This window comes from Clostridium sp. DFI.1.208 (assembly GCF_024463855.1).
Classification (GTDB): domain Bacteria; phylum Bacillota_I; class Bacilli_A; order Erysipelotrichales; family Erysipelotrichaceae; genus Clostridium_AQ.
This window is the reverse complement of the sequence record NZ_JANGCA010000040.1, coordinates 1-43,307: the sequence shown is the minus strand read 5'-3', so window position 1 is coordinate 43,307 and position 43,307 is coordinate 1. Positions and strand designations below refer to the sequence as shown.

At 43.7% G+C, this 43,307-nt stretch carries 28 protein-coding genes; 5 read left to right on the top strand and 23 right to left on the bottom strand.

Features of this window, described 5'->3' with window-relative positions; genetic code table 11:
- Positions 1-466: 466 nt before the first annotated feature.
- The 4 genes from NE665_RS17465 to NE665_RS17450 all read right to left on the bottom strand — a co-directional run bounded on the left by NE665_RS17465 (position 467) and on the right by NE665_RS17450 (position 4,562).
- Complete coding sequence (locus NE665_RS17465; RefSeq protein WP_117442694.1) at positions 467-967, bottom strand: GyrI-like domain-containing protein; 501 nt, start codon at positions 965-967, stop codon at positions 467-469.
- 87 nt (positions 968-1,054) lie between these two features.
- Positions 1,055-1,903 (bottom strand): helix-turn-helix domain-containing protein, encoded by an 849-nt coding sequence (locus NE665_RS17460; protein WP_117442651.1) that lies wholly within the window; start codon positions 1,901-1,903, stop codon positions 1,055-1,057.
- 52 nt (positions 1,904-1,955) lie between these two features.
- Complete coding sequence (locus NE665_RS17455) at positions 1,956-2,603, bottom strand: MmcQ/YjbR family DNA-binding protein (RefSeq protein WP_117442650.1); 648 nt, start codon at positions 2,601-2,603, stop codon at positions 1,956-1,958.
- Between the two features lie 573 nt (positions 2,604-3,176).
- The gene (locus NE665_RS17450; protein WP_117442649.1) at positions 3,177-4,562 is read right to left on the bottom strand and encodes a sodium-dependent transporter; all 1,386 of its coding nucleotides are present in this window, start codon (positions 4,560-4,562) and stop codon (positions 3,177-3,179) included.
- A gap of 147 nt (positions 4,563-4,709) precedes the next feature.
- Here NE665_RS17450 and NE665_RS17445 point away from each other — a divergent pair, with 147 nt between their 5' ends.
- On the top strand, positions 4,710-5,216 hold the full coding sequence (locus NE665_RS17445) for a YbhB/YbcL family Raf kinase inhibitor-like protein (RefSeq protein ID WP_335674010.1): 507 nt from the start codon (positions 4,710-4,712) through the stop codon (positions 5,214-5,216).
- Between the two features lie 264 nt (positions 5,217-5,480).
- Here NE665_RS17445 and NE665_RS17440 read toward each other — a convergent pair whose 3' ends face one another.
- The 15 genes from NE665_RS17440 to NE665_RS17370 form a co-directional block, all read right to left on the bottom strand.
- Complete coding sequence (locus NE665_RS17440) at positions 5,481-5,972, bottom strand: isochorismatase family cysteine hydrolase (protein WP_117442647.1); 492 nt, start codon at positions 5,970-5,972, stop codon at positions 5,481-5,483.
- A gap of 226 nt (positions 5,973-6,198) precedes the next feature.
- A complete protein-coding gene (locus NE665_RS17435; RefSeq protein ID WP_117442646.1) occupies positions 6,199-7,101 on the bottom strand; it encodes a YafY family protein in 903 nt (300 codons plus the stop codon).
- A 135-nt stretch (positions 7,102-7,236) separates the two neighbouring features.
- A complete protein-coding gene (locus NE665_RS17430) occupies positions 7,237-7,863 on the bottom strand; it encodes a hypothetical protein (RefSeq protein ID WP_233104744.1) in 627 nt (208 codons plus the stop codon).
- Positions 7,864-8,307: 444 nt separating this feature from the next.
- Complete coding sequence (locus tag NE665_RS17425) at positions 8,308-8,763, bottom strand: ribose ABC transporter substrate-binding protein (RefSeq protein WP_117442643.1); 456 nt, start codon at positions 8,761-8,763, stop codon at positions 8,308-8,310.
- Between the two features lie 22 nt (positions 8,764-8,785).
- Positions 8,786-9,676 (bottom strand): glutaredoxin domain-containing protein, encoded by an 891-nt coding sequence (locus NE665_RS17420; RefSeq protein ID WP_256302584.1) that lies wholly within the window; start codon positions 9,674-9,676, stop codon positions 8,786-8,788.
- A gap of 19 nt (positions 9,677-9,695) precedes the next feature.
- Positions 9,696-10,214 (bottom strand): hypothetical protein, encoded by a 519-nt coding sequence (locus tag NE665_RS17415; RefSeq protein ID WP_233104745.1) that lies wholly within the window; start codon positions 10,212-10,214, stop codon positions 9,696-9,698.
- A gap of 133 nt (positions 10,215-10,347) precedes the next feature.
- Entirely contained in the window at positions 10,348-10,692 is a 345-nt protein-coding gene (locus NE665_RS17410; protein WP_117442640.1) for a hypothetical protein, read from the bottom strand.
- A gap of 48 nt (positions 10,693-10,740) precedes the next feature.
- Positions 10,741-25,830 (bottom strand): hypothetical protein, encoded by a 15,090-nt coding sequence (locus NE665_RS17405; protein WP_178759984.1) that lies wholly within the window; start codon positions 25,828-25,830, stop codon positions 10,741-10,743.
- Between the two features lie 458 nt (positions 25,831-26,288).
- Positions 26,289-27,344 carry a site-specific integrase gene (locus NE665_RS17400; RefSeq protein ID WP_117442637.1) on the bottom strand — a complete coding sequence of 352 codons (1,056 nt, stop codon included), beginning with the start codon at positions 27,342-27,344 and terminating at the stop codon, positions 26,289-26,291.
- An 833-nt stretch (positions 27,345-28,177) separates the two neighbouring features.
- Positions 28,178-28,705, bottom strand: coding sequence for a putative immunity protein (locus NE665_RS17395; protein WP_117442636.1), 528 nt, complete (start codon positions 28,703-28,705; stop codon positions 28,178-28,180).
- An 84-nt stretch (positions 28,706-28,789) separates the two neighbouring features.
- Positions 28,790-29,206 (bottom strand): cupin domain-containing protein, encoded by a 417-nt coding sequence (locus tag NE665_RS17390; protein WP_117442635.1) that lies wholly within the window; start codon positions 29,204-29,206, stop codon positions 28,790-28,792.
- Positions 29,207-29,219: 13 nt separating this feature from the next.
- Positions 29,220-29,948: a carboxymuconolactone decarboxylase family protein gene (locus NE665_RS17385; RefSeq protein WP_117442634.1), complete on the bottom strand. Its 729-nt coding sequence runs from the start codon at positions 29,946-29,948 to the stop codon at positions 29,220-29,222.
- A 122-nt stretch (positions 29,949-30,070) separates the two neighbouring features.
- On the bottom strand, positions 30,071-31,216 hold the full coding sequence (locus tag NE665_RS17380) for an aldo/keto reductase (protein ID WP_117442633.1): 1,146 nt from the start codon (positions 31,214-31,216) through the stop codon (positions 30,071-30,073).
- A 213-nt stretch (positions 31,217-31,429) separates the two neighbouring features.
- Positions 31,430-32,287: an NmrA family NAD(P)-binding protein gene (locus tag NE665_RS17375; protein ID WP_117442632.1), complete on the bottom strand. Its 858-nt coding sequence runs from the start codon at positions 32,285-32,287 to the stop codon at positions 31,430-31,432.
- Positions 32,280-32,708, bottom strand: a complete 429-nt coding sequence (locus tag NE665_RS17370; protein ID WP_117442631.1) for a MarR family transcriptional regulator — start codon at positions 32,706-32,708, stop codon at positions 32,280-32,282. The genes NE665_RS17375 and NE665_RS17370 overlap by 8 nt, the downstream gene beginning before the upstream one ends.
- 161 nt (positions 32,709-32,869) lie before the next feature.
- Between NE665_RS17370 and NE665_RS17365 the strand changes: the two genes are divergently transcribed.
- From NE665_RS17365 to NE665_RS17355, 3 genes are read left to right on the top strand one after another with little or no spacing between them, the layout of a single operon-like run.
- Complete coding sequence (locus NE665_RS17365; RefSeq protein WP_117442630.1) at positions 32,870-33,187, top strand: PadR family transcriptional regulator; 318 nt, start codon at positions 32,870-32,872, stop codon at positions 33,185-33,187.
- Positions 33,180-33,764, top strand: a complete 585-nt coding sequence (locus NE665_RS17360) for a DUF1700 domain-containing protein (protein ID WP_117442693.1) — start codon at positions 33,180-33,182, stop codon at positions 33,762-33,764. Before NE665_RS17365 ends, NE665_RS17360 begins: the two co-directional genes overlap by 8 nt.
- Positions 33,765-34,880 (top strand): DUF4097 family beta strand repeat-containing protein, encoded by a 1,116-nt coding sequence (locus tag NE665_RS17355; RefSeq protein WP_117442629.1) that lies wholly within the window; start codon positions 33,765-33,767, stop codon positions 34,878-34,880. It abuts the gene before it with no gap.
- 635 nt (positions 34,881-35,515) lie between these two features.
- On the opposite strand, the gene NE665_RS17350 is transcribed toward NE665_RS17355, so the two are convergent.
- From NE665_RS17350 to NE665_RS17335, 4 genes are all read right to left on the bottom strand, one after another.
- Entirely contained in the window at positions 35,516-37,453 is a 1,938-nt protein-coding gene (locus NE665_RS17350; RefSeq protein WP_117442628.1) for an HD domain-containing protein, read from the bottom strand.
- 45 nt (positions 37,454-37,498) lie between these two features.
- The gene (locus NE665_RS17345) at positions 37,499-39,763 is read right to left on the bottom strand and encodes a diguanylate cyclase (RefSeq protein ID WP_117442627.1); all 2,265 of its coding nucleotides are present in this window, start codon (positions 39,761-39,763) and stop codon (positions 37,499-37,501) included.
- Positions 39,764-40,157: 394 nt separating this feature from the next.
- The gene (locus tag NE665_RS17340) at positions 40,158-40,580 is read right to left on the bottom strand and encodes a YolD-like family protein (RefSeq protein ID WP_117442626.1); all 423 of its coding nucleotides are present in this window, start codon (positions 40,578-40,580) and stop codon (positions 40,158-40,160) included.
- Positions 40,581-40,592: 12 nt separating this feature from the next.
- Positions 40,593-42,113 carry a DNA methylase gene (locus NE665_RS17335; protein WP_117442625.1) on the bottom strand — a complete coding sequence of 507 codons (1,521 nt, stop codon included), beginning with the start codon at positions 42,111-42,113 and terminating at the stop codon, positions 40,593-40,595.
- Positions 42,114-42,555: 442 nt separating this feature from the next.
- Here NE665_RS17335 and NE665_RS17330 point away from each other — a divergent pair, with 442 nt between their 5' ends.
- Entirely contained in the window at positions 42,556-43,176 is a 621-nt protein-coding gene (locus tag NE665_RS17330; protein ID WP_117442624.1) for a TetR/AcrR family transcriptional regulator, read from the top strand.
- Positions 43,177-43,307: the final 131 nt, after the last annotated feature.

Here is a 43,307-nt window from a genome sequence, read left to right as displayed (position 1 = left end):
TATCATTTTTGGCATAATAAATGGCAGAAACGTCGACTATTTTTGGGTTTATGAAGTACGTTTCTGCCACAGATATTCTATCAGATTTTAAAAAGACTGTCGACAGTCACTTTGTCAACAGTCTGAGGTGGTTATTTAAAAAACCACCTTTTTTAGACTTGTTTTTTAAAAAAATAAGTCTTTTTTTGCTACATTTCAAAAAAATCGCAGCGTGTATAAAAGTATACGATATGACATATATGTGATGTAACTGCCCCTTATAGTGATGACATTACACCTACAGTATAGCGCCAAATACAGTTAAATACAATATATTTTCTATTTTTATAGCCTCATTACCGGTATCCCTTTCTTCTTTGAAATCATGAGAAGGAAAGCTGTTTATCAGCTTTTTTATACAGGACATCATAAAAAAGATGCATATAGGAAAGGTACCCTCATGCATCAAGCTGTTAATTTTCTGTTATTATCTCTTTTCCACTGCCACCCATACCTCAGCCAAATCATTCTCTCCATAATATGTTATATCCGGCGCCTTTGCTTTCATCCTTCCGGTGATATATCCGGAATTCAGCGGTCTGTAATCAGATTTTGGCAGCCATTTGGTTATTGCCTGCACCTCTGTTTTTCCGATGGTATCAATCGTACATGGAAACACTGCCCAGGTTGCTGCCGGTACGATATATTCTTCCTGCGCCTTTGTACATGCATGGTCGCTGGAAACAGCAATCCAATGATCAAATTTACGACTGTCCTCTGCTGCTGTGTTATAAACGCTGATGCCAAACAGTCCAAAAGGCTCCTTGTTCATAAGCTGCAGCAATTCCTTCTGCAGTCCCTGTGTTTGAAGCTCCTCCCATTGCTGCGGAATCGCTTTTCGACCTTCTTTTCTCTTATTTGTCGTATGTACGCAATATCCTATAACACGAAAGCTCTCTCTAGCTTCGATACGAAACGGTTTGTTCATCATCAATTCCTCCTGCTTTTCATGATATTAGTATATCTTGTCCTATCCTTCCTATCCTCTCTTTCTCTGCCCGATATTGCGTGCTTTTCACATGTCGCTGATCATCAGCCACATCTCAAGTCTTGAAGAGCGAGGATCGGGATCCAGATAAACCTCCATCACCGGACCATTTACGTAACGATAGCCGGTTGACGGGAACCATTCCGTCCAGATTCTGCGTTCCAGCTCCTGAATGGACGCATGCGTACCTTCACTCTGGAAAACAATCCAGGATGCCTCTGGAAGCAGGACCTCCTCATATCCGTTAAGCGGCTCTTCCCTCGCCACTCCAATCCAGAATTTCCAGTCCGCCTGATCCTGACACATGCTGATTCCCAAAAGACCGCTCGGCTCACACAATCCACTATGTGCTGCAAGCTCTGCAATCGTCCCAGCTTCTGCCGCTGCACGCCAGAGATTGGGAACCACCTCATAATTGTTTTCCAGCTCCTTTGCCAGCTCATGGCTAACGCCAACAACGCGAAAGGCCGGCTTCTTCACGATTCTGTACTGCAGCTCGCGGCTCCCTGCGATTGACAGCTGAAAGTGAAGAGGAGGATACAGCTTTACAGCCGTCTGCGTATTGCGCAATAAGGATGGTGCGATTCCATGCACGGAGCGGAATGCACGATTAAACGCGGTAGGTGATGCATATTGATAGCGCAATGCGATATCAATAATCTTATCCGTGCCCTGCTGCAATTCCTCCGCAGCTAGACTCATTCTTCTTCTGCGTATGTATTCCGACAGGGAAATGCCAGTCATGTAAGAGAACATCCGCTGAAAATTATAGGAGGATGTACAGGCGATTTTGGCGACCTCCTCCAAGCTGATCTCCTCCTGCATATGCTCCTCCATATATGCGATTGCCTCATTCAATCGTTCCATCCATTCCATTTGATTGCAGCTCCTTTTCTATGATTTCTGTCTTTTTTTAAGAATTACAACACTATTTAGCAGCACTTACCAGCTGATAGCTTTCATCAATGAGCTCCTGAAGCTGCTTCCAGGACAGCTCCTGATCAAGCAGAATCGTAAACCAGTATGTTTTATTCATATGATACGCAGGATAAAAGCGCTTATAATCTATCAGCTCCTGGATGCATTCCGGACGATTTTTTAAGTTACAGACATCCGTCATACCATCGGCATCTATTCCCAGACTACGATAGGGGATATGCATGATAACACCATACCACTTTCCCTTTGCTGTCTTTAAGGTTCCATGCTCCGGAGCACTCTTCCAGGGAAATTGGGGATAGCTCTGATAACGCTTTGCAACATAATCCAGAATGCGTGTACGATAGGGATTTCCATCTGCACACTGCTGTACCATGTTCTCCAGCAGCTCCTCAACCTCCTCACGGATCGATGACACAAAGCTGCCATTTGCCATCGGTACATGAAACGGTGTATAAGGCTCCTTTAGCTGTGCATCGTATACTTCAACATGCAGTTCCTGCTTTTCATAGGTGATAACCGCATAAAAATCCGGAGCCTTCAGCTTCTGGATACAGCGGTACGTCATCCCTTCCTTACTACATCCATACTGTATCAGCTTTTGCTCTGACAGCTTTTGCACACGTTTATTTTTCATATAGCCGTTCCTTTCCAATCCATAGCAGAATACATCCTTGATTTATACGATTGTCCATCTTGCAATACATCCCCAGAGCTTCCATATCTCTTATGAAAATGGATGTGGTAAGCATCTGATAAGAGTCAGCCTGAGGGTTACCTATGAAGGAATGGTGAATCCTGCATTCCCATGATCACAGGATTTATGAATCCTCCTGTACACCCCCTGCCGCAGAATCACCTTCCATCACGATGCGATTTCCTCAACGGATTATTTTAAGTTTCTGTACAGCACCACATGAGATAGCCGATTACAAAGACCTGCGGTATAAACCGAATTTATAATCAATATGCTGCACTAGCGATTCGTATTCCATTATACCATCTATTACTCAAAAACGACATTCTTTGCTTTCAGAGAATAAAGGGTAAAATTTTCCTGTATGGATGTTTTTTCCAGAAGAAAAACAACCGCTTTGCACGCTTTGTTAAAGAAATTGATAAGCCCCGATGTCGTACTGCTGTGCAGATGCTTGTCCAAGAAGATTTTCATACTTACAGAAAAAGCCTGTACACGACAGGCAATTGGTTTTCAGGACAGAATCATTCCTTCACAAATCGTAAAATAGAGAATAATCAGAATCGCTGCCGGTGCCAGATAACGGATAGCAAGGGACCAGAGCTTTTTCCAGCGAAACCGCAGTGTACCTTCGTTCTCGAATTCGTCTGCAGCTTTCTGGACACCCCACACCCATCCGGTAAATACACAGAAGCAAAGTGCACCAAGCGGAATCATCAGATTATCTGTAAATTTCTCCATCACAGCATTCATCGGCAGCAGCTGTAACCCGTTACGCATATCAAACCAGGGCAGGTTCAAACCGCGTGATTCCAGCTGTGAAAGAGAATAACCGGCAGCTAAAATCATCAGCGGCAGAAACAGCCAGACTACAGCCTTTCTTCTCGTGATATGAAATTCCTCACTCATACAGGCGACAATGCTCTCCAGTATACTGATGGCACTTGTTAATGCTGCCAGAAACAAGAGAATAAAGAAGACCGCACCGAAGATAATACCTCCGGGAATGGAAGCAAACACATTGGGCAGTGCCATGAATGCAAACCCTCCGCCCATCCCTAGTCCTTCGGCTCCCATTGTCACAAAGACTGCCGGAATGATGGCAAAGGCTGCCAGAATTGCGACCAGGGTATCCAGCACACAAATCCAGACCGCACTTTTCATCAGATTTTCCTGCTTTCCCACATAGGAGCCATAGGTAATGAGAATGCCCATTCCCACAGAGAGTGAGAAAAAGGCCTGTCCTACTGCCCCTACCAGCATATCGGTATGGAAGGTTGAAAAATCGATATGCAGCATGAAGCGCACGCCCTCCATAGCTTTCGGCAATGTGACGGAGCGAATCGCCGTCGCAATCAGCAGAAGGAAGAGAGCCGGCATTAAAATCTTACTGATTTTCTCGATTCCCTCTGCTACGCCCTTTAAAATAATGAAGATACACAAGCCAAGAAACAGCAGTCCCCACAAAACTGGCTCGATCGGATCCGTGATAAAGCCGGTAAAGAAATCCTGATACTGCGTTGCAGCTCCGGAAAAATGTGCACCGCTGACATAAACGGCAATATATTTCATGATCCAGCCGCCAACGATGCTGTAATAGGATAAAATAACAAACAAGGTAATCATGCCGATCACACCGGCAAACATCCACTTTTTATTCAGCTGACGAAATGCTCCAACAGCGTTTTTCTGAGTTGCTCTTCCAATCGCCAGCTCTGCCAGCATAATGGTCAGACCGATTACTGCCACAACCACGATGTAAATCAGCAGAAACAAACCGCCTCCGTTTGCCCCAAGCTTTCCTGGAAATTTCCAGATATTTCCCAGACCTACTGCCGAACCGGCAGCTGCCAGGATAAATCCGAGGTGGTTAGACCACTCTCCTCTATTTTTCTGCACAAATAAATCCTCCCTCAAATTATACAGCTCTTCTATTTTAGAGGGTTCCCTCGTATATTTCAAGATAAAATGTAACAATTTCCAAAGCCATTGCGTTCTGCTTCGGGAAGTCTTTTCACTTTGTAGTGTGCCTTTCAACCAGTTGCACTGAGAAATCATTTATGTTACCCTTATATCATAAATGGAGGCCTTTTATGCACACTGACAATATCTTCCCCCAGCTTTCCAGATGGTGCGCTGATTCCTGTTATACATACCGGATATGGTGCGGATCAATCACCGGAGCTGGTGCTGCACGAAATTTGTGAGGAAGCAGTATCTCTGGCAGTTATCCTGAACGATATGGATCATCCGATACCGGCATATAATCACTGGGTAATCTGGAATCTTCCGGTAATGTCAATCATCCCCGGCAGTATTCCCTACGGTGCACAGGTACCAAGCCTATCAGGGGCAATGCAGGGGATTGGATATGGCAAGCATGTCTACAGGGGACCAAAGCCGCCGTTCCATTGGTCGCATACCTATCAATTTACCGTATATGTTCTGGATACTGTCCTGACACTGCCGCCTACTGCGAGAAAGAAGCATCTGCTGGCAGCCATGGAACAGCACATCCTACAGCAGTCTGTGCTAACCGGACATTACCGCTAAGCTAAAAATAAAAACGCTTCATATGAGAACCGTGCTCCTCGTTGATGCGTTTTCTCTTCTCCCAGCGCTACAGGCGCGTTTGTTGAAAATACAAGCTGTTCCATCATCCATAGATCCGCTTTGTCTGCTATGGCTGATGAACAACTTCATGTCTGTCCTTATGCTGTATGCCTTTTGTCCATGCAAAGCAATGTACATAGAAGCGTTTTTTTCGCTAGCGTTACAGATAGATTACCTTCTTTTCAAAAAGCTGTCCTTATCTGCTTATGCCTTTTGCAGCTCCTGCAGTGTGGCGATCGTACTGCCTTTTTTCTCGTAATATTGCAGCATTTCCTCCAGCTTTCTTTTATCATAGCTCGTAATACAGTCCGACAGAACCGTGACCTTATATTGCGCCTTCAGCAAATTATAACAGGTTGATTTCACACATGCACAGGCATCCGCACCTGTTAAATAGAACTCGGTAATTTCATGCTGCTGCACATAGGCAGCAAATGCCTCACTGGTTAATGCATTCCCCTTATATTTTGTGAAAACACGATCGGATACCACCTTTAAATCACAGGCCAATTCAGAACCACGCGTATTGGGCTTAAAGGTTCTTGTTCCCTGTGATAAATTCTCATGCCGTATATAAACAACCGGAATTTCTTGCGCCACCGCCCAGTCGATAGCGCTGTTGATATTATCGATGATCTCCTTATAATTTTTGGTAATATCATTTTGAATATCAATTACAATCAAAGCTTTCTTCATATGCTACTCCTTTCGCGTTATCGCCTGTCCCTGTCGTGCAGGTATCTGATAACAAACATATACGGCTATCTGCACTGCATAAGGCCTCTGACTGCGGCAGCTGCTGAAGGTCTGCATCTACGCTACTCCTTCAGCTTCTGCAACACCGTATTCCTTGGCATTCCTGCAGACTATTTCGCCTCCCTATGTTACCATCATCATACCATTCATAACCTGCAACACGATGTCATGTTTTATATATTTCTGTCATTTTTCTTACTCTTTGCGAAACCAGATCACGTACATGCCGGGGAGCCAGCACTTCAACCTTGTCCTGACAGGAAAAAATATAGCTGTATAATAATTCATTATCCGGCAGGATGGTATTCACGAGTAAGCTGCCATCCTCCCGCACTTGGACCTCATCATCAAATTTTTCATACACCTGGAAGGACATACACGCATCAAACAACAGGGTAACCGGGACGGTCTTCATTTCAAATTCATCTGATCTTTCAAAAATATGCTCCGGAGTTGCTCGCATAAATTCCTCATCCTGCAGCTTTAAATCTCTTATCCTTGTCAATTTGAAGAATCGAAAATCTTTACGCAGTTTGCAGTAGCCATACAAATACCAGTCAGAGGTCTTGAAAACAAGCTTATGTGGCTCAACAATCCGGTCGGTTTGTTCTCCTTTTCCACTGTAATAGTGAAAGGAAACAATTTTGCTTTTCCATATGGCATTTTGCAGTAACTGCACATTATGTTTGCCGGCACCGCTTTTTGTCCAGGTTGAAAAATCGATTTCCAGCCAGTTTTCCTGCGGTCTTTGAAATACTCCGCTCAGCTTGGAGCGAAGCATGCTTACCTGCTCATCCTCCATCACACGAATACCCTGCAGCGCCATGAGTATCTGCTTCTGCTCCTGCTCGCTGAGAAGTGATTTTTTAAGAACGTAGCTGTCCTGAATCGCGATTCCTCCCCCTTTCCCCTGCATAGCATAAATCGGAATCCCTGCTGAGCTCAGGATGTCAATATCGCGGTATATGGTTCTGACGGACACCTCGAAATAATCAGCAAGCTCCGGTGCAGTCATCTGCCCTTTTTCCAATAAAAGATAAATCATTTGAAAATATCTGTTCTCTTTCACACCTTACTACCTCCTATTACAATCGTATCACATGGCTGTATTTTTCCTGACAGGGTTAAAGAAAGCTTTGTTTACAGCGAACGAAATTCTTAAAAAGCCAGAACATGGGGTTGCTCTGGCTTAGGTATATGGTTTTTAAACTGCCTCCGGTAAAATATCATATTGGATTTCCTGCAGCTCGGCAGCTTCCTTTAATTCACGATAGAAATGATTGGGCAGATACAGGGATGGACGTCGTTTCAGCTTCAATGCTCCGGATTCCGCAAGTATTTCAGCTACGAACTGCGAACAGAAATAGTGCTTCTTTCGTTTAAACGGAATGCGTACGAAGCAGAATACGACACCGATGCTGGAATAACAGAATTCCTCACGGTTTTCCACAAACTGCTCAATTTTGCTTTGCAGCCGCTCAAAGGCCGCATCCGTCACCTGAAGCTGGAAGCTGATGCTCTTCTCTACACCATGCCGCTTGTATTTGGATACGGTTTCCATGCAGAAGCCCTTATAGTTAAAGCTGTACATCTTCTCATTCATCGCATCCAGACAGATGGAAGCATGCGTATATTCATAACCGTACACCGTCTCCATAAAGCTGGAGAGATGACTCGGATAATTGGTTAAAACAATGGATATGGTTTTCATGAATATGATGGTTCTCCTTCTTGCTTGTGAATTTTGTTCAAACGTGTCCTTGAAAGCAAGAACGAAGGTTGATAGCCTCTGCATTTCCTGCATCGTGTATCTACCGTTTGTTATCATCATTCACCAGTATCCTGCTGTTAAGCAGGAGGTCATACATGGCTAATTATTACATACCCCTATCCACAAGTCAAATGGTATTTCTTTACAGAACGCATCGAATTGTTTTTTGAATACAAAAAAATAACAAATTCTCAACAATGTAATTGCAGAATATCATTATGAGAATTTGTTGTCATATTCCTCAGAAACGCACCTTCCGTTTAGACATATGCAGTACATGATTCTGAATCATAGTGTTATTGTATCAAAAATTTCTTCTTCCTCTAGCTTCTCCTGATGGTCTGATGCATCTGAAGTCCTTATACTCAAAAGCTTTATGGCGATATCCGTTATATAAAATGCAAGGATTGCCCATTTATGTGCTTTCAATGATATCCGTGTATGCTTGCTTACCAGCATTATGTTTCTTTTTAGTTCTATCGACATGCCTTTTAATAACATCCCTTACTCTATTTTGACTTCATTTGTCTCCCACGCATCTCTGTATACCTTTGCCCATTTATAAAACGTCGACTTCTTCATTTTGATCTGTTCGCAATACGTAGAAAGATTCTCATGCTTTCTGATACGCTCCTTCAGCTGATTTTCAAAATCCTCCGGAAGCTCCACACGGGGTCTGCCATAGGTTCCCGTTCCCTCCTCCCGTCTTTTTAAGGCACGCTTGATTCCCGCTCTCTGCTCTACCTTCAGTTCTTCTCTTGTTCGCTTCATGATCATCTGATACACTTCCATCATCCACTCCGGCTCCACGGTCTTATTCTGAAAAGCAATCTTGACATCCTTTTTTTGACAGCTCTCCAGAAACTCCTTCAGCCTGCATCCCGTCTGTTCATAATCGGAGATCATCTGCAGATCGATACTTTTCTTTTCTACATAGCTTCCTTCTTCTTTCCTGTACATGTTCCATCACCTTACCTTATCCCTATTTCTTTTCCAATGCTTTTCTGATATCCTTGGCCGGTACATTATCCTCCAGCAACTTCTCTGCCTTTCCTTTTTTTATCTCAAATACAGCCGGTGATACACTTAGATCCTTGACACAGTTCATCAATGTTTCATATGCCTTGTTCATCTCATCATCTGTCCCTTTTTGTTCCAGCGGGAAGTGAAGTGCGATCACATCGATATCTTTTTCTTCCACGATCGGAATCAGCTTCTTGATGAATGCCTGATTATAGCGGTCACTCTGTGTGACCATCAGATAGAAGGTATCTTTATCATCGATTTTCTTCGCAACCTCTATGAGATTCTTATTTTCTATCTGCTTGCTTGTTGGAAACGTATAGTCTTCAGTTTTTTCTTCTTCCTTCTTTTCCCCTTTGATATATCCACAGTCGATCATGAAATTATATAATGCTACTTCACTCATTTCCCCACTTGCACTCTTCTTGATCTTCCCATTTTCATAACAGAACATTTCCGGTGTTCCACCACCAAATTCCGGCACCTTTTTCTGCAGTTTCGCAAAGTTCTTTTCTACATCCGCTTTCATTTCTCCCAGCATGTCGACCTCGATTTCATAGAAGGGGATATCTTTATGTTCTTTCAAAAACGGTACCAGTGTCTTTTTGAAGGAATTACAATACGTACAGGTGCTCTGTGTTACCATGAAGATGAATCTTTCCTTGTCATCGATCTTCTGAAAAGCTTGATCCAGATCCAGCTGCTTGATGCCATCCTGTTCCTTGATTTCCTTGGTCTTTTCCACAGTTGTTTCTTTTTCATTTCCTTTATCAGCCTCTGCTTTCGAGCTGCATCCAAACATCCCCACCAGCATTAGTAAAACGATCCCCACGATTACGATCTTCTTCACCATATCTCATCCTATCCTTTCAACAGTCTTCATTCAGGAACCTATGCATCTCACCACTGATGATCCAGCGAGCGAATTTCAATACGAGAAGCAGGATGCACAGATATTTCAAGCCGCTTAAGATCAAAAGGGATAATTCATTCATATCTGTCCACACGATATAAATCTGTAGAAAAAAAGCAGTAGACAACAGGATCACATTCACGATTCCTTTCTTCCTTGCTTCCATCCATTCCCATAGTGTCAGCTTCACGGTAGTAACATTCATCTTTTCGTACTCTGCCCTATCATCAGTTTCCTCTTCCATTTCTTCTCGCCGGAAGAATTCTCTGATCTGTACAGGATCCTCTTTATCTTTCCTTTTGATAGAAAATGAGGGATACTGTTCCTCTTCACCATTCTCCACCACGATGACAGCGCCGACACTTTTTCTATATTTTTGAAGATATCGTTCGCTTTCCTCCACCTTGATCATCAGATCCATGACAGCTTCATCATAGGACGATATCATTTTCCCATGCCTGATTCGTCTATCCATCCTCATCACCTGAATTCCAATCCTTTTTCATATGTCAGACCTTTTTCTCATATGAGCATAGATATGAAGAGGTTTCCTCATATCTACGATCATACAGGAAAACAACCTCCTGTATGAAACAGCATCGTTTCGTTTATTCTGAAACGATCTGTCCGTGCTTCATGGTACTATCTGATAATTCGCCTGCTCTGCGCTGTTCTCTTCGCTCTCTGCGTGCTCTTCTTTCTTCCTCCTTCGGATCGATCTTATCGCCTTTCACATACCGATAGATCTGATAGATGATCATGCCGATGCCGATGATCACAAGTGCCACGAATGCAAGGAATATCTGCTTGGTATAGAAATACAATACCGGAAAGCTTTCTGACAGCATGCCCATAAGGAATACGAAGCCGATCGGTACGATCAGGGTAAACAGCACACTCAGTAGGATGCCTGTGATCTTCCGCTTTCCTCTGTTTTTCACTTTTTTCTTCATTTCGTCATTCTCCTTATCGATAGACAGGAAAGCACATGGCTGTGCTTCCTATCTGTTATGTAATGCATTGAGTCTTTGTTTCAGCTTGACAGCTCCTGCCAGTAATAAGGACAGCACGCCAAGCATGAGTAGGGCGAAGATACTGCTTCCATCTCCTGTTTTCACAGTTCCCGATGCAACCGGAGTCCTCGTGTTTCCACTCATGACGCTCGTTCCCTGTCCGCTGCTCATGGATGTGCCATTACTGCTTCCATTGGAATTTCCGCTGCCCGTACCGGAACCCTTCGTTCCTGTGCCAGTGCCGTCAGCTCCATTACCGGAGCCGCTGCCACCGTTACTTCCATCGGTTCCCGGTGTCTGTGCAGAGCCTCCCCCGTTAGTTCCATCCCCGGAACTGCTGTTTCCATTACCGTTTCCATCATCAGGCTTCTGATTGGACCCGTCATTGTTCCCCTGTCCATTGTTTCCCGGATCGGATGGGTCTTGATTTCTGTTCTTCAGATCATCGATCTGTTGCTGGATCTTATCTGCCAGATCTTTGTCATAGCCCGGCTTCTGTTCCTCGAATTCCTTCTCAATCGCATCGATCAGATCATTGGTGATATCCTCATCCTTGATTCCATCCAACCCTTTGATCGTGAATGCGATCGCACTTTCATTACCGGAGCGGTCCTTCGCTTCGATTCTGGATGTGCCATAGTCCTTCACAAGCACTCTGGAGCCTACACTTTGATCGTTCAACTTCACAGTATCTACACCACTCATGCCATCTTTGACACTTACCGTTCTAGGAAGCCAATAGGTCATATTGTTTCCTGCCCCCTCAAAGCTCGGTGCTGTTGCGTCTACTGCAATACCATCCTGTGTCACTACTTCACTAATATTTCCAGCCGGATCAATGGCACGGAAGGATACGCTGATGACTTCCTCATCATCAAAGGTCAAAGGTGACGTGTAGTCCTTCCAGGCTGCCCCATGCAGACTGTATTCGATTTTCAATTCCTGAGGATCTATTTGTAAAGCTCCCGCCAAGTCGGTTGCGGATGCACTGACCATCAGTCCTGGCTGATAGAAGCTGTTCAGTGTCAATGTGTTCATCAGCTTCGCAGCTGTGTCCTGATTGCTCTGTTCCAGTTTTACCTGTACGACAGGCTTTGTTCTGTCTACCTTCAGAGAATGTGCTCCACGATTGATAGAGGTTCCCCCATTCTCTACCGGGATCACCTTCAGGTTATAGACTCCCTCCGGGATATCATGAATCGTGAACAGCTTATTTTCTGTATCGGTTGCCGGAATATTGATTCTGGATGCGTCCTCTTCCTTATCCTCCGCAAAGACCTTATAGTTCAATTCCTGTAGTCCTGTAGTAGAAGGTGTGACTTCGATATTCAGATCTCTGGTGTTCGTCCAGTCACTGATATCCTCCAGGATCTTATAGGTCGTCGTATCATCTTTTACTGCGAGCTGGACAGATTTCTCCAGATAGTTTGCCGGCTCCGCTGCATCGGCTGCTCTTACATAGACATATCCTTCAAAGTCCTGTGGAACCGTGAACGTTTCTGCTGTCTTCCATTTGTTGTCCTTTGGTGTGGCTGTGTCGCACTCCTCACCACTACATGCAACGCTCTGGAATTCGTAATGATCGATACCGGACAGGGAATCGCTTCCCTGTGGTATGATCACGATCGGCTCTTTAAAGAATAAGCCGCCGGTCAGGTTATTCAATATCGTACTGCTTCCATCGACTTCAGCTGTCAGCTTCAAAGAATCCGGTGCTGTCCCATCGATATTGAAGTAGGATTTCGTGATCTTGTCCGCATCCGGTTTGGATGGTCGATCCTCCTCGCCTTCTTTATAGTAAGCATAGTACTGATAGACAACGTATTTTCCTTCCTGATGGAATGTATAGAATGGATCATCGTCATCCACCAGTGTGAAGTTGTTTTCATCATATCCGATTCCGTTTCCATTCTCGTCAGCTTCCAGGATCTGAACATAGGTTCCTGCTTTCAACCCAGGTGCTGTGGAGGAACTGATTGGGAATTTGATACGACTGCTTGTGTTCAGCCATTTTGTTTCTGATTCATCACTGAATGCGGTAAACACACTGCGCATATAATTCCTTACATTTCTATGTGTGATTACAGAAGGCGTTCCGGAACCATCTGCCTGTTTTCTTATGACTCTTGTATCATAAGGCAAGGTGATCAGCTCATTGCCGTCTTTCACGATTTTGAAAGTGAATTGATAAGCACTTGTCTCCAGGATTTCGATCTTGTCCTTATAAATCTTCCAAGGACCATCTTTGCCATTGGTGCTGTAGTAGATCTCATCCGCATCCGGCGCATCTACCCAGATCGTCAATTCCTTATACCAGAAGTCTCCGAATGTAAAGCCATCGGTCGTCTTGATCGTGTAGTCTGGCAGATCATTGACGATGCCTGTCACATTTACATGCTGGATCGTACTATCTTTTCCTGCACCATTGACTACCTTCACATCATATGCACCATTCTTGTATACCTTGAATGATGCCGGTGATTTGGTATCCATCAGCTGCCAGCTGCTTCCGTTGCCACGGATATAGATTCCCTGGATTCCGGAAAGCGGTGTAGAAGTCACGGTTGCGCTGATCGTTGCAAACGCATTACTTCCATCCAGTGCATAGCTTGTCGTAAAGCTTGCCTGTGCGGCATCGATCATGACCTTTACACGGACAGGTGTTGCGGAATTTCCTGCCTTGTCGCTTGCTTCTATCTCGATGTCATATTCACCATCACTCAGGTCGATCGTTCCTTTGCCGTCGATCAGACTGATCACTGTCTTGGATCCGACTGAATTTCCCGAAGCATCATACTTCTGATACTTCACGGTAGCCGGATCGATACCGGATAGTCCATCGGTGATCTCGACCGGCAGCTTGGAGGACTTGCTCCATGTTGTCATATCTGCAGTCGGTTGCTTGATCTCCGGTGCGGTATCATCCACAGTGATACCATTGGAACGGATCACATCCGTTGCCTTTCCGGATTTATTCACTGCATAAGCATAGATGCTTCCTCTGAAATCTTTTGTCAATTTAAATGGATGAGCTGGATCGTATGTCTTCCATACTTTCGCATCATCTACCATGCCGTTACGGTTATCCGCAAACTGATAATAGATCGTTCCATCTGTGACCTTGTTCCCTTTGCTGTCTGTAAATTCCAGAGCCACTGTATCGCTTGATTTATAGAAGTGATCGAAGGTGATATTGTTTGGTTTTCCTGTTACTGCCGCATCACTGCCGATCTTCATGCTCAGGGTTCCTGCAGATGTCTTATCGATATTGACATAGACGGTATCGTTCGTCACACTGTGTGTACGCCCGAGTTCATCCGCAGATCTAAACGTAATGGTATGTATTCCTTCATCTGTGATAAATACACTGTTTTTCTTCGTCCATGTCGTACCGCCATCCATGGTGTATTCTACCCATTCATCAGCACCATTCAGATCTGGATCAAATTTCGTTGTGATATTTACAGAATCGCTGACCCATTTGTTTGGATTCTTGTATGTCGCAAATTCGTTGATCGTTACATCGCCCGGTTCTTCCTTATCGACTTTCACAGCAAAGGTTTCATCCATCACGGTTTCATAGGTATCACTACCCTTTGTGATTACGGTCTTAAACTGATAGATATGCGTTCCAGTTGTGTCGATATTGATTTCGCCTGTATAGTCCTGCCAAAGACTATACGTTCCACCTTTGACTTTATTTCTGAATTCTATCTTCAGATTTGGATCAGCCTTGGTGTCTGCTACTTTCAATTTGACATCCGCTTTTGCCCATTCTCCAAACTTATAAGCGGTACCTGTTGCTGCATCGCTTGCTGTTACAGTCAGGATTGGATCCTCTTCGATGATGTTGGTTACCGGCAACGTCTCTTCTGCTTTTCCACCGAATTCCATTTCAACTCGAATGATATAGGTTCCGTTCTTACTGATCGGATAATTGTACTTCATACTATCCTGTTCCAGTTCGATCTCATCGACATCACTGCCGACTCTTTCCACCGTCAGTTTTTTGATCTGATCTTCTTTCGCTAGTGGTCCATCTATTTTGATACCCAGATTCATGGTCTTCACAGGTTTTGTCGTACTGCTCAATGTGATCGTTGGATTCTCTTCATAGATCTTGACATGCAATGGATCACTCAGTGTTTCATGCCCCTTGACTTCATCGACGATCTTGAAGGTCACGATGTTATCTCCTACCTTCTTGATCTCAACACTGTCGCCATCTAATTCGATCCAGTTTGGATTTCCACTTGCATCATCATCTCCGTCGATATGATAATAGACGGTTTCCTTGCTTCCATCCCCATACTTCGTGATATCTCCGCCATTGACATAATCACTGGTATCACGGATCAATGTCACGATCTTGCCTTTTGGATTTGCCGGATCTTTTTTGTCCAATCTGAACCACTGATCATAATCACTCAAATTCTCGATCGATGGCTTCTTTGGCGCTTCCAGATCGACCTTCACGCTATATTCTTCCACCGTTTCGATATCTGCTGCACCACCTACGCCTTCAAATACAGATTTGAATTCATAGGTATAGATGCCAGTCTTATCGAATTTCAGATTCTGATAATATACGTGGTCTGCGTCTATATAAGCTGCATCGCCTTTCTTTCGATAATACAGCTTCGCATTGGTATTCGTATTGACTTCCAGCGTAACCGGTCTTCCGCTCCATGTCTTAGAATCGTATCCGTTATCGCTACGGAAGACGATGACCGGCTTGTCAGATTTGATATTGCTGATCGTGATCTCTGTTACTGGTGTGGAAACAGTGCCTGCACCATTGACTACCTGATAATAATACGTTCCGTTTTCTATAAACGTTTCCGGATATTTATCCTGTCCATCCACTGCTTTGATATGTCGTATCACCGTAAAGGTGTCATCATCATTCTTCTTCAGCTGCTGGATCTCATCCAATCCACTTCCTCCTACGACTGGAATCAGATCCAATGTCGTACTTGTCTGCGGTTTCGAGGATTCTCCTTCTACTTTCAAACCTGGTGTTACGGTATCGATCATGACACGGACCTTTCTGGTGATTGGTTCGCCTGCGCCATTGGTTGCGACGACATCCACTAGATATTGTCCGTCTTTCAGATTCGTGATCGTTCCTTCGCGATATCCATCAGCATCTACGGTATCAGACAATATCACTTCGCCACTTTGTGCAGGGTCTTCACTGTTATAGGTCACACTTCTCAGTCCGGACTCATCATCCTTCACTTTGATCTTCATCGTTGTGACATCGGTCCATGCTGTTGCATCATCCGGTACGATAAGATCTGCACGGCTGTTGTCGATCGTGATCAGGTCGGTACGGATGATTCCCGTTTCATTTCCTGCCTTGTCGACACCACGGGCATAGATGATACCCTTGGTTCCCGGCAGTAAGGTGATCGTGCTAGATTCAGCACCATCTGCGATCTTCAATTTTTCCCAGCCTTTCGTTGCATCGAAATCAGATTCCTTCTTCACGATCTGGTATTCGATCTTATCGACGCCAGCAATCTTGAAGTCACCGCCGATCTCAACGGTTCTGCTCTTCTGATAGAAGTTTCCACCTGTCAGCTTGTCTAAGAAATCCTGATACAGGTTTTCGCCTTCCTTGATATAGAAGTTTGTCGGTCTTGTGCTGTCCAGTTTGACATGGATCTCATTGACCTCGGAATGTCTTTCCAGACGGTCTGTCGTTCTGATCTGCACGATATGATCTTTATCATCTACGACTTTGATCGTGTCTGTTTTTTGATTCTTGGTCGGTATCCATAATAGGTTGCCATCATAATCAGTTGCGCCGTCTATATTGTATTCCAGCCATTCATCACAGCCATCGGTCGCATCGATCAAAGCTTCCAATTCTGCATCGTATTCACTGTGCCATGCATCATTGTCATACTTTTTCAAGGTATCTTCTGTATACAATGGTTTCTTTGGCGCGGAACGGTCGATATTTACCCGAAGTGCTGCTGTAGAGCCTGAAACACCTTCATAGCTTCCTCTGAATTCATACAGATAGCTGCCTTCATCGGATGCCACCGTCTTATAGAGTGCCGCATCATTCTTATCGGCTTCCATGGCTGTCCAATCGGATACCAGACTGCCATCCTTCACATTGGTTACCTTCATCTGCATCATCAGATCATCGACCGGAACCTTGCCTGTCGTATCTCTGACTTCGATCGTAACATCCTTAGAACTCCATGTGTTTCCACCAAGATATTCCTTGGTAGGTTCTTCACTGAAGTATGCGTTGATTCCAATCACACTGCTGACGTTCGTGATATTCGTAACGACGAGTGTCTTTTCCGCAGTGACACCGGATGATGTCGTTGCGACGATCTTGTAGACACCATTGCTGTTGATCGTGAATTTCTTATCGGTCAGGATATCCTGTGCAGATGTTCCACTTGTCTGCCATGTCAGGCTTTCAAGTGTCGTGTACAGACTGCTCATATCGACATCTATGCTGACCGGTATGCTGGACACTTTCTTTTCAAGCTCAGCATCCACTTTCAGAAGTGGCGCTCTGTTCTCAAACATAGCGTCTTCAAACTTGCCGGAGCCGATCTTTCCTGCTTTGTTCTTCGCAAAGACTTCGATATCGTATTTACCATTTGGCAGATTCTCCAACGTGATATTGTTCGATGCATCGATATCCTTCAGATCGATATCATATTTCGTAACGATACCGTTCTTTGTGATCGTATACCATGCACTCTGAAGTCCGGATAAGGTCGGTGTGATGGTTGCTTTTACTGAATTTTCACTGCTCCAGGCTGTCATAGGATAGCTTTCCTGGAATGCGATAACAGGTTCTTTCGTATCAACGATGATACCGTCCTCTGTCACTACATTGATGGTTTGGTTTCCTGCTTTATCAGTAGCTCTCGCATAGATTTTCCCCTTAAATCCATCAGAGATTGTAAAACTGCTATCATAGGTGTTCCAGCCAATCAATGGATTGAATGTCTCTCCTGCTTCTTCATTGATCAGCTGATACTGAATCTTTTCAATGCCGGAGATATCTCCATTTGCATGAAGGGTTACTTCTACTGTTTCATCATACGTATTCGGGAAGAAATAGTTGATGAATTCTTTATGCAGGCTCTTTTCGATCTTGATCTTCATATCTGTTGGCGCTGTCATATCCAGGTTGACGATCGCAGTTTGTTCCGCTGTCGGACGATTCAACTCGTCATTACCACGGAAACGCACAGTATGGCTGCCATCGACATTCAGGATTACACTGTCGCCCTTTTTCCACTCATTATCACTTGGATCATAGTATTCCAGCCACTCATCGATACCTGTTGTATCATCTGGTACAAAGGAAGCCTGAATGACACGTTGATTGTTATACCATTCAGTAGCCGTATATTTATGGCTGTCTTTGATTTTTACATCCTTTACTTCATATTTATCAATTTTCACTATAAAGGTTCTTGTTGTTGTATCTGCATCGTTCTTTATTCTAACGGTATGAATGCCTTCATTTTTAACAGTAAAGGTTCCAGCTGCACTGAAATCTGTATATTTTCCATTATCTATAGAAGCTTTGAATTTTGTCGCTCCATGCGCTATAAAAATAACATCGTGCGCACTCCAGTTTGGTTCTGCAGCAGTATCCGCAAGTTCTTCCGCATGCAGATAATCAATCTCCTCGCCCTTCAGATTGGTAGTTTTCACATCAAGACCCATGATATCATCAAGACTGTCTGTGATGTTATCGATTTCAAGTGTCTCTTCTACTGTAACCCCTGCATTATTCGTCAATAGAAAGGTATATGTACCATTTTTTGAAGCTGTATAGGTATATTCCGGTCCTGAGATTTCTGTTTCAGCGATCGCGGATCCATCCTTCAGTTCTGCTTTTACCATGACAGATTGAATACCGCTGACTCCTACACTTGGTATCAGCTTCAGTTTATTAACGCTGGTAAAGCTCAGCTCATTATACCCGGTGATAGCAATGCCTGGTTTTATTCGATCCAGCTTTACCGGTTTTATTTCACGAGTTTCATTTCCTGCCTTATCCCTTGCAATGACCTGCAAATCATATTCCCCATCATGTAAGCCGCTGATAACAGCATGATTCTCTTCAATATCTATACTTCCTTCTACAGGTTCCGCTTCATTCGTTTCATAATCGATGCTTGTGATCCCGGAAGCATTTCCTACAATAGATGCTGCAGCATCAGCAAAATCACTTACTGTAATATCCACGAAATCCTCAGTAATCCATGCACCATCCTTGTTATTTATTTCAACCGTTGGTCCTACTGTATCAATGACAATACCATCAGTACGAATAATATTGGAGGTATTCCCTGCCTTATCTTTTGCCTTTGCATAAACAAAGCCCTTGAAATTATTCTCCAGCTGTATTGGTGCTGTATATTCCTGCCAGCCTGCTTCACCCGCATCAGCTGCATATGTATTTACATAATCAGCAGGATCTGAAACAATCTGTATATATACTTTGTCCGCACCGGAAATGCCAAAATCTCCAGTGATAGTTGCGTCCTTCACTTCATTTTGATAAACACCGAATGTAATGGTGCTAAGGAAAGAAGCATAACTATTCTTATCAATCTTTATTTTAAAGTCCTTAATTGTCTCTTTATCGATATATACATGGAGCGGCTTTCCTATATCGGAATTGCCACTTCCTATTTCATCATTTTTACGAGCAAAAATTTCATGTTTTCCAGTCGTGTTCACCTCATAGGTATTCTTACTGTTATGCGTCCATGTCAGACCATCCTCACTGTATTCGATCCATTCCTTGCAGCCATCCACATCTTTTGTAAAGGTCGCACGTACCGTTTGTGTTTTGTTATACCATGGTGTATCTACAGTTGAAAAATCTGCTTCATTTTGTATCGTAAAATCGTTATTCCATGCAGTATCAATCCATACTTTAAAACTGTAAACATCGGATACTGCACCACTGGCATTGGTAGATCTTATGTTAATGGTATGTTTACCGGCTCCGCTGACCAGCATACTCTGATCTGTTCCATCGTTTGCAAACGCTGTCCATGTACTGTCACCGTCTTCCTGATACTCATTGGTAACTGCTCCTGCCGTTGTCGGATTCTTCACTTCAACATCCAACCGTACCTTAGATTCTGTTGTCCAGGTCCCACTCGTATAAGGTACTTCGGTGTCATCTACAGCAATAGCTGCTGCATTGACACTGATGACCGGCTTTGGTAGGTTGATACCATTTACTTCGATATCCTTTTTAACTGTCTTTCCAGAATTTGTAGTCAACACAACCTCATAGGTTCCGTTACCGTAAGAATCCTTCGTTATGGTTGCTTTACCACCATAGAAATGCTGCAGCGTATCTGGTACAAGTACACCATCCGTTTTCTTTTGTATTGTCGCATCATACACTCCGCTGATACCAATTGTAGATTTGTCATCTGCATCTGTCGTCACTAATGTCAAAATTGCATTTGAACTTGTAAACTTCTTTTTCACATCAAATTCCGGTGTTGAGGTATCGATATTTACATAAGCTATGCTTTCTACACTTGTTCGATCATACGCATCGTTGCTTCGGATACGAATAACGTGCTGTTTATCGCCCTTTATTCGGATTTCATATTTTCCACTTGTCGTATTCAGCTTTGCTTTCGTCCATTTAGGTGACTTATCGCTGCTATCGATATATTCCACCCATTGCCCAAGGCCATCTGTATTTGCAGTAAAATTGATTTCCATCAGTTTTGCTGCATCATACCATTTCGTCTGTGTATAATCATCCGCATTTGCGATTTCCAATGTTGGCGCAGCAGGACGTTTAGTATCCTGTGCAATAACAATTGTCTCGACATCACTTTCCAGAAGTGGAGGTCGTGCAGGATCATCCGGATCAATCATGACAGCACGGAAGCGATACTCGTAGACACCATTTCCATAAACTGAAAACCTTCCTGCCTTTGTTGAGGTTTCCGTATCTTCGATATTTGTCCAGCCATGCGTAATCTCATTGCCCTCTCTGTCATAGCATTGATATTGGAATGTCAGATCACTTGTTTTCACACCGCTCTCTGTATTGCTCAAGACCACCTCCACATGCTCTGTTGTCCATTCCCCGGATACATAACGGTCAGCGTTCTCATCTCTGCCGACAAATGCTTCCAGCTTCAATACCGGTGTCACACTGTATACATTTGTGATATCGGATGCAGCTATTGCACTTACATTCACTCCATCTCGTATCGTATTCCCGATGACCTCAGTTTCTAAACGTCCGTTTTCATTTATTTTAATCGTATAGACCTTGATATGGTCTCCGCTGAGAACCTCAGGAGCTTTACTGGAAAGTGTCAAGCCACTTACCTCTTTACCATTCAAGGTGACGTTCAGTTCTTTTTGCCCTGCTTGTGTATTCTGAACCTCAATCGTTACTTCCTTTTCACTTACTATGGTATCCTTATTGGGATCAATGATCGCGATATCCGGAAGCTCTTTATCAATACGCACCGGATATACGACAGATTCCTCGTGTAAGCTATTATCATTGACTGTGAAGGTAATACTGTATTCTCCATCCGGAAGATTGTTAAGTACTGCTTTCCCGTTAGCATCCAATGTCAGACTATCATCAGCAAATGCTTCTGTTCCTGCATAGGTCGTTGTATAGCTGACCTTGTTATCTTTAATTCCGCTTCCTGCATCACTGGCACTGATTGTGATACTATCTTTATTTGTCCAATTGGCAGACAGATCAGTTGGTGTTATTGTAAGAACAGGTAGAGTTGCATCGACATGGATGCCATCATAGACCTTTACATCTGATACATTTCCTGCATAATCTACACTTCTTGCAAATAATTTACCGCTAAAATCCTCTTCGATATTGACTTCACCTTTATATGCGTCAATCCATTTATCATCTGCAGGTAAAGCTGTATCTGCAGAAGCCATCTGATATTGATATTTCTGAAGTCCACTTCCTCCAGCATTATCCGTTCCACTGAATGTGTACGTAATATGATCTTTAAAGAATGTCTCTCCAGTGAGCATACTCAAAAAATTTGTAGCAGCCGCAGCCCATTTATCCTCTACCTGTGTGATATCTGTAAGGGTTGGCGCCGTCATATCGATACGAATGATATCCGTCGTCATAGATTCTGCACTCACACGCTTCATACTGTCAATTGTTCTTGCAATGATTCGGTAAGTGCCTTCCTTATCCAATGCAACATTTTCAACAGCCTGATCAATCGGAGCATTTATCCACGTAAGATCCCCACCTGTACTGTCACTAACCGGTTCATACTCCACATAGGTATCCCCTACCAGCTTCTGAATATGATACTGAATATGTTCCTTTGCTCCAGTATCTGCTGGAGTGAAGGATATCGTGACATCCTGTGCTGCATTTTTCCAAACACCGTTTTTAAATTCATCTATGTTTGCGAATTCAGGGGCAGAAGGACCAGTCTTATCGATATTGTCGATTGCCAATATTTCATCATAGCTTGTGATATTACCGGCTTCATCCTTTACCTGCACCTCTATTCCTGCTATATTTTCATTAAACTCATATACGAAGGTATTCGGATTCTTGCTATTTGCCGTTATCCATGTTGCTCCACCATCTACACTGTAGGCTGCAATCGGTGATGCATTCGCCGCTTCCTCTGCACTTTTCTCAATACAATTCACCTTCAAGGTAACATATGAAGTTGCGACATCCGGTGATTGCGGAGACAGTGTTACCGTTTTTATCATCGGGACGACTTGATCATGTCGGATTCGCAATCCATTTTTTGTGGTAGAATACGGTATTTCATCATCATCCCCATTTTTGATTACACGAAAGTAATAAGCTTTATCAATGGTTTGTTCCCCAAGGATTTGAAATTGGAATACACCGTCTACAGCTGAGATTTTTTTCCAGCTTGTAGAAGTAGGAGAATCTGCATATTCATAATACGCGGGTGTATCACTGCCATCCAGCCCACCGCTAATCGTGACCGTGATGTCCTTATTTGTCCATTTGCCATTGTATGCAGTTCCGTCTTCACTCATAACGGCACTCACTGTAATTGGTGTCTTTGGCTGCTCGACACCGACATCCGCCTTAACTTTTTTTACATCGACAGCCTTCGTTGTCACATTAGCTCCACTGACAGCCTTGAAGTAATACGTACCTTCAAAATCATCAGCAATCATAAAACTATATTCGTCTTTATCATTTTTACTGATTTTGATCCATGGAATCTCCTCATCACTTGGAATTTCATCTGCTGCACGTGCAGCAGATGACCAATTTGAGGGTACACCGCGATAATAATAGGATACACCGCTGGCTGGAATAGTACCAACAGGCGTAACAGTGAAAATGATTCCCTTCTCAGCACTCATATTTTCCTGATAGTCGCTCTTTGTTGCGACATCAATCGCTTTCACGTTTAATTCAGGAGTCGTCTTATCCTTTTTTATGTTGAAAACTGCTTCAGTGCCCTTAATATTTGCACGGGACACCGCACGGAAATGATATTCGCCTGTCTCACTGACCTTATTACTGTCCGTTGTGAAGACAGATTGAGCTTCCTTCGATTCTGAGCCATCAGCTTCTGTCTTCTTACCAAGACTCTTCCATGTGATATCCTCAGCCTTATGCCCATCATCCACCCAGGCTTTGATTTCTTCTGATGTAATATATTCCCAGCGATCTATTCCACTTTTCAGTTCTTTCTCATCTTCTTCGCTTAATGACAGCGTGATACTAATATCCTGATTGCTCCAATTGGCTATTTTCTCCCCCTGCTCATTTTCGATGACACCTCCAGGATATTCCGTTTTATCGTCATTCTGCAATTCTGCCTTTAAAACAGGCTTACCAGGTATTGTAGAATCCATGTATAGCTTTTCTTCTGCACTTATTGTTCTTCCGGCACGATCATATGCAGTAATCTGAATCCAGTATGCATCCTTTCCCTTCAATTCAAAATAAGGCTCTACATCCTTGAATTTTTCTTCATTCGTCTGAATTGTTTGTGTGATCGCTGCTTTTGCTTCATCAACGGTCCCATCTGGTTTCAATGCTCGAGCTGATAACTCATATTTTTCAATGCCTCCCTTTAATGAAGTGGCGTCTGCTTTTAGTTTCCCCCCTTCATACATAGTAGCGGCATAATCCTTTGCATGCGGTATGATTTTCGTATGTTCTCCGGCAAATTCTTCATCCAGATCAGCGGATGGCTGATCTGAAAATACAGCATCAAAGAATGATGTTTTAGCTGCTGTAGCCTCCTTGATATTCTCTGTTGTGATTGCCTTATCTTCCCCATTCTTCCCTGTTGGAAAATATGGCTTCATCGTATCGATTTTTACAGAATCAATTGGGACCTTAATTGTCGTATTGCCACTTCCATCAGAGCTGTCTGCAAGTTGCACATATAGACAGCCGCTGTAGTCATAGCCATCCGGATAAGTCGCTGTATCTTCACTGCTCACGCGCTCATATACGCCATCATTTGTATACTTAACAACAGAAGAAGCGAAAGGTATTGGATTTGTAGTATCATTCAATTCTTCCAGGGTTCCTACACGAATATAGGGAAAGCTGCTGCTGATGTTTCCGTTTTCTGCTGTATCCTTGATAGCAAAGGAAACACCGCCTTCATTATAGAAGTCACTACCCTCTACTTTATTTCCTGATTCCATGATATCTGCGGCTGTCAGATTATGCTGCAGCTCCACAGGTATTTCAACCGGAGCAGAGGAATGATCCGACAAATCGGAAACAGCACTATTATCCTGTTCATTAACCAGCATAAATGTATAGCTTCCAAGCTCCAGATTCAGTCCGTCAGCTCCCGTATTGATACTGACTTCACCGCTTGCTCCAGAACTTAAATCTTCCAATGCTGCATATCTTATGATTTTCCCGCTTTCGTCCTTTACAATCAGTTTGATACTGTGATTTTCTCCTGTAGTTGCGGATTCATAATTCAATTTGATGGTATCACCGGAAATTGCTTCAATTTTTTTAGACTGGCTTGCATTCATTGTAAAGTCAATACTGCTGTCATGCATAACCAGATTTACCGCTTCAGTTTGCGGATCAGCATTTACCGGTGTTCCACTTGAATTTTTCACATATGTAATCGAAGACAAGTCAGCAGATATCACTGGACGTACCGCTGCCTGCTGTTTCTTTTCTTCCGTTCCACAGGGTCCTGCGGGAACGAGGTCCCCATATGGGTTTAGCGGTCCATGCGATCCCCAAACATATATTCCTAGTGTCCCCGTCACTGGAGGACCTGCTGGTTTATCAATACCTGGCTTTGCGTTTTCCCAACACCCCTTACCACTATTACCACAAGGTAATGCCCTTAATTGCCTTTCAATCGCTTCATCCCATGTCTCATCCTGGTACCTAACATAATTCATCGTTTTATAAGCAGTATAGTAAGGTGCCCCATTATAATTTCTTTGTATCTGTACCCAGCCGTATTGATATTCGTCTCCAACACCTTCTCCCATTCGTATATCAGAAGTTAACCAGTCCGTGCTTACTTCTTCTCCTACACAAATCTCTCCATTAAGTGTAGACCATTCTAGTGTTTGCTTTGCTATCTTTCCATCTGGACCAAGAACCTGCTGAAAGCCTTCCTGAATAGTACCATCTACAGTCCCTGCTGTTCCTGTCCATGAATTCGTACCATTTCCTAAATTAGGAACATCTGTTATATCCACTGCGTCAGAAAGCTCAGCATTACCGCTAAGATAGGCAGAATCACCGGTTGATTTGATACTTTCTTCCCAACTTCTTAAAATATCTGGTACTTCATCAAAATAAATATTATCTGCTGCATTGTCATATGCTAACAATTGATTGTCATTTAAAACAGTAAACTGCTTTCCTCCAATATTCACCATATCTCCTGGCTGAAATTGAACAGATGATGGAATAGATTTTGGATCTTCCGCAAACAAATTGCCCGTATTTATTAAACCTGTAGCCATGGCTGTAACCATCGACAATGAGATCACACCAGCAGCTATGCCTATTTTATGTTTTCGTTTCATTTCTCCTTTTCCTCCATATTCTATATGTTTAAAATCATTTAAACTTACAATTGTCCCTATCCGGGCTTGTTCTCCCGCTTTACATATTTACTGATGATATATTTATTGATGATACGATTGAGGTTCATAAAAATTTGTATCATCTGGACCTGTGATTTTCTTATTCCCCATATAAGAATCTCGTGTGATGCATCGTTTAAAAAAAATTTTGTTTGCAGCATATCAAAAAATGAATTCACTCTGATCAAACAAAGCATTTTCCCTTTCACCTACCATTTCATTTCTTTTTATTCGGCGGTAATCAGAACAAGAAAAAGAATAACTTTATTGCTATCCTCCCATTCGCTATATGATTCTTTTGACCCCCAAAATCTTTTTGCTGGTATTTTCATTCTTCTTCTGCTATAATCGTCTTACAGTTACTTACTGTAAGACCTACACACTGAGATTATGCTGAATCAGAGCTTCTGATAGGCATTGTTCCAGTTTTCTTTTATCAGCTTTGACATTGCATTTTGCATTGCCCGGTTTGTGACATGCGTATATAGGTCTGCAGTAATCTGAATCGTTGAATGTCCTAGAACCTTGGAAACTATTTTCATATCAATCCCACATTCCAGACATCGTGTCGCAAAGGTATGCCGCAGATTATGGAATTTGATATCCTGCAATCCCGCTTCCTTTAATAGCTTTTTAAAGTGACATAATAATCGTTTCGGTTCCAGTGGGTTTCCTCTTTGATTGGTAAATACATACTGCTCCGGATTGTTTCTCATTTCCTCAGGCATCGTGGCGATATATGTCTTTAGGTCGTCCATCAAGCTCTTTGTGATCGGCACAAACCGCTGTCTTTTGTTTTTGGTCTTACTTACTATGATCTCTGTTTTCCCTGATGCTGTTTTCGTTCTGTATAATGTTTTAGATACGGATATCATGCTGTTTTTGGAATCGATATCTTTAATCTGTAACGCACATACTTCACCATTTCTTAAGCCTGCATATAAGGCAACCTTTGCGGTTAAATTTGAATTTGGTTCAAAGTGCGCATGGATATGACTTTCCAGCTTTTCCTGCTCCTCCTGCTCCAAAGCGTGTACCTCCGGCTTGATCTGCTTCGGGAAGCTGATACTGTGGCAGGGATTGTAATACATTTCTCCTTCCTCCACCGCTTTATCCAGTGCTTTCTTTAATAATGTAAAATGTTCTTTTACAGTCTTTGTACTAAGTCCTTTTTCTTCCCCTGTGATTCTGATTCTTCCATTTGAAAGCTTATCTAAAATATATTTTTTGATTATCGGGGCAGTAAGCTCAGTCAGTCTGTACTCACCGAGTACAGGTACGATATGTCTGAAAATATAGCTATTGTAATTATTAAAGGTATTTATAGTGATCTCTTTGGAAATATCATCAAGATATATTGATAGCCAGTCATTCAAAGTCTTCGGATTCTCTATGTTGATATTCAGCAGGAATGGATTCGTACAAATCTGCTGTGAATGTAATAGTGTCTGCATAAGTTTTAACCTCTTTTCCGTGACGAAAAGTGTCTGTCCAACTAACAAACAAATTTCATATATATATCATTTTTAACGACGTAATAGAACAAATTGTAAAAATAATATCAAAAATAAGGTTTTTTCTAGAAATTACCATGAAATCCCTTTACATTTTTTATAATATCTCTATAATATGAGGTGTAAAGGTAGTTGGAAAGTCTTACAGTAAGTAACTGTAAGATTTTATTTTTTTAGGATTTCCCTTCGTTTTTACTCGCAGGATCCTAAGCAAATTTCTAGATGATCTACTTATGCTATCAGTCAGCGAAGTTATCATCTACTATAATTATAAGCTTATTTCAAGCATTATTCTTAACGAATTTGTACCCTTTTTTAGGGGACAAATTTCAGTTTTGTGACTTTTTTTGTTATGTTTTAGAGAAATCAGCTATAAAATAATGATTCTGTGCCTAAATAAAAAAAACAGATGCTCCTATGTCACCTGTTATTTCATAATTTATTACAGAAATCTTTTACTTCCCCGTATTCCTATAAATTTGCTTTACAGAAATTGGGTTTCTTGCTGCTCCACATCCTTTGCAACGCCTATATGCATGTTAAACATGTGCTGAAACAGCAGTTTTCATACTGTATAGAAGATTTCAAAGGACTTTGATCATATCGGGGTATTCAAAATCTATTACTGCCAGCTCTCAATCACTATATACATAGGTTTCGCGATGTGAAGCAGAAGAATATCCTTTATCGTGAAGACTGCTGCATGTTCAAGGAATCTCATCCTATGTATTCTCACACAGCTCATAAACCAGTATGTTCCACTGCCATAAGTCTCAGCAATTCCAGTTCACCTTCACAGGATGCTGTTCATCTGCAATGGCCGCTTCCTGTAAGGCGGCAAGCGCCAGCTCGAATTCCTCTTCAGCCAGATGTGCATATACTTCCCGGGATTGTGTCAGTCCAACCGCAGTATACGCCACGGCCGCTGCACCATAAAACAGGAAGCCAAGTGCATTGGTCGGAGTCTGTAAAACATTGCACGCCGTCGCTATCGCACGCACAGCACAAACTACAGCTGGTTCAGCATATCCATCACGGGCAAGCTGTGTCAGCTCCTTCACCAGCGGTTTTATTTCTTTCACAGAACCACTGTCTCTGGCACACGCTTTGCAAATGCGGATGGCATCCACAGCGCGTACATCCTTTGGATATGCTGCTGTATAAATTGGCAGATATCTCTTTTCAGCAAGCTGAAGTGCCCATAACGCCAATGTACGTTTACTCTGCGTTTCAATCAAACGCATCAGCCTTTGACATTGAGGTGATGCAGCATCCCCCAGCATCTTCCTTGGTTTTGCCATTTTTGTTCTCCTTTGCAATTACGAAACATATTGTAGCGAGGAAAGCTATCCATGTCAATTTAAAAAAGCGGATACAGCATCCGCTCATTTCAATTTTTCATACACCTCATCACTCACCGGCTCCAGCCATTCATTGCTTGCAGAAGGTGCCGGCACCTCGATTGCAAGATGGCAAAACCAGCTGTCCCTTGCGGCCCCGTGCCAGTGCTTTACTTCAGGAGGGATATTGACAACATCCCCAGCTTTCAACGGTTGTGCTTCATTCCCCCACTCCTGATACCAGCCCCTGCCGCCGGTTACCAATAAAATCTGGCCACCCTTATGGTGGATATGCCAGTTGTTACGGCAGCCGGGTTCAAAGGTTACATTACCGACTCCAAGCGGCTTTGTGGTCAGCATGTTCAAATAGCTCTGTCCGATGAAATACTGTGCATATGCTGTATTTTCTTCTCCTGTTGGAAACAGCTCCTGTATATCTTTGTTCATTTCTTCCTTGTTCATTTAATAACCTCCTTTAAGATTCCTCATACGGTATGACTTCATTCACGATGCTGATAGCGTTCAGAGTTCTTGGAAACCCAATATACGGCTGTATCTGGGTGATTGCCTCCAGCAGATCATCGCGTGTATTTCCAGCTGTCAGATTTGCCTGTATATGTGCCCGCAGCTGGTTTTCACATCCGCCAAGCGATGCGATTACACAGAAGGTCAACAGCTCCCGCTGCTTCATGTCTAACCCCTTACGTGTATAGAAATCACCAAAGCAGTGCGCTGACAGAAAATCCTGCATATGCTTCAAATCCTTTGGAGCCTGCTTGTGATTATTCAATATGACCTCTTTTGCGAACACAGAGCATTGTGCCCTCAGACCGCTGTCAAATCGAGTTTCCTCGTCAACCGTCTGCATCTCCGTCTCAGACTTCCCATCTGCCTCTGGCAGTACTTCATTCACATACAGTAGCGCATCATTGACGCTTAACAATCCTGCATAGGGAATCGCCTGATAGACCACTTCTTTTATGATACATGGCTTGATATTTTGCCGCAGGAGCGCAGCCACATGCTCCTGTATCAACCTGCCGCCATGATTTGCCGCCAGAACTGCCAGGGTGATGAACTCCCGCATTTCAAATGCCAGTGTACCATGCGCATATACCTCCTGCTCGATATGGTACTGCATAATACTGCGCATTTGAGCATCCTGCGGCAGATACGAGCATTTCATCTCTTCTGTTTTTTTCATACAATCACTTCCTTATCTGTTTTTATTTTACTTCCATACAGGGGTATCCTCCCATTTTCAGCTGTACTGGATGAACGTGGTACTGATACAATCCATAACGAAATCTGCAATACACCCCTAATTTATTTCCCGAAAATCCTCACCGCATCCTGCATATTCCTCCGTATCGCTACATGAAACGGACACCTCGTTTCGCAAACACCGCAGGCGATGCATTCCTGTGCCGTATGCTTTAAAACAGCATAATGCTCTCGCACCGTTTCCGGCAATCTGTTCTGTGCTTTTGCCAGATTTAACAGCTTCGTCACCATAGCGATATCAATCTGTTTTGGACATGGTGCACAATGTCCGCAATACATACAATGGCCCTCCCAGCTGATTTTCGGCATTGCCGCTAACGCAGACGCATAATCGCGCTCCTCATCCCCCGCATCCTCATAAGAAAGGCAATCCTTAAACTCAGCAATACTGTGGCTACCTGCCATCACAGATACCACACCGGGTCTTGTCAAGGCATAATGCAGACACTGATGAACGCTCAATGCATGCTTGGCAGGCGAAAGCTTTGCATCCAGCAGATCACCCCCGCCGAATGCCTTCATCACCGTGATGCCGACCCCCAGCTTCTGACATACTTCATAAAGATGCTCACGATCTCGATCCATGCAAAGTACATCCTTCTCATAATTGGCCTCATTCCAAAGCTCTTCCACATCCTCACTTGCACTCATCAGATCATAGCAGGGGTTGATACTGAACATCAGCACATCAATAGTTCCTGTTTCTACAGCCTGCAGGGCAACCAACGGATTATGCGAGCTGAGCCCAACGGCATCAATGACGCCCTGTTCCTTCAACGACAATGCATATTCCAGTATTCCACTGTTCACGACCGTCTGCCAGTCATCCATTGCATCCACATAATGAATCATCCCGATACCGATGTGATCTGTCCGCAGGTTTTCACACATAGTCGCAAAGCCGGCCTTTACCTCTTCCAGATCTCTGGTACGCTGATACTGCCCCTGTTTCCATACGGAACAAAGATGTCCCTGGATGATAAACTGCCCCTGTCTTTCCTTCAGTGCTGCGCCTAATCGTCTTTGCATATCAGGATTCGGTGAGTACAGGTCTATTAGATTTACACCGTGCTTCTGAGCCAGTGACAACAGCTGGGAAAGCTCCATCTGCTCTTCATGAAAGCCTTCACAGCCCAGAGCGATTTCACTGACAGATAAGCCACAGCGCTCTATTTCACGCATATGCATATACATCCCTCCTTATAATTTCAGTATAGCACCTGGAGTGTACTCCAGGTCAAGAGAAATTCCTGTACGTTTCCATATGTATTTAAACAGCGAAGCTGCATCAGGCAAGACACTGAAAAGGGCGAAGAATTCATCTACGCCCTTTTTCATGCTATCGCTATCCTTTTATTTACTGTAAAGTACAACAAAGATGCTGCTATATGTCCTTCATCTCTACTTCCACGCTGCTGCATTATCTCTGACAAACTGACGAAAGCTTTTCGGCTTTTTCTGCATAACCTCTTCAAAATCAGCAGTGACCCTTTTTGCGCCATTACACCGTGTCATCATATAGAGCATCCCCATCACCGTACAGTACTTTTTCTCCAGACCGCGCACGCTGATCCAGTACTTTTTAGCAAATGACGGCTTTGGATTCGTATATACGATTTCTCTTCCCAGCTCCTCCGATAAAATCCTGGCCACCTCCCAATAATCAATCGCTGCAGCGCCTGTTATGGTATAGCTTGTGTTTTGATGCTTGTGCGCATCACAAAGGACCCTTGCTGTCAGCTCTCCGATATCCTCGGCATCAATAAAGCTTGTAACGGCATGTTTTACGGGAACAATGATCCTGTTGAACTGCTTGATTTCAAAGGCATGAACGCCACTGATATTCTGCATAAAGAAACTGGGGCGTATATGACAATACGGCAGTCCTGCCTGCTCGATATATCGCTCAATCTTATGATGCGGCGGCACAGGATTTTTCTCTACTCCCATAAGGGAAAGAAAGCTTACAAGCCGGATAGATTTCTGCTTTTGCAAAGCATCAATAAAAGGCTTTAGATCCTCTGGATTGCCAAGATGCGGCGGACGCATAATAAACACCCTGTCCACATCCTGCAGTGCAGATGGAAACGTGGAGGGCTTCGTAAAATCAAACAGCACCGCTTCCGCATCCGGAAACAGCTGTGCAAGACGCTTATCATCCGTACCGGCTGCTTTGACCTTTTGTCCTGCCGCAAGGGCATATTTCACCACATATCTGCCAACATTTCCAGATGCTCCACTAACCAGTATTTTACCCATTGTTCTTTTCCTCCAGCAATATGTCATTGGCCATTTCCAGTAAGGTGATCAAGCTGTTGAATGCATCTATTCCCATATTATCTTTCAATGTATGCATTTCCTTCATATATTCCTCATATGTTTCATTTACCAGCTGCACTGCCTTCGCAGTTGGCAGCAAGCGAAAGCTGCGCTTATCGTTTTCCTGCTGCTGCTTTTCAAGAAAGCCGTTTTTCAGCAGTGCAGAGCTCATATTCGTTGCCATCGCCTTTGTCACCTTGAAAAAATCAGCGATACCCTTTGCTGTTTTTTCCCCATCGGTTTTCACGAGATAAATCAGCATCCCCATTTCACTGGAGCGAATGGGCAGTGCTCGTCTGGCATTCATATTCAGCCGGCAGAATAACGATACCTGCTCCATTGCGTTCATCATCGTATCCATAAACTTCTCCCTTCATTTAGTACATCTTATTTACTATATTATAATAGTACACTTAGTGTACTATGTCAACACCTTGAGCATCTGGATTCTATATATTCCTGAATACCTGTTGACACATCATACTATGTATTGTATAGTATAATGCATAAGGAGGTGTTACAATGGATACACAGCTGAAAAAAGGACTGCTGGAAATCTGCGTCCTTGCTGCATTGAAGAAAGAGGATTCCTATGGCTATAAGATCGTAAAGGATATTTCCCCATATATAGAAATCTCAGAATCAACCTTGTATCCCATACTCAGACGGCTGGAAAACAGCAAATGCCTCAGTATTTATTCCGTTGAACACCACGGACGTCTGAGAAAATATTACAGGATTACGGATATCGGCATAGCCCGCATTCAGGATTTTCTGGCGGGATGGCAATCCATGCTGAATATTTATGAATTTATCAAAGGAGGGGATGAATTTGAATAAACAGGAATTTATAAGTCTGCTGGAAAAGCGTTTATTTCAGCTTCCACAGGTAGAGAAGGAGCATTTATTAAATTATTACAATGAGACGATTGAGGATCGCATCGAGGACGGCATGAGTGAAGCAGAGGCTGTAGCAAGTCTGGATTCCATTGAAACAATCGTGAAGCAGGTATTTGCGGAGCGTGATCTGCAGATGGAAGAGGAGGCTGTGCAGGCAGCCGCGGGAAATAGAAAACGTGGCTGGAAAATGACAGCGCTGGTATTGCTTTTTCCATTCTGGATGACACTCCTTTGCATGGCATTTGTAGTATATCTGATGCTGTGGATACTGATTGCCGTTTTATTCTGTATCCTACTGGCATTTGTCTGCTTCCTTACCGCTGCATTATGGAATCTGATACCGATTTGGAGGATGAATGCCGCTTCCGGCGTTGTATTGCTTGGTTCTGTTCTTTTCATCTTTGGACTGCTTCCTTTGTGCTGGAAGCTCTTGCGCATATCCATTGCGTGGCTGAAAAGCCGGACCGGTATCTGGACAGCAGCCATCCGGCAGCTATTTGTAAAGGCGGTGAACTAAATGAAAATCACAAAGGAACAGCTCTTGAAATACGTTCCAATCATCTGTATTCTGCTTGGTCTTCTGATGATTGGCGGCGGCTTTGCGATGGCCGATTACAAGGTGGAGAATCTGCAGACGGTCAAGCATAAACCATATATGAAAAGAGAAAAAACAATTCCAGTGAAGCAGCTCTCCTCGATTCGGATTGACAGCTATCACAGTGAAATCAATATTCTTCCTGCAAAGGATGATAACATTCATATCCAGTATGAGGAAAATGATGAGTATCCGATAAATGTCACAAACGATTCTACCTCCCTGCAGCTGAAACGTGCGACAAAGAGCCTTCAATTCAACTTGTTTGATTTTGACCGTGAGCTCAGTATTCCGATTACAATCGAGCTGCCGAAAGCCTTTCATGGCAGTCTGGAGATTGACACCTCGCATGGCAATGTAACTGTACAGGATACGGTATATCAGAATATCACGATCAACAATGATCATGGCAATGTCAGCCTTTCCAAGCTGAAAGCGGAAGCAGTAACACTCGATGTAGCCTATGGCAGCGTTGTTCTGGACGATGTAAACAGCAGGCAGGCATTGCAGCTGAACAGTGAGCATGGCGATATCATTTCCAAAAATCTGAAGGCAGACAGTGCTGTGCTTACGACCGCCTATTCTGATATCACGTTGGACGAAACGGAAATCACAAAGGATATTTCACTTTATCATGAGCATGCTCCGGTAAATCTTGGAAAGCTGAAGGCACAGGCATTGCAGATAGAAAGCGCCTATGGCGATATCCGCAGTACAGGACTTACCATTACAGAGAACGCAGATTTCTCACTGGAGCGCTCGGATCTCACCCTGCAGACGCTTTCCGCAAAGGAAATGAACATGGAAAGTGCGTATGGTGATACGATGATCACAGAGCTGGATGCCGATAATATTCTGATGGAAGGCGAGCGTGGCAACTTTAGCGCCGCTGTAAAAGGAAGTATTGATGATTTCAACATTCTTTCCGAAGCAGAGCATGGGGACAATACGCTTCCGACCAAATATGAAAACAGCTCCCGCCGCAAGCTGCAAATCAGCTTAGAATACGGCGATATCAATGTAAAATTTCAAAAATAAGGAAAGGAACCCCTGAGATGATACCATGGGTGTAACCGGAATACGCCTTTTATGATTTGGTAAGCGCAGTTCCTCATGTTTTATCTCCTGCTTCTTTCACTCAAACGCACGCAAATGCTGAAATTATAAAACAAATCACGACGATATTCTTCAACTTATCGACAGGATTTCTCTGACATATCCAATGCGAGGAAGCAACACGCTATATGTCATGGGGAATCCTTTTTATTGGCTGCTTTGTCTGTTTCCATAATAGCTTGGGTTTGCACAGGCATAGTCTTGTTTACGAATGCGAAAAGAGATGCTTATACTTCAGCCGCCTAGTTTTTATTCACCTTATGCGTATAAAAACTGTCCGCTCTGTTTATTCAATCACTAAATCCCATAGCTTTATCGCTGAAATGATCTCAACATTCGTCCCCCCTCAGCCATGGTTCTATTTCTTATGAAAGGAAAAAGACGACACTCTGGTGATGATAAGTCACACGGGTAATCGTCCGTTTGAAATCATATGTTCGCAAGCTTCCTGTGAAGGCTGTTAAAAGCGATTTCTGAATTTTTGCAAAACTGCTGCGGGCTCCTTGTATGGTTATCTCACTACAACAGCCTTTTAAGGAAAATCTCTTCATCCCATGTTAAGCCTGCTGCTTCTGCCGCTGCCAGATTCTCTCATTCTTGTCCTGCTTTTCCTTCAACAGATGATAGACGTGTTCATATACCTCTGCCCGTTTACAGCGGATGATATAGGACAGCTCTTCTCTTAGCGGTATACATTCCTCAATGAAGCGCACCAGCTCTGCATGATAGCGATTCTCATCGTTTTTCATTTCTTCAAGTACACGGGTAAATGTTTTGGAGGAAGCGTAATTTCTTCCATAGCTGTCGGTTGCGGCATCCAGACTGTCTGAAATGGTAATAATACAGGTAAATAAATGATAGGCTTCTGATGGTGGTTCCACACCCTGCGGATAGCCAAATACACCGTCTACGCTTCTGTGATGATTTGCGGCAACCTCGCTATAGGCTGCAAGCTTCCCAATCCTGGAAAGAATGTGTCTGCCTGTGAGAGGATGATATTGAATTGCTTCAAATTCAAGTCCGCTTATGCTACGGTATTGTGTATTGATGACACTTGTACAAAGCACCTTCCCTACATCATGCACCAGCGCGGCATTGTGAATATATGCCAGCAGATTGTCACCATTCTGCTGGATTGCCTCCACACTGTTTAAGCCCAGCAGACCGATCAGCAGCTCCGGCTTTTCTTTCAGCAGCTGCTGCAGGATAGCCTCACTGCACGCCGCCACCATATAGGTATGAATCAGTGTCTGCGGCTGGCGCAGCATAAACAAATCCATAAAATATCGAATGACATCCTCCGCTTCCTTTACCAAGGAGAGCAGTGGAATAATTTCATAATAAACGGCATGCGAAATACGATATTCCGTGAAGATATCCGATGGAAGAAATGCGATATAGCCAATCACCTTCTCCAGAATCCGCTCAACATGCATCGACATATCAACGTCCCTTGACAGTGCATAAATCACATTGCATAAGGATAATAACAGATTGAATTGTAAATCATCCAGCTCCTTGCGGCTGCGGTTGCACTGATAGGGAATTTGGCTGTCGATCGTCTCGACAAGCGCAGCCATGGCTTCTGCATCCCTGTCCTGTCGCAGATAGTCACACATCGCACATGTCAGCTGCCACTTCATAAGGTCAAAGGGACTTCCGTCCTTTTGCTGCTGCGCGGCCAGCAGAGCCTGATGGGACATATCGTGCAGAATGCTCAAATTGGATGCGGACAGCATTCCCTTCTGTAAATTCAAAACGCTCATCGTAAAGGAATTCATGTAATTTATTTTTAGATACGGAACGATTTCATTGACCTCCAGCGTCCAATCAGCTTTGGCGATAAAGCGTTCATAGCTATGCAGTCCCTTTTGATAGGATGGCAGCAGTGTCTGATTGAAATATGTATTATAATTTTCAACGCTGTCATTATGCTCAAATAAAAGGGTGGACATATAATCATAAATGGATAATCCTAGACTTTGATCCTCCTGAGAAAGCTGCTCATATAATCTCTCATAGCATTCCTGCATCTGGGTGACCAGCTCCAGCGAGCGTGTCCGAAAATGCACAGTATCCAGATAAGCAAAGCAGACAAGCTTGATAAAGCTACACTTCATCAGGGAAATCTCATCATGTCTGCCGGTATAATAGGTGGAAAGCATACAGGCAGAGCGATAGGTGAGATCGGTATCCTCCATCCTTGTACAGTAGCGAAACTGATAGGACAGCAGCGAATCAGCGATTGCGTCCTGCAGACGCGTATTATCCTCTAGGAAATATTCGATATGACGCTGCATCTGTTGATTCCCGGATACATATATGCTGCGCTGAAGAGCAGAGCATTCCTTATATTTTTCTATCCAGCTCTCCACACCATCCTTCGTATGCAGCAGCTCGTTCGCCTTTTGGTTAATGAGGCGAATAGAGGCATAATACTGATTAAAAAATTCCGCCCACTCTTCCCTCGTTGTGAAGCCGTGTTCCAGTTTCATAAGGCAAAGCCTCTCTTTCCTTTCCCGTGTTCCTTGCTGCGGCTGTCATTCTTCGACATGGGTTGCCGCTTCCATTCGCTTTAGCTTCAGGAAGGTTGCCAGGATTTGTGAAATCAGGGAGAGGGAGCTGACCTCCTCTCTTGTCCAGAACCGTGTTCCCGTGCATTCATCAAAGCCGATAAAGCCGCTGAAAATCCCATTGTCATAAAATGCACATTGCAGGGTGGAATGGATTCCCTGACTTGCAAACAGTGCAATCTGCGTCGGTGAAAGGCTTTGAATATCCCGACAGTAAAAGATATGCTCCTCCTGAAACAGAGCTTCATAATCGCCCAGCTCCTTGTAATTCACATTCTGCAGCTGCGCCATTTCAGAGGATATCCCTTCATTGCACCACTCATACGTATTGAAGCCGCGGCTTCCATCTCTGTTGTTTTCAAAAACATAGGAACGGCTGACATCAAACTGCTTCCCTACGATTTCCAGAATGAGATTGACTGCATCATCCAGATTTTCATAATGATACAATATACGGAATACATAACGGGCCAGATTATCCGCACTCTCCGCATACTTCTGTTCCGAATCGATGGCCGCTCCAATGGAGGAATTCTGTAAAGCCGTAAGATTGCTCAACAGTTTTGCATCGTACATGCAGCAGCTGTTCTTTCCAAGCTGCTTCGCCTGATATAGGGCTTTGTCTGCACATTCATACAGCTTCTGAAAATTCTCGCCATCTCTTGGATACAGGGCGATTCCCATACTGCAGGTAACCCGGATCGGCTTCTTCTCTTTGGAAAACAGCCTGCGAAACATGTCTAAAATTGCTTCTGCCTTTTCCTTGGCGGCATCTGCCGAGACAATATTCTTAATAAAAATAGTAAACTCATCCCCGCCGATGCGACCGACAATATCCGTTTTTCTCACCATCCGCTTCATCCCGGCAGCCATTTCGCTCAACACAAAATCCCCGGTAATGTGACCGTGTGTATCATTGATCTGCTTGAAATTATCCGTATCAATCATCAGCAGCGCATTTATGGTATTGGGATTTTCCATCAGATAGCTTTGAATCTGCTGCTTCATCGTTTCCCTGTTATAGATGCCGGTCAATGCATCCTTTTCGGCTTTGTGACGCAGCCGTTCCATCTGCTGACGCTCCTCTGTGATATCCAGTCCGATACTGTAAAAGGATGGAATCCCATCCCAGCTGTCTTCTCCGCTGATATAGCATAATGTTACCGTCCATATGCGCTCCTCTTTGCTGCGTGTAAATGCCCGGGCCTCTAGGACAGCATTGTCCCCTGTATTTTTCAGACCTGCGCATACCTGTGAAATACGGGGAAGATCATCCGGATGGACATATTTTGAACAGCGGGAATGCAGCTCTTCCTCCAGCTGCTCCTTTGTACAGCCGATCATATCCAGAAATATGCCGTTATACCACAAAATCGTATCGAAATCCCTTGCATCAAATCGCACCATACCGGCCGGAATCGTTTTCAAAATTGCTTCTCTTTCCTGATCCTTTTTCGCAAGCTTGTATTCCTCACTATACATATCATAGGACAATTCAATTCTGGCGGCATGTCCAAACCAGTCCAGCTTACGATCCTTAATCATAAAGGTTCGTTTTAATTTTGAATTATAAAATTCCCAGCTATAGGTTTCGTTTTTCTTTAGATGCGCATTCGTACAAAACGGACATGGTGCATCCAGCCCCTGAATAGCCTCATAGCATTTTCTGCCGAGCAGCTGTGCTTCACTCGCCTGCAGCGTATCACAGGATTTTTTGTTCACATACAAAAGCTCGTATGTGTCCATATCGCTGATATACACATTTCCCGTATAGGCTGCCATCATCCATTTAAAATTATCCGTCATTTCCCGATTTGCCGTCAATAGCTGGCGGCGCTCATCCGCCAGCATTGTGCATGGGGTATAGCACAGCAGCACCTCTTGCCCTCCCTGCTTTGCATCCCCTATGGTCCCGGCAATTTCAACCATTCGCACATCATCAGCAATTCTCATGCTGCTGCGCAGCTTCACCTGGCGCTGCCCGCACTCATCTGCCGCACAAAGTGAGGAATACAGTTTTTGAAAATCCTGAATAACATCGGAAAAGCAGGAAGAAAATACAAGGGATTCTTTGAAATCTTCCTGCTTTTTACCCAACATTTGATAAAACGCCGTGTTTGCCCATAGCACGGTCAATGCATCATCCAGCTGATGGAGACTGACTGCCATTTGCAAATCCTCTAGCATTCCCATATCTGCGCTGCCTGCAGCTGATGGCTTCATCTGTACCATATCGTAATCCTCCACTTTATCTGCCCTTTATCCTGTGAGTGAAGCTATTTCACCCACAGGCATCTTACAGCATCCATGTACATCCGTCCCCCGTTCACCTATGCATTCAGGCGCTGTCTTCGGAAAGAAAAGCACGCAATCCTTTCTACATTTCGCTGCAGATATCATTTCTTTCATTATAGCACAACCTGAAACTTTATTTTATTTTTTACATTATTTTAAATAATTTATCAATAGAATCCATACTATAGATTACATCCAATATGACAGAAAACCAAGGATACCTGCAAAGCAGTGGTTAAGCAGGCACAGTCCCTCTCTTTTCCTTTCGCAGGAGTCACATACTCTTTTATAGGGAAATGAGCATAAAGACGTCCCATCACTGCTTCCGGTGCTATTCCTCAAGCAGCTCTATTTCATAAATATCATCCAGCGGTATCCAGGAATGATCACTGCAGATGAGTCTGCGGTTATACTCATCAATTTTCTTTAAATTCATGATAAGTGTACGGTACGCTCCACCGTGCTTACGTTCATCCGGCTGAAAATAGGTTACCCGGATGCGCGGCTGCTCACTGATATGCAGCAGAATCTCCTGCAGTCTTTCATTGTTCAGCATGTTTCTGTTTTCATCCAGAATTTTGCGCTGCTCTATCTGGCGCTGTGCTTCCTGAATGGCCTCCCGGTGTCCTGTCAGCGCGGCAAATGGCGCAAACTGGGCTGCTCTGTCTCGAATCGGCATCTGTGAATGCTTTTTTGATACCGGATGTGGCAGATGAATCATATCCTCATATGTGTCTGTACGCTGTTTTCTCATACCTGTCTCCTTTTATGCCTTGTGACCGCCGATGGTATCGTTTCGCCGGATGGTATTGGCGCCTTCCTCCAGATTCATGCCCTTTAAAACGGCATTCTTTCCATACTTTTTCTTAATCTGCAGGGTAGCCTGCTGCAGAGCCTTCTCCTTTTCCAGCAGCACGCGCTCCTTTTCTTCCTGCTGGTGCAATGCATCATAATCCACAAACAGATCCAGCTGACCTACCGCAGCCTTGCGCGGTACCTGTGTCTCATCCACAACATGATTTGCGGAAATATTGATTCTGCGCACTGTGAAATGCGGATTCACAATTCTGTCAAAGAGCTTCATCACCTCATCGATCATCAATCTGGATGATCCCGTATGCTGTTTGAGATTCGCCGTACCATGGGCATGCTTTGGTATCCTTCTTCCATAACGATCAGTTGTGACCTCCGTTATATAGGGAGCAGCTGTTTTCAAATTCTCGATATCATAGCCGATTGTCAGCACAATCTGATCACAGACCTGTCCCTTATCAACCAGAGAAAGAGCAAGCAAATCCAGCATTTCCTTAACAACCAGTCTTGCTTTCTCCGTATCATAGGGACAGCTCAATACCTGTCCGGTGCCGATGCTTGTATTCTCCGGCTGATATGCCTTGATATCTGCCATCGTACATGGCTCATATCCCCATGCATGATCGATCAGCAGCTCTGCATTCACACCGAACAGCTGATACAGGCGTTCCTCGTTGTACGTATCCTGTGCTGTACCAAGGGAGCATCTGGCAATGTCTCCCATCGTATACAGACCGATTTGTTCCAGCTTTTTCGCATAGCCCTTGCCAATGCGCCAGAAATCTGTCAGCGGTCTGTGATTCCACAACAGCCTGCGATACCGCATTTCATCCAGCTGCGCAATCCGCACACCATCCTGATCCGCCTGTATATGCTTTGCGACAATGTCCATCGCAATTTTGCACAGATACAGATTGGTACCGATACCCGCAGTCGCAGTGATACCGGTAGCCTTCAGAATATCGGAAATGATGCGCTTCGCCAGCTGTCGCGGGGTTGTCTGATAAGCTTTCAGATAGCTCGTCACATCCAGAAAAACCTCATCGATCGAATACACATGGATATCATCCGCAGAAATGTAGTTCAGATAAATTTCATAGATTTTCGTACTCTGCTTTAGATAATAGGCCATGCGCGGAGGAGCTGCGATATAGGTCATTGCAAGCTTTGGATCGGTTTCCAGCGCATGCTCGTCGTAGGACTCTGCGCAAAACGTATGTCCCGGTGCCGCCAGTCTGCGCGCTGCATTGATTTCCTTTACTTTTTGAACAACCTCAAACAGCCTTGCCCTACCGGATATACCGTATTTTTTCAGAGAGGGTGTCACCGCCAGACATATCGTTTTCTCTGTTTTCCCCGCATCCGCAACAACCAGATTGGTAGTCAACGGATCCAGCTGCCTGCTGATGCATTCCACGGAAGCATAAAAGGATTTCAAATCAATCGCCATATACACATGTTTTTTCTGTTCCATGTCATTGCCTCCTTCTGGTATACAGACAGTATCTGTACGTCCTTCATTTTTCATACCGATTCCCTGCAGCTTTCATTTGCATTGTGCTGCCTATTTCCTCTAGTCAAGGGAAACACAGTGGCTGCTTCTCTCACAGGTGCCTAGCACAAGCTAGCAGCATATCGTAACTCGCAGTGTCATGAATCGAAGTCTCTTTATTTTATCACAATTTTGCAATCACGTCTTTGCACAGCTGCCAATATTCACAGTGCCCATATTAAGTCTCTGCCCTGCATTTGCTTGCTGGGAATGCGCAGTTTCCTCTGTCCTGAAGGAAGAAATTACGGCTGTATATTTCAAAAAACAGGCAGCAGGCCCGGCATATGCTGACAAATATGCTATAATAAAAGCACCCGTGAATGAATCAAAAGCAAACAAATGGGATACGGAAAGGAGGAAGCATATGTCCAGAAAGGCATACAGTTCGCAGGAGCGATCCGCCCTGAAAATGAAGCTGCACAACATTGGTCTGGAAATTTATTTGAAGCAGGGCATTCAGAATGTCAAGCTACCGGAGATTTTACAGCTGGCAGGAATTTCAAAGCCATTTTTCTATACCTTTTATCCAACGCTGGGCGATTTGATTATCGATATCATCGATGAACAGCGAATGTCGATTTTACAGCTTCTGCAACAGACACAGGCAGATGACACACTGGATTGGAGAGGGAAAATCGAAGCCTTTTTGCATCCGCTGCTGCATCACAAAGAGCATCGGTTGTTCATTCTTTCTCCGGAGGAAGAGGTATGGCTGTATCAGCGCCTGACAAAGCAGTGCTTCGATTCTTTTCAGAAATCACAAATACAGTTTTATGAAGACCTGTTGACCGCATGGGACATTCCCCTGTCAACAATCTCCCCGCAGGTCGTCGGTAATTATCTGTTATCACTGATCATCGTGCGAAACAATGCCCCCGTCTCTCTCCCCTTTCTGTTTCATGAATATCTGGATGAAACAGCAGCTCTGCAGATTCAGCTGTTTATCGATCATCTGGAGACCCTGCGCCCACAAAGCATACGGTAAACCGTATGTCAGATTGTTGACAAAAGCCTATACCTTTTCGTAAGGACATAGGCTTTTTATTGTATATAGGCAATTTTCGAAATGAAATTGTCTTTTTTTGTATATTTTGAAGGATATATTGAATTTTTTGA

What these genes read in the sequence shown, in the direction of transcription:
- NE665_RS17465 (WP_117442694.1), bottom strand. Translation starts at nt 967, where the DNA reads ATGAACAAACCGTTTCGTATCGAAGCTAGAGAGAGCTTTCGTGTTATA.
- NE665_RS17460 (WP_117442651.1), bottom strand. Translation starts at nt 1,903, where the DNA reads ATGGAATGGATGGAACGATTGAATGAGGCAATCGCATATATGGAGGAG.
- NE665_RS17455 (WP_117442650.1), bottom strand. Translation starts at nt 2,603, where the DNA reads ATGAAAAATAAACGTGTGCAAAAGCTGTCAGAGCAAAAGCTGATACAG.
- NE665_RS17440 (WP_117442647.1), bottom strand. Translation starts at nt 5,972, where the DNA reads ATGAAGAAAGCTTTGATTGTAATTGATATTCAAAATGATATTACCAAA.
- NE665_RS17430 (WP_233104744.1), bottom strand. Translation starts at nt 7,863, where the DNA reads ATGATGATAACAAACGGTAGATACACGATGCAGGAAATGCAGAGGCTA.
- NE665_RS17425 (WP_117442643.1), bottom strand. Translation starts at nt 8,763, where the DNA reads ATGTACAGGAAAGAAGAAGGAAGCTATGTAGAAAAGAAAAGTATCGAT.
- NE665_RS17415 (WP_233104745.1), bottom strand. Translation starts at nt 10,214, where the DNA reads ATGGATAGACGAATCAGGCATGGGAAAATGATATCGTCCTATGATGAA.
- NE665_RS17410 (WP_117442640.1), bottom strand. Translation starts at nt 10,692, where the DNA reads ATGAAGAAAAAAGTGAAAAACAGAGGAAAGCGGAAGATCACAGGCATC.
- NE665_RS17405 (WP_178759984.1), bottom strand. Translation starts at nt 25,830, where the DNA reads ATGAAACGAAAACATAAAATAGGCATAGCTGCTGGTGTGATCTCATTG.
- NE665_RS17400 (WP_117442637.1), bottom strand. Translation starts at nt 27,344, where the DNA reads ATGCAGACACTATTACATTCACAGCAGATTTGTACGAATCCATTCCTG.
- NE665_RS17395 (WP_117442636.1), bottom strand. Translation starts at nt 28,705, where the DNA reads ATGGCAAAACCAAGGAAGATGCTGGGGGATGCTGCATCACCTCAATGT.
- NE665_RS17390 (WP_117442635.1), bottom strand. Translation starts at nt 29,206, where the DNA reads ATGAACAAGGAAGAAATGAACAAAGATATACAGGAGCTGTTTCCAACA.
- NE665_RS17385 (WP_117442634.1), bottom strand. Translation starts at nt 29,948, where the DNA reads ATGAAAAAAACAGAAGAGATGAAATGCTCGTATCTGCCGCAGGATGCT.
- NE665_RS17380 (WP_117442633.1), bottom strand. Translation starts at nt 31,216, where the DNA reads ATGCATATGCGTGAAATAGAGCGCTGTGGCTTATCTGTCAGTGAAATC.
- NE665_RS17375 (WP_117442632.1), bottom strand. Translation starts at nt 32,287, where the DNA reads ATGGGTAAAATACTGGTTAGTGGAGCATCTGGAAATGTTGGCAGATAT.
- NE665_RS17370 (WP_117442631.1), bottom strand. Translation starts at nt 32,708, where the DNA reads ATGGATACGATGATGAACGCAATGGAGCAGGTATCGTTATTCTGCCGG.
- NE665_RS17365 (WP_117442630.1), top strand. Translation starts at nt 32,870, where the DNA reads ATGGATACACAGCTGAAAAAAGGACTGCTGGAAATCTGCGTCCTTGCT.
- NE665_RS17355 (WP_117442629.1), top strand. Translation starts at nt 33,765, where the DNA reads ATGAAAATCACAAAGGAACAGCTCTTGAAATACGTTCCAATCATCTGT.
- NE665_RS17350 (WP_117442628.1), bottom strand. Translation starts at nt 37,453, where the DNA reads ATGAAACTGGAACACGGCTTCACAACGAGGGAAGAGTGGGCGGAATTT.
- NE665_RS17345 (WP_117442627.1), bottom strand. Translation starts at nt 39,763, where the DNA reads ATGGTACAGATGAAGCCATCAGCTGCAGGCAGCGCAGATATGGGAATG.
- NE665_RS17340 (WP_117442626.1), bottom strand. Translation starts at nt 40,580, where the DNA reads ATGAGAAAACAGCGTACAGACACATATGAGGATATGATTCATCTGCCA.
- NE665_RS17335 (WP_117442625.1), bottom strand. Translation starts at nt 42,113, where the DNA reads ATGGAACAGAAAAAACATGTGTATATGGCGATTGATTTGAAATCCTTT.
- NE665_RS17330 (WP_117442624.1), top strand. Translation starts at nt 42,556, where the DNA reads ATGTCCAGAAAGGCATACAGTTCGCAGGAGCGATCCGCCCTGAAAATG.